This window comes from Azorhizobium doebereinerae UFLA1-100, assembly GCF_000473085.1.
In the GTDB taxonomy this organism is placed as follows: domain Bacteria; phylum Pseudomonadota; class Alphaproteobacteria; order Rhizobiales; family Xanthobacteraceae; genus Azorhizobium; species Azorhizobium doebereinerae.
In genome coordinates, this window is record NZ_AXBA01000003.1 from 55,331 (window position 1) to 112,559 (window position 57,229).

Consider the following 57,229-nt stretch of genomic DNA (forward strand, 5'->3'; position numbering starts at 1 on the left):
GCTCCGCCTCGCCCAGGATCTCGCCGCGCCCGATCCGGACATTGTCGAAGGCTATGGTGCCGCTCTCGGTCAGGCGCTGGCCGAAGGCGTCCCAGTCGTTGCCATGGGTCACGCCGGCCCGGTCGCCGGGCACGGTCAGCACGGCGAAGCCGCCGCCGATCTGCGCCCGCAGGGTGATGCGGTCGGCGAGCGAAGCGTTGGAGGCAAACGTCTTGCGGCCGTTGAGGCGGAAGTCCGGGCCGTCCGCCGTGAGCTGCGATTCCGGGTCGCGCGGGTTCGAGGCCCCGCCCCAGAACCAGCGCCCGGACACCGAGGCGCGTGACAGCTGCTCGCCTTGGCCCGCGCCCGCGCGCCACAAGGCATTGATCAGGTGGAGATAATGGTAGCTCAGCAACTGGGCGACGGAGGTATCCACCCGGGCGATGCGGCGCACCGCCCGGAAGGCATCGCCGAAGCTGCCGCCGCCCCCGCCATGGGCGGGGGGATTGAGCAGGGCGAGCAGGCCGGAGGCGCGCAGCAGCTCCAGCTCCCGGCGCGGGGCAAGGCCCGCATGGTCACGGGCGGCGGCGTCCGCGCGCAGGGCCTCGGCCACCTGGCCGGCGGCGGCGTCCCAGTCCACCGCCGGCGCGCCGGCGGTCACGAGGGAAAGGCTGGTCATGGGGCAACTCCCTGTGCGGGTTCGATAAAAGGGAGGCGCTCAACAGGTCGGCAGGATGGTGCCGTTGAACTTCGCCAGGATGAAGTCCTTGACCTGCTGCGAGCGGTAGGCGGCGATGAAGGCCTTGATGCGCGGATCGTCCTTGCGGTCCGCCCGCGCGGCGAACACCAGGGTGAAATAGGGCTTCATCTCGGCATCGGCGGTCTCGGCCACCAGCGCCTTGCGCAGGTCGAGGCCGGCCAGATAGGCATAGTTGCTGGACACGAAGGCGGCGGCCACGTCATCCAGCGAACGCGGCAACTGGGCGGCGTCGATCTCGACGATCTGGAGCTTCCTGGGGTTGCTCGCCACGTCGAGCACCGAGGCGTCGAGGCCGGCGCCGGCCTTCAGCGTGATGAGCCCGGCCTTCTGGAACAGATAGAGCGCGCGGGCGGCATTGGTGGGGTCGTTGGGAATGGCGATCTTAGCGCCGTCCGGAATGTCCGCCGCCTTGGCGTAGGTCTTGGAATAGATGCCGGCGGGCACCAGGATCGATTCGTCCAGCGCCACGATCTGGTAGTTCCGCGCCTTGATCTGGTTGGCCAGATAGAAGCGGTGCTGGAAGTTGTTGAGATCGATGTCGCCGGCCTGGAGCGCGGCGTTCGGCTGGTTCCAGTCGGTGAACTCGATGATCTCGGCCTTCAATTCACCCTTGGCCGCGACTTTCGCCGCCTCGCGCAGGATGTCGCCATAGGGTCCGGCGGAGACGCCTACCTTGAGCGGCGTGTCGGCCGGCTGCGCCACGGCGCCCTCGGACGCGATGATGGTCAGAAGGCCGGCCACCGCCAGCGCCGCGTTCCGAACCGCTTTGAAAACACGCATGTGTCTTGGCCCCTTGCCGTTGGATGCGGATGGTTCCGCCATTCCGGCATAATATCCACAAAAACGATAGAATTAAACTGAATCGGCGACTTAGTTGGGCGGTTTGGCCGGGTCTGGCTGCATCAAGTCTCTGGTAAACAACGATAATTAAAAATATACTGTTTAAATTGACTTACTTATAAAATGTCATAGCCTGATCCCACCGCAGCCTGCTGCCGGGACGCCGCAGCGCCGAGCGCCGGGGCGTCGGTGCAGCGAAACCTGCGTCCCGGCGCCACGCCGGTGGCGCGGCACATTCAGGATCCAGCGATGGCCAGTGGTCAGATCGATATTCGCGGCGTCTCGAAAACGTTTCAGGTGGATGGGCGGCCCCTGGTGGCGCTGGAGCGGGTCGATCTCGACATCTCCGCCGGCGCGTTCATCACCATCGTCGGCGCCAGCGGCTGCGGAAAATCCACCCTGCTGCGGATGATTGCCGGGCTGGAGCGCAACCATCGCGGCGAGATCCGCCACGGCGGGCAGGTGATCGCCGGCCCCAGCCTGGAACGCGGCCTCGTGTTCCAGGAGCCGCGCCTGTTTCCCTGGCTCACCGTCGCGCAGAACGTGGCGCTGGGGCTGGAGAATGCCAAGGTGAGCGGGGAGACGCGCCGGCGCCTGGTGGCCGAGCACCTGGCGCTGGTCGGCCTCACCGGCTTCGCGCAGGCCTATCCGCGCCAGCTCTCCGGCGGCATGGCGCAGCGCGCCGCCATCGCCCGCGCTTTGGTCAACCGTCCGGGCATCCTGCTGCTGGACGAGCCCTTCGGCGCCCTCGACGCCATGACCCGCGCCCATCTGCAGGGCGAGCTCCAGCGCATCTGGGCGCACGAGGGCATCACCGCCGTGCTGGTGACCCACGACGTGGACGAGGCGGTGCTGCTGGGTGACCAGGTGGTGGTGATGGCCCCGCGCCCCGGCCGCATCGCCGAGATCTTCCCGATCGACGCCCCCCGCCCGCGCGACCGCAAGGACGAGGACCTCATCCGCCTGCGCAATGCCGTCCTGGAGGCGCTGGACGCCATCAAGGACGAGGCCCCCCGCAGCGCTGTCCCACACTGAAATTCCGCTTGGGAGACAAGACGATGACCGCGAAACGCCAGATCAAGCTGGGCGCCTTCCTGATGACCGACGGTCACCACATCGCCGCGTGGCGGCATGTGCGCGCGCCGGCCAACGCCAATGTGCGCATCGACCATTACCTGCGCCTCGCCCGCCTCGCCGAGGCGGCGAAGTTCGACGCGGTGTTCCTCGCCGACAGCGTCGGCGTGCGCAACGACCACCTCGATTCGCTCAGCCACACCTCGCGCGCGGTCTCGTTCGAGCCGCTGACGCTTCTGTCGGCGCTGTCCGTGGTGACGCAGAACATCGGCCTCATCGGCACCGCCAGCACCACCTTCAACGAGCCCTATCACATCGCCCGCAAATTCGCCTCGCTCGACCTCATCAGCGGCGGCCGGGCGGGGTGGAACCTCGTCACCTCGTCGAGCGAATCCGAGGCCCACAACTTCAACCTCGACAAGCATGTGGCCCATGCCGACCGCTACGACCGGGCGCGGGAATTCGCGGCCGTGGTCAAGGGCTTGTGGAACACATGGGAGGATGACGCCTTCCTCCGCGACAAGGCGACGGGGGCCTATTTCGACCCCGAGAAGTTCCATCTGCTCGACCATCGCGGCAAGCACTTCAAGGTGAAGGGGCCGCTCAACGTGGCGCGCTCGCCGCAGGGCCATCCGGTGGTGGTGCAGGCCGGCGCCTCGGAGGATGGGCGGGACCTCGCCGGAGCGACCGCCGAGGCGATCTTCGCCGCCCAGCGGACGCTTGAGGAGGCGCAGGGCTTCTATGCCGACATCAAGACCCGCGCTTCGAACCACGGGCGCGACCCGGACCATGTGAAGATCATGCCCGGCGTGTTCCCGGTGGTCGCCCGCTCGGAGAGCGAGGCACGGGAGAAGTTCGAGGAATTGCAGGCCGGCATCGAGCCGGTGGTGGGCCTCCAGCTGCTCTCGCAGGTGATCGGCGGGGCCGACCTGTCCGGCTATCCGGTGGATGGCCCGCTGCCGGAATTGCCGGAGACCAACGGCCCCAAGAGCCGGCAGAAGCTGCTGATCGACGCCGCCCGGCGCGACGGCCTCACCATCCGCCAGCTCTATCTGGAGATCGCCGGCGCGCGCGGCCACTGGCAGGTGGTGGGCACCCCGCAGCAGATCGCCGACCAACTGGAGGAGCGCTTCACCAAGAGCGCGGCGGACGGCTTCAACATCATGGCCCCGCATCTGCCCGGCGGGCTGGAGGACTTCATCGAGCTGGTGGTGCCGGAACTGCGCCGTCGCGGCCTGTTCCGCACCGAATATGAAGGCACCACCCTGCGCGAGAACCTCGGTTTGCCGTTCCCCGAGCATCGTGCGCCCCGCGCGGCGCCCCATGTGGTGGCGGCGGAATGATGCGCTTCGCGTCCCGCTTGCTGCGCGCGGCCCTGTCGGTGGCCGCGCTCGCGATGGCTCTCCCGGCGGTCCACGCCGCCGCTGAGCCGCTGGTGATCCGCGTCGGCTATGCCGGCGTCGGGCCGGGCGGCAGCCGCTTCGTGCCCGGCCTTGCGGGCGTGGTGGGGGCCGAGCGCTATCTGGAGCAGGAATTCGCCGGCACGCCCGAGGTGACGGTGGAGTGGTTCTACTTCAAGGGCGCTGGCCCGGCGGTGAACGAGGCGTTGGCCAGCGGACAGCTCGATTTCGCCTTCATGGGCGACCTGCCCTCGCTCACCGCGCGCGGCGGCGGGCTCAAGACCAAGATCCTGATGGCCGCGAACGCCCGCGACAATCTCTATCTGGTGGCGCCGGTGGCCTCGCCCATCGCGACGCTCCGGGACGTGAAGGGCAGGCGCGTCGCCCAGTTCCGCGGTACCAGCACGCACCTCACCACGGAGCGCGTGCTGGCGGAGGCGGGCATCCCGCGCGGCGACGTCCAGTTCTTCAACATGGACGATGCCACGGCCCTCGCCGCCATCGCCACCGGCGATGTGGACGCGGCCTTCGGCAAGGCGATCTTCCTGACCCTGGTGGAGAAGAAGATCGCCAAGGTGGTCCTCACCACCAAGGGCGACCCGAGCACGGTGACCAGCAGCCACCTTCTGGTGCGCGAGGCCTTCGAGGCGGCCTATCCGGACCTGACCGGCCGGGTGGTGAAGGCCAGCGTGAAGGCGGCGGCCTGGGCCTCCGACGAGGTCAATCGCGAGGCATTGTTCGACCTGTGGGCCAAGAGCGGGACGCCCATCGGCGTGTTCCGCGCCGATTACGAGGGCCAGACGCTGGCCTATCGCCTCTCGCCGCTGATCGATGCGCTGTTCGTGGAGAACTATCGCTACAAGGCCGCGCAGGTGAAGCAACTCGGCCTCGTGCGACGGGACGTCGACATCTCCGGCTGGTTCGAGCCGAAATATCTCGACGCCGCGCTGAAGGACCTCGGCCTGGAGGGCCGATGGGTCCGCTACGGCGCGGACGGCAAGCCGCTCGGCTCCTGATTTCATTGCCTGCATTCTGGAGGTTCAGCCATGGCCGTCCGTTTCCGTTTCCCGTCCTGGCGCGTGCTGGCGGCGCTCGCCGCTCTGGCCTGCGCCGGTGCGGCGCCGGGGCAGGCTGCCGCTGCTGATCCTCTCGTCGTGCGCATCGGCTTCGCCTCGGTCGGCGTCGACAACCGGCAGTTCGCCGGCGGCAGCTCGGTCGCCATCGCCCATGCGGAGGGCTATCTGGAGAAAGCCTTCAAGGACGACCCGGACGTCCGTTTCGAATGGTATTTCTTCAAGGGCGCCGGGCCGGCGGTGAACGAGGCCATCGCCAACGGCCAGCTCGATTTCGCCATCCAGGGCGACCTGCCCTCGGTGATCGGCCGGGCCAACGGGCTCAAGACCAAGATATTGATGGCCGCGGGCGCCCATGCGCCGACCTATCTGGCGGTGCCCGAGGGCTCGACCCTTTCCTCGGTGAAAGAGCTGAAGGGCCGGAAGGTCTCCATCTTCCGCGGCACCAACAATCACCTGGCGGTGGTGAAGGTGCTGGCCGCCAACGACCTGACCGAGCGCGACCTTCAGGTGCTCAACATGGACGCCGCCACCACCAATTCCGCCTTGGCGAGCAAGGACGTGGACGGGGCCTTCGGCAACTGGCCGCTGATCTCGCTGGCCCAGGCCGGCCGGGCGAAGATCGTCTATTCCACCAAGGGTGACAATCCGGCCTTCGAGCGCCATTCCACCGTGCTGGTGACGGAGGCGTTCGAGACCGCCCATCCGCAGGTGGTGCAGAAGATCATCACCGAATTCGTCCGCGCCGCCCGCTGGGCGTCGGACGAGAAGAATTTCGACGCCGCGGTGGCCATCTGGGCGCGCTCCGGCACGCCGGAAAGCGTGTTCCGCTATGATTTCGCCGGCACCGAGCCGCGCTACCGCAATTCGCCGGTCATCGATCCCTTTCTGGTCGAGCAGTATCGCGTCCAGGCGCGGCAGGCCAAGGCCTTCGCCCTGGTGCGGCGGGACGTGGACGTCTCCGGCTGGTTCGACACCCGCTACACCGACGCGGCGGTCAAGACCCTGGGCCTGGAGGGGTATTGGACCCGCTTCGGACCTGACGGCAAGCCGCTCGGCTCCTGATCCCCGCATCCCCCACGGCCCGCCCCCGAGGAGCCGCCATGACCGCCATCGACCTTCCCCGCCCGGCACCCGCCCGCGCTCTGCCGTTCCGCCTCCTGGCGCCGGCCGCCGCAGGCTTGCGCGACTTCGCCATCGCGCTCGCCCTGCCGGCGCTGATCCTGCTGCTCTGGAGCCTCGGCTCGGCCTACCAGATGGTGCCGCAGCAGATCCTGCCGCCGCCGGCCTATGTGTTCGAGAACTTCCGCGACATGCTGGCGAGCGGCGAGCTGCTCCAGCATGCCGGCATCAGCGCCGTGCGCGTGGCCGGCGGCTTCGCGCTGGGGGCGAGCCTCGGCCTGCTCCTCGGCATCGCCATGGGCCTGTCCGAGGCCATAGACGACTATGTGCGGCCGCTGTTCACCGCCATCGCCCAGGTGCCCACGCTGGGCTGGATCCCGCTGCTGATGCTGTTTCTGGGCATCGGCGAGGCGCTGAAGATCGTCATCATCGCCAAGGCGGCGCTGGTGCCCATGGTGCTCAACACCTCCGCCGGCATCCGCGGCGTGCCGGCCTCCTACATGGAGGTGGCGGAGGTGTTCGGCTTCAGCCGTTGGCAGAAGCTGCGCCGGCTGATCCTGCCGGCGGCCGTGCCGCCCATCTTCACCGGCATCCGCTACAGCCTCACCAAGGCCTGGACGGCGCTGGTGGCGGTGGAGCTGCTCGCCTCCGCCGAGGGCCTGGGCTACCTGCTGGTGTGGGGCCGGCAGATGTTCTGGCTGGATACAATGATCGTCGCCATGGTCATCATCGGCGTCGTCGGCTTCGCCATGGACAAGATCCTCGCCCTCGGCGAAGCCCGGCTGCAAAGCTGGCGCATCGACGCCTGAGGGACGCGCCATGAGCCTGCCCCTCACCGATCGTCCCGCCTCGGGAGTCCGCCCCTCGCGGCGGCTCCTGCGGGGGCTCGTCCTGCCGGTCCTGCTGCTGGCGGCCTGGGAGCTTTCCAGCCATCTGCGGCTGGTCGACCCGCGCTTCCTGCCGCCGCTGGAAGCCATTGCCCGCACCGCGTGGCACGAGGTGTGGACCGGCGACCTGTTCCTGCATCTGGGCGCGAGCCTTGCCCGCAACCTCACCGGCTTTGCCATCGGCTCGGTGATCGGCGTCGCCTTCGGCCTGCTGCTGGGCCTGTCACCCGTCGCCAACCGCATCGCCGGGCCGAGCTTCCATGCGGCCAAGCAGATCGCGGTGCTGGCCTGGATCCCCATCATCTCGGTGTGGTTCGGCTTCGCGGAGACCGCCAAGGTGGTGTTCGTGGCGGTGGCCGCCTTCGTGCCGGTGGCCCTCAACACCATGGAGGGGGTGAGCAGCGCGCCCGCCCAACTGGTGGAGGTCGCCCATCTGCTGCGCTTCTCCAGATGGCAGCAGGTCCGCCGCATCTATCTGCCGGCGGCGCTGCCCTCCATCCTCACCGGCATCCACCTCGGCCTGATCTATGCGTGGCTGGCGACGGTGGCGGCGGAATATTTCATGACCGTGGGCCCCGGCATCGGCGGGCTCATCATCGCCGGCCGCGAGCGCTTCCAGATGGACCTCGTGATGCTGGGCGTCGTGATCCTCGGCGGCGTCGGCTTCCTGCTCAACCACATCGCCACCCTCATCGAGACGCGCCTGCTGCGCTGGCGGGCCTGAAAGGCGTTCCATGTCGTTTGCGTCCTCCGGCGGCCGTCTGGGCCGCCGCCAGTTCCTCGGTGGCGCCGCCGCCGGGCTCGTGGCCGGCACCGCCTCCGGCGCTGCCGCGCAGGGGCAAGGACCCTTGCAGGGGGCCTTGCAGGTCCCTGCCTGGACCCGCGAGCAGGGCGAGGGCGTGGCGAGCCCGCCCTATGGCGTGCCCTCGCCGTTCGAGAAGGCGGTGGGGCGCCGCCCGCGCACCAAGCCGGCCTTCCCGACCGCCGCCTCTACCGGCACGCCGCTCCAGGATCTGCACGGCATCATCACGCCCTCCGGTTTGCATTACGAGCGCCACCATGCGGGCGTGCCGGCCATCGATCCGGAGCAGCACCGCCTGGTGATCCACGGCCTCGTGGACCGGCCGCTGGTGCTGACCATGAACGACATCGCCCGCTTTCCCTCGGTTTCGCGCCTGTGGTTCCTGGAATGCTCCGGCAACACGCCGCAATGGACCGGCGGCAGCGCCAAATGGACGGTGCAGGAGACCCACGGCCTCATCTCGTGCAGCGAATGGACCGGCGTCCGGCTGTCCACACTGCTCGACGAAGTGGGGCTGAGGCCGCAGGGCCGCTGGATCCTGGCCGAGGGCGCGGACGGTGCGGCCATGAGCCGGTCCATCCCGCTCGACGTGGCGCTGGACGACGCGCTCATCGCCTATGCGCAGAATGGCGAGCACCTGCGCCCCGAGCAGGGCTATCCGCTGCGCCTGGTGCTGCCCGGCATCGAGGGCAACATGAGCATCAAGTGGCTGCGCCGGCTGAAGGTGGGCGACCAGCCGTTCCAGACCCGCGAAGAGACGTCCAAATACACCGACCTGATGCCGGACGGCACGGCGCGGCAGTTCACCTTCGTGATGGAGGCGAAATCCGTCATCACCTCGCCCTCCGGCGGGCACCAACTGCGGGACAAGGGCTTCTACGAGATCCGCGGCCTCGCCTGGTCCGGGCGCGGCAGGATCACCGCCGTGGACGTGAGCACGGACGGCGGGGCCACCTGGCGGCGAGCCGAGCTTCAGGCGCCGGTGCTGTCCCGCTGCCTCACCCGGTTCCGCCTGCCCTGGACCTGGGAGGGGGGACCGGCGCTGCTGCAAAGCCGGGCGGTGGACGAGACCGGCTATGTGCAGCCGGTGCGCCAGCAGCTCGTGGACGTGCGCGGGGTCAATTCCCAGTACCATTTCAACGGCATCCAGACCTGGAAGGTGGAGCCGACCGGCGAGGTCTCCAATGCGGCCTGAGCTTCGCATCCTCCTCGGCCTCCTGGCCGTCCTCGGGCTCGTCGCGCCGGCCGCCGCCGGGACGACGGGCGTGCTCGGCATCGGCCACGTGGCGACACAGGCGGACATCGCCGCCTATGACATCGACGTGCGTGCCGACGGCGCCGGTCTGCCGCCGGGACGCGGCAGCGTGGCGGAGGGCAAGGAGCTATTCGCCGCCACCTGCGCCGCCTGCCATGGCGACAAGGGGCAGGGCGGGCAGGCCGACGTGCTCGCCGGCGGCAAGGGCACGCTGGCCACCGCCAAGCCGGTGAAGACGGTGGGCAGCTTCTGGCCCTACGCCACCACGCTGTTCGACTATGTGAACCGCGCCATGCCCTTCACCGCGCCGCAGTCGCTGAGCGCCGACCAGGTCTATGCGGTTTCAGCCTACGTCCTGTTCCTCAACGGTTTGGTGCCGGAGGACGCGACGCTGGATGCGCAGAGCCTGCCCAGGGTCGCCATGCCCAATCGCAACGGCTTCACCAGCGACCCCCGGCCGGACGTGCCGCCGGTGGCGCGCAACTGATCCTGTCCGGAGAAACCCCATGTCCAAGCGCAACGGCCAGCTCAAGCTCGGCGCCTTCCTCTATCCCGCGGGCCACCATGTGGCGGCCTGGCGCCATCCGCAGGCGCAGGCCGACGCGGGGGTCAACTTCGCCCACTATGCGGCGCTCGCCCAGGCGGCGGAGGCGGCGAAGTTCGACCTCGTCTTCCTGGCCGACGGGGTCAGCGTGCGCGGCGACGACATCGAGGCGCTGAGCCGCACCGCCACGCGCTATGTCGGGCAGTTCGAGCCCATCACCTTGCTCTCCGCCGTCGCGGCGCTGACCAGCCGCATCGGCCTCGTGGCCACCGCCTCCACCACCTATAACGAGCCGTTCCACATCGCCCGCAAATACGCCTCGCTCGACCACATCAGCGGCGGGCGGGCCGGCTGGAACCTCGTCACCTCGGCGGATGAGCGGGAAGCCTATAATTTCGGCCGCGAGGCCCATCTCGCCCATGCCCAGCGCTACCAGCGGGCGGAGGAATTCTACGACGTCGCCACCGGCCTGTGGGACACATGGGAGGACGACGCCTTCGTGCGCGACAAGGCGAGTGGGGTCTATTTCGACCCTGCCAAGCTGCATTATCTGGAGCATCGCGGCGCCCATTTCCAGGTGCGCGGGCCGCTGAACGTGCCGCGCCCGCCGCAGGGCCACCCGGTGGTGGTGCAGGCGGGCTCGTCGGAGGCCGGCAAGGCGCTGGCCGCGCGCTCCGCGGAGGTGATCTTCACCGCCCAGCAGACCCTGGCCGACGCCCAGGCCTTCTATGCCGACGTAAAGGGGCGCCTCGCCGCGCACGGCCGCTCGCCGGACGACCTGAAGATCATGCCGGGCATCTTCCCGGTGGTGGGCCGCACCCATGCGGAGGCGGAGGAGAAGTACCAGGAGATCCAGGACCTTATCCATCCCGTCGTCGGTGTCTCGCTGCTGTCCAAGACGATCGGCGCGGACCTGTCCGGTTATGACATCGACGGCCCGGTGCCGGACGTGCCGGAGACCAATGGCGGCAAGAGCCGGCAGGAACTGCTGCTGCAACTGGCCCGGCGGGAGAACCTGACCATCCGCCAGCTCTATCTGCGCATCGCCGGCGCGCGCGGCCACTGGACCGTGGTGGGCACGGCGCAGGAGATCGCCGACCAGTTGCAGGAGCGGTTCGAGGGCTACGGGGCGGACGGCTTCAACGTGATGCCGCCACACCTGCCGCAGGGCCTGACGGACTTCGTCGATCTGGTCATTCCCGAGCTGCGACGGCGCGGCCTGTTCCGCACCGAATACGAGGGCCGCACGCTGCGCGAAAACCTCGGCCTCGCCCGCCCAGCGCACCGCGTGCATCCGTCCGGCGCCGGCGACATCCGCGCGGCGGAATAGCCGGCCGGGCGCCACGCCGGCATGAAAAACCCGGGCCGGATCATCTCCGGCCCGGGTTTTTCCCTGTGAACGCAGGCGCTTCGCCTCAGAAGAAGCCCTTGGAGGGCAACTGCGTCCCATGCAGTTCATACTCGCCCAGCGCCCGCGCCTTCAGCGACACGGGGTTGTGCGAGGCGAGGGTGCGGGCGTTGCGCCAGTGGCGGTCCAGATTCTTGGCGCGCCGGGTGGCGGAGGCGCCCGCCACGTCGAACAGCTGGCTGGCGCCGCGGATGGTGAGGTCGTCCACGATCAGCTTCGCCTTGGAAGCGGCCACCGAGGCCGCATGGGCCAGCTCGGCGTCCGGCTCGCCCCGTTCGCGCGCCTGGAACACCGCGTCGTGCGCATCCGCGGCCGCCAGGATCAGCACCTCCGCCGTATAGGCGCTGGCGGAGATGTGGCCGATGATCTCCTGCAGCAGCGGATCGTCCGCCACCCGCTCGGTCTGGGCGAAGTAGAAATGCCGGTCCTTGCGGCTGCCGAGCAGGGCCACCGCGTCGGTCAGCACGTTGCGCAGGATGCCCGCCACGGTGGCCGTCACCAGCAATTGGGCGACGCTGTTGCTGTGGGGCACGCCATAGCCGGTGGAGGGGCTGTCCGGCTCGATCTCGTCCGCCTCCACCCGCACGTCGTGGAAATAGGTGGTGCCGGAGCCGGTCAGCCGCTGGCCGGCGCCGTCCCAGTCGTCGATGCGCTCCACGCCCTCGCGGGTGGTGGGGATGATGGCGGTGACGACGGCGTCGTCGGGGCCGGCCGCGCGCACCTGCACATAGTCCGCATAGAGGGTGCCGGTGCTGTAATATTTGGTGCCGGTGAGGCGGAAGCCGTCGCGATCCGGCACCAGCTTGGTGGCAAACGGGCTGGCGCCGACGCGGGCGCTGGTCAATTCGGTGCTGGCGAGGCCGACGATGGCGCCGGAGGCGATGATGTCCGCCCACTTCCTGCCGTGCGCCACCTGGCGCGACAGCGGGAAGCGTTCCACGAAGGCGTAATGGTTGCGCAGGGAATGGGCGATGTTGGGATCGGCGGCGGCGAGCGCGATCACCACCTCGAACAATTCCCGCAGCGTGCTGCCGGCGCCGCCATCCTCCCGCCGCAGCCGCAGGGCGCCGAGGCGGGCGCTGCGCACCAGCTCGAATACGTCATAGGGGTGGATGCGCTCGCGGTCGCGCTCGGCCGCTCCGGCGGCGATGAAGGCGAACAGCTCTTTCAGCTCCGGCGAGCGGTGCGTGAGCGGGCCGGAGAAGGCCGGGCGCGGCGGGGATGCGATCTGGTTCACGAGGACGTCCTTGTCGATCATCTTGGCAGAAGAGGCGGCGCGCGGCGGGCTCACGCGCGGTCGAGGTCGTAGCCCTTCAGGAGCGGGCGGGTGAAGAGGAGGAGCAGGCTGTCCGTCGCCTTGCCCAGCACGGCGAAGACGAGGATGGCGGCGACGATCTGGTCCGGCTTGCCCAGTTGCTGGCCGTCCAGCAGCAGGTAGCCGAGCCCTTCCGACGCGCCCATGAACTCCGCCGCCACCACGAACATCCAGCCGAGCCCGAGCCCGGCGCGCAGCGCGGTGACGTAGTGCGGCAGGATCGCCGGCAGCAGGATGCGGCGAACCATGGTGAGGTTCGAGAACAGGAAGACCTGCCCCACCTCGATGATCTTGCGGTCTACCGCCATGACGGCGCCCAGCGTGCCGAGATAAACCGGAAAGAACACGCCGACCGCGATCAGCGTCACCTTGGAGGCTTCGAAAATGCCGAGCCAGAGGATGAACAGCGGCACCCAGGCGATGGATGGAATGGCCCGTAAGGCCTGCAACAGCGGATCGAGCAGCGCCCGCGCAAGGGCCGAGGCGCCGGTCAGCGCGCCGAGGACGGTGCCGGCGGCAACCCCGAGGGCGAAGCCGGCGGCGATGCGCTGGAGGGTGGCCGCCACATGCGGCCACAGCTCGCCGGAGCGGGCGAGGGCGGTGAGCGTCCCGGCGATGCGGCTGGGCGGCGGCATCAGCCGGCCCTGCACCAGGCCGGCGCGGACCGCGATCTCCCACAGCACCGCCAGGCCCACCGGCACAGCGAAGCCGAGGACGATGCGCCAACGCCGCCAGCCGCCCCGGCCCAAGGGAAGCGGGGCAGCGGCCGGCGCGGCGTAGGGCCGGGTGTCGGAGACGCTCACGCTCTCACCGCGCCGCGAGCAGATACTGCGTGTCGATCAAGCCATCCACCTGCGCCGGCACGTTCACGTCGGCGGCGACGACCCCGGCCTTCTGCAAGGCGAGGCCGGCGGCCAGGATGGTCTCCTTCTGCCCGCCGCCGATGGGGCCGTAGCTGAGGTCGGTGCGCTCCAGCTGGCGGGCGATCACCGGCTCGGGCAGCTTGGTGGCGGCGACCAGGAAGCTCGCCAGCTCCTTCGGATGGTCCACCGCCCATGTGCGCCCGCGCTCATAGGCGGCCAGCACGCGCTTCACGATGGCCGGGTTTTCCCTGGCGAAGTCCTCGCGCACGTTGAGGACGCCCCAGGTGTTGTCTTCCGGCTTGCGGAAGAACAGGACGGCGCCGTCCTCCACCTCGGCGGAGGCCATGATGGGGTCGAGGCCCGCCCAGGCGTCCACGTCCTTGCGCTGGAGCGCCAGGCGGCCGTCGGCGTGCTGGAGCAGGACCAGCTTCACGTCCTTCTCGGTGAGGCCCTGCGCGGCCAGGGCGCGGACCAGGAAGATGTGCGGGTCGGTGCCACGGGTGACGGCGACCGTCTTGCCCTTGAGGTCAGCAACGCTCCTGATGCCGCTGTCCGGGCGGGTCACGAGGGCGGTCCATTCCGGGCGCGAATAGACATAGATGGACTTGATGGGGTTGCCGTTGATCCTGCCGATCAGCGCGGCGGCGCCGGCGGTGGAACCGAAGTCCAGCGAGCCGGCGTTGAGGAATTCCAGCGCCTTGTTCGAGCCCGCCGACTGCACCCAGCGGATGGCGATGCCGTCCTTGGCGAACTCCTCCTCCAGGAACTTCTTCTCCTTCAGCACCAGCGACACCGGATTGTAGGTGGCCCAGTCGATACGGATCTCCTTGGGCGGGTCGGCGCGGACGGGCAGGGTCCCCAGGGCCAGGGCGAAGCCGCCGGCGATCAGCGCGCGGCGGGACAGGGCGAAGGCGGTCATTGCGTCTCTCCACAAGCGTTCCGGAGCAGGGAACACCAGCGTCAAATTAAATTCAATAAATTTAATAGAATTAATTCATTCAGCGCATCCACCCGTCGGGCCACGGCCTGCGGCGCCCGGCCGCGTAGCCGGCGGGCACCGCCCGCGAACGGCCGGAGGCCCGCCATTTCCAGGCGCTTGCCGGGGCCTGCGGCAGTGGGGACAATCGCGGTTGCCTCATCCTTCGGCAGAATGCGTGAAAAATAACGTTGCATGATGCTCTGGAATTGAAACATATTTTTTCATCCACTGCGGCGGCCCGTCCGGCTGCCGCTCATGCAGACGGAAGTCCCCGTGTCCGCAGCCTCGCTCATGGAGCTGATCCGATCCCGCCGTGCCGGCATGACGCCGCTGCACGGCCGGGTGGCGGATTTCGTCACCCGGCACCCGCTGCAGGCCGCCACCATGGGCATCGAGGACCTGGCGGGGGCCGCCGAGGTCTCGGTCGCCACCATCAACCGCTTCGTGCGGGGCCTTGGCCTGGAAGGGTTTGCCCAGTTCCGCGCCCTCGGGGTGGCGAGCTTCCGGCCGCTCTCCCCGGTGGAGAAGCTGGAGGCGCAGGCCGCCGCCGCGGCGCAGGAGGGCGACGTGGTATCCGGCTCGCTCGATGCGGCGCTGGCCAACCTGCGGGCGGCGCGGTCGGTGGTGGATGCCGCCGTCTTCCGCCGCGCGGCGGAGGCCATCACGGCGGCGGACCGGGTGGTGTTCCTCGGGCTCGGGCTCAGCGCCCCGCTGGTGGGGCTGCTGGCGGACATGATCCTGCCCTTCTGCCGCGCCCAGTTGATCCTGGACGGGCAGGGCGGGCAGGAGCGGATGATCCGCCGCGCCTTCAACGTCGGCCCGGGCGATCTCGCTATCGCCTTGACATTGCCGCGCTATTCCCAGGCTACCATCGACCATGCCCGGGCGGTGCGGGCGCAGGGGGCGACGGTGATCGGCATCACCGATGCCCTGTCCTCGCCGCTCGCGCTGCATGCGGACCTGCTGCTGCTGGGGCCGGCGGAACACCCGCTGCTGCACGCGTCCCCCACCGCCGCCGTCGGCCTGTTCGAGGCGCTCACCGCCGTCCTGACCGCCCGGCGGCAGAGCGCGGGGGATGCGGCCGAGCTGACCCGGCGCATCGCCCCCCACCTCCATGCCGTCGCCGAGGACGCTCCCGCCGAGAGGGCCACCCCATGACCGCCGCCCCCGCTCCGGCCGCCGTTCCGCAGGGACCCTTGGTCCGCGTGGACGGTTTGGACGTGGAATTCCCCACTCAGGACACCGTGTTACGCGCCGTCGAAAACCTGTCCTTCCACATCGATCCCGGCGAGACCCTGGCGGTGGTCGGCGAGAGCGGCTCCGGCAAGTCGGTCACTTCGCTCGCCCTGATGCGTCTGGTCGAGTTCGGCGGCGGGCGCATCGCCGGCGGCAGCGTGGCCTTCCGCGGCCGCGACGGCGTCGTCCGCGACCTCGCAAAGGCCGACCCCGAGGCGATGGACAAGGTGCGCGGCAACGAGATCGCCATGATCTTCCAGGAGCCGATGACCTCGCTCAACCCGGTCTTCACCATCGGCGACCAGATCGGCGAGGCGGTGCGCCTGCACCAGGGCGCCAGCCGGGCGGAGGCGCGGGCCGAGGCGCTCGCCATGCTGGAGAAGGTGCGCATCCCCGGCGCCAAAGGCCTCATCGACCGCCACCCGCACCAGCTCTCCGGCGGCATGCGCCAGAGGGTGATGATCGCCATGGCGCTGGCCTGCCGGCCCAAGCTCCTGGTGGCGGACGAGCCGACCACGGCGCTCGACGTCACCATCCAGGCGCAGATCCTGCGCCTCATCCGCATGCTCCAGGACGAGATGGGCATGGCGGTGCTGTTCATCACCCACGACATGGGGGTGGTGGCGGAGGTGGCGGACCGGGTGCTGGTGATGCGGCACGGCCGCAAGGTGGAGGAGGGCACGGCGCAGGAGATCTTCGCCCGGCCGCAGCATCCCTACACCCGCGCCCTGCTCGCCGCCGTGCCGCGCCTCGGGGCTCTGGCCGGCGAGCCGCTGCCGCGCCGCTTCCCGCTGGTGGTGGTCAATGACAGCGGCGGCGGCAGCTATACGGAGGCCCCGCCGCAGGACACGGTGACCGGGGAGGCCCCGGTGCTGGAGGTGAAGGACCTCGTCACCCGCTTCGACGTCCGGCGCGGCATCTTCGGCCGCCTGTCCGGCCGGGTCCATGCGGTGGAGCAGGTGAGCTTCGCGGTCAAGGCGGGCGAGACCCTGGCGCTGGTGGGCGAGAGCGGCTGCGGCAAGTCCACCACCGGGCGCACCATCATGCAGCTCCAGGCGGCCAATGCCGGGCAGATCCTGTTCCACGGCCGCGACCTGCTGGCCATGGGGGCGCAGGAGCGCCGCCGCATGCGGCAGAAGATCCAGTACGTGTTCCAGGACCCGTTCGCCTCGCTGGACCCGCGCCTCACGGTCGGCTTCTCCATCGCCGAGCCGCTGACCACCCATAACCTCGCCTCCGGCCGCGCGGTGGAGGAGCGGGTGGCGGAATTGCTGCGCGACGTCGGCCTGTCGCCGGACCATGCCCGGCGCTATCCGCACGAATTCAGCGGCGGCCAGCGCCAGCGCATCTGCATCGCCCGCGCGCTCGCCTCCGAGCCGCAGGTGCTGATCGCCGACGAGGCGGTGGCCGCGCTCGACGTCTCGATCCAGGCGCAGATCGTCAACCTGCTGATGGAGCTCCAGGAGACGCGCGGCCTGTCCTATATCTTCATCAGCCACGACATGGCGGTGGTGGAGCGCGTCAGCCACCGCGTGGCGGTGATGTACCTGGGCCAGATCGTCGAGATCGGCCCGCGCCAGGCGGTGTTCGACCATCCCGCCCATCCCTATACCCGCCGCCTCATGGCGGCGGTGCCGGTCGCCGATCCCGCCCGCCGCGACCGCGACCGGCCGCTGCTGGAGGGCGAGATCCCCAGCGCCATCCGCGCCCCCGGCGATCCGCCGGAGGTGCGCCCGCTGGTGGAGATCGGCCCCGGCCATTTCGTCGCCCGCCACCCCATCGGCGATTTTCGTTGAGCGTCCCCATAACCTTCCAGAGAGGACCATCCGGATGCGTTTGAAAACCCTGCTCGCCGCCGGCGCCCTGTCGGCCCTGGCCTTCGCGCCCGGGCTCGCCATCGCCAAGACCCTGGTGGTCGGCGTGCCCGACAACCTCACCGGGCTCGACCCCACCAATGTCAACGACACCCTGTCGCAGACCGCCATGCGCACGGTCTACCAGGGGCTGTTCGGCTTCGACCGCGACATGAAGCTGGTCCCCGTGCTGGCCGAGAGCTACGAGGCCAATCCCGAGGCGACCGAGTTCGTCATCCACCTGCGCAAGGGGGTGAAGTTCCATGACGGCACCGACTTCAACGCCAATGCGGTGAAGGTCAGCCTGGAGCGCCTCGCCAACCCGGACAACAAGCTCTCCCGCCGCTCGCTCATCTCCATGCTCGACCGCGTGGACGTGGTGGACGACTCGACGGTGAAGATCGTGCTGAAGACGCCGTTCGGCGCCCTCATCAACACGCTGGCCCATCCCGCCGTGGTGATCATGTCCCCCGCCGCGCTGGAGAAGTACGGCAAGGACATCGCCCGCAACCCGGTGGGCACCGGCGCCTTCAAGTTCAAGCGCTGGGCGGCGGACACCTTCGAGGTGGAGAAGAACGAGCATTACTGGAAGCCCGGCTGGCCCAAGGTGGACGGCGTGGTGATGCGCTCGGTGCCGGAGAACGGCAGCCGCTTCGCCATGCTCCAGGCCGGCGAGGTGCAGTATGTGACGCTGTTCCCGCCGGAGCTGGTGCCGGTAGCCGAGAAGCTGCCCAATATCGAGGTGGTCAAGCGCCCCTCCATCGTCGGCTGGTATGCGGCGATGAACACCACGAAGAAGCCCTTCACCGACCCGCGCGTGCGCCAGGCGCTGAACTACGCCGTGGACAAGGCGGCCTATTGCAAGGTGGTGGAGAACGGCTATTGCACGCCGCTGCAATCGCCCATGCCTGAGCTGCTCGGCTTCTTCGAACCGCAGAAGCCCTACACGTTCGACGTGGCCAAGGCCAAGGCGCTCCTGGCCGAGGCCGGCTATCCCAACGGCTTCGAGACCGAGATCTTCGCGCTCAACAACACCAATCAGATCCGCGCCATGCAGTTCCTCCAGCAGCAGCTGGCGCAGGTGGGCGTGAAGCTGACCGTGACCCCGCTGGAGGCCGGCGTCGCCGCCCAGCGCATCTGGTCGGTGCAGAAGCCGGAGGACGCCACCGTGCAGATGCAGCTCACCGGCTGGTCGTCCTCCACGGGTGACGCCGACTGGGCGCTGCGCCCGCTGCTGTGGGGCAAGGGCTTCCCGCCGGCTCTGTTCAACGTGGCCTATTACAAGAACGACCAGGTGGACGCCGACTTCGAGGGCGCGCTGATGACGGCGGACCCGGCCAAGCGCGGCGCCTTCTATGCCGACGCCCAGAAGCGCATCTGGGAGGACGCCCCGTGGATCTTCCTCGGCGCCTCGCAGCTCATCACCGCGCAGTCCAAGGCCCTGTCGGGCGTCTACATGCTGCCGGATCGCGGCTTCGTGGTGGAGACCGCCGAGTTCAAGTGAGGCCGGCGCACCGGAAGAGAGGGTGACCTCTCCGCACGTGCGCGGCAGAACCCTCTCCCGCTTGCGGGGGAGGGCAGGGTGGGGGCCGCCGCAGGCGGAAGATCCGCCGCCTCCCCCACGGAGGCCCTGAGACAAGTCGCCGCCGTCCCCCGCGGCGGCGGCTTTACCCCCTCCCGCTCGTTCCCCCGCGCGGTGGGAGGGGGGACCACCACACGCCGGACGCCCCGCGCCCGGCCCTCCATGTCCCGCCGGATGGCCTCATGCTGGAATATCTCGCCAAGCGCCTCCTCGGCATCATCCCGGTGATCTTCGCGATCTCCGTGGTGGTGTTCGCCTTCGTCCATCTGCTGCCGGGAGACCCGGCGCGGCTGGTGGCGGGGCTCGATGCCTCGCAGGAGGACGTGGCGGCGGTGCGCCAGTCGCTGGGCCTGGAAGGCCCGCTGTGGCAACAATACCTGCGCTTCGCCGGCAATGCGGTGCAGGGGGATTTCGGCATCTCGCTGAAGACCCGGCGTCCGGTCCTCACCGAGATCGGCGAGCGGCTGATGCCCACCGTCTGGCTCACCGTCTTCGCCATGCTCTGGGCCACCGTCTTCGGCCTGCTGATCGGCGTGCTGTCGGCGGTGAAGCGCGGGCGCTGGCAGGATTACGGCGGCATGATCGTCGCCGTCTCCGGCATCTCCTTTCCCTCCTTCTGGCTCGGCCTGCTGCTGATCGACCTGTTCTCCGTGCGGCTCGGCTGGCTGCCCACCGGCGGCTACGGCACCTGGGCGCATTTCGTCATGCCCTCCTTCACGCTGGGCCTCGGGGTGGCCGCCGTCATGGCCCGCTTCACCCGCTCGGCCTTCGTGGAGATCGCCCGCGAGGACTATGTGCGCACCGCGCGGGCCAAGGGCGTGCCGGAAGCCTTCGTCATCTGGAAGCACACGCTGCGCAACGCGCTGGTGCCGGTCATCACCATGACCGGCCTGCAATTCGGCTTCCTGCTGGGCGGCTCCATCGTGGTGGAGACGGTGTTCAGCTGGCCCGGCCTCGGGCGGCTGCTGGTGGATAGCGTCTCCTATCGCGACTATCCGGTGATCCAGGCGGAGATCCTTCTGTTCTCGCTGGAATTCATCTTCATCAATCTCGCGGTTGACGTGCTCTACGCCTTCGCCAATCCGGAGATCCGCTACAAATGACCGCCGCGATCCCCGCTTCCGCGCCGAGCCCCGCCCAAGGTCCTGCCCAAGGCCCCGCTCAAGGCCCCGCGCCCGGCGCCGCCGCCGGCCACGTGCGCACCCCGCTGGGCGAATTCTGGCGCCGCTTCCGCCGCCAGAAGGTGGCGCTGATCGCCGGCGCCTTCCTGTTCGCGCTGCTGATGGTGGCGGTCTTCGCCCCCTGGGTGGCGCCCTATGATCCGGCGACGCCGGACTACATGGCCATCCTCCAGGGGTCGAGCGCGGCCCATTGGGCGGGCACCGACGCCTATGGCCGCGACGTGTTCTCGCGCATCCTGTTCGGCGCCCGCATCTCGCTCGCCGTGGGCTTCCTGTCGGTCTCGCTCGGCGGGCTCGCGGGGGTCTCGCTGGGCGTGGTGTCCGGCTATTACGGCGGCTGGATCGACAGCCTCATCATGCGGGTGTGCGACGTGCTGCTCGCTTTCCCCGGCATCCTGCTGGCCATCGGCGTCATCGCCATCCTCGGGCCGGGCATCGACAACGTCATCTATGCGGTGGCGGTGTTCTCGGTGCCCATCTTCGCCCGCCTCGCGCGCGGCTCCACGCTGTCGCTCAAGCGGGCGGTCTATGTGGATGCGGCCCGCGCCATCGGCGTGAAGGACCGGGTGATCATGATGCGCCATCTGCTGCCCGGCGCGCTGCCCAACGTCATCGTCTATTTCTCCATGCGCATCGGCACCTCCATCCTCACCGCCGCGAGCCTCTCCTTCATCGGCCTCGGCGCCCAGCCGCCGAGCCCGGAATGGGGCGCCATGCTGGCGGACGGGCGCAGCTATATCGGGGTGGCCGACAACGTGACGCTGTTCCCCGGCATCGCCATCTTCGTCACCGTGCTGGCCTTCAACCTGCTCGGCGACGGCCTGCGCGACGCGCTCGACCCCAAGCTCAGGATGGCCTGAGATGGCGCGCGCCCGCGACTTCGGCCTCATCTGCGGCACCCTGCCCACGGGGCCGCTCAACGCCATCACCGACGTGCCCGGGGTCGCGGTCGGCCACCGCACGCTGGTCGCGGGCGACGTGCGCACCGGCTTCACCGCCGTGCTGCCGCATGGCGGCGACCTGTTCCGCGACAAGCTGCCGGCGGCGGTGGAGGTGATCAACGGCTTCGGCAAGAGCTGCGGCCTGATCCAGGTGGCGGAGCTGGGGCAGATCGAGACGCCGCTGCTGCTGGGCAACACGCTCGCCGTGGGCACCGGCTTCGAGGCCCTGGCGCGCCGGGCGCTGGCGGCCAATCCGGACATCGGCCGCGAGACCGGCACGGTGAACCCCGTGGTGCTGGAGTGCAATGACGGCTGGCTGTCCGACATCCGTGCCCTGGCGCTGACCGTGGACGACGCTTATGCGGCGCTCGACGCGGCGGCGGGCGGCGCGGTGGCGGAAGGGGCGGTGGGCGCCGGCACCGGCATGAGCAGCTTCGGCTTCAAGGGCGGCATCGGCACCGCCTCGCGGGTGCTGACGCTGGACGGGCGGGAGCATGCGCTGGGCGTGCTGGTGCTGGCCAATTTCGGCCGGGCGGGGGACCTGGTGCTGCCGGACGGCCGGCGGCCGGAGGTGCCGAAACTGCGCCGGACGGACTTCGCGGCGGCGGAGGCGCCGGAGCGCGGCTCGGTGATCATCGTGCTGGCCACCGACATCCCGCTGGAGAGCCGTCAGCTGAAGCGCATCGCCAAGCGCTGCGGCGCCGGGCTGGCGAAGCTCGGCGCCTTCTGGGGCAACGGCTCGGGCGACATCGCGCTGGCCTTCTCCACCGCGCACCGCATCGCCCATCACGAGGCCGCCGACCTCGTGGCGCGGGTGGTGCTGAACGAGAACCGCATCGACGCGGCGTTCCGCGCGGCGGCCGATGCCACGCAGGAGGCGGTGCTGAACGCGCTTCTCGCCGCTCCGAAGACGCTCGGCCGCGACGGCCACATGCGCCCCTCGCTCGCCGATGTGCTGGGCGGGCCCCCAAGCCCGAACGGCGTGTAAGCGAAGCCACAGCCTCAAGCCCGCGCGGCGCGTGAGCGAAGCCAAAGGTCAATTCCATGAAGGTCTACATCTCCGCCGACATCGAGGGCGTGGCGGGCGTCGTCTCCCCGCAGCAGGGCCAACCCGGCAATGCGGAATACGAGCGCGCGCGGCGGCTGATGACCGAGGAGGTCAATGCCGCCATCGCCGGCGCCTTCGCGGGCGGGGCGAGCGAGGTGCTGGTCAACGACAGCCACGGGCCGATGACCAACATCCTGCCCGAGCTGCTGGATGCCCGCGCCGACCTCATCCTCGGCAAGCCCAAGCGGTTCAACATGGCGGCGGGGCTGACCGGCGACTTCGACGCGCTGTTCCTGGTGGGCCACCATGCGGCGGCCTCAAGCTTCGGCGTGCTGGCCCACACCACCAACAGCTTCGCCTTCCGCGAGGTGCGGCTCGCCGGCCGGGCGCTGGGCGAGCCCGGCATCTACGGCGCCTATGCGGGCCTGCTCGGCGTGCCGGTGGCCCTCGTCACCGGCGACGACCGCCTGGCGGCGGAGGCGGGCGCGCTGTTCCCGCAGGCGGAGGCGGTCTGCGTGAAGACCGCGCTCGGCCATCGCGCCGCCCGGCAGGTGTCGGTGGAGAGGGCCTGCGCGGCCATCGCCGCCGGGGCGACGCGGGCGCTGCGCGACATCCGCGCCATGCGCCCCTTCGTGATCGAGGGCCCGTTCGTGGCCGAGTTCGTGATGGCCAGCCCGGCGCTGGCCGATCAGGGCGCGGTGCTGCCGCCCGCCCGCCGCCAGGACGCCACCACGCTCGCCTTCGCCTGCGCCGACGCGGCCGAGGCGGTGGGCTGGATGACCGCTTTGTCCGCCATGTCCGCCGTGCTGCGGTAAGGAGACGCCATGCCTGAGTTCACCCCCGTCCTCGCGCTGCACGGCGGCGCCGGCACCATGAGCCGCGCCCGCATGACGCCGGAGCGCGAAGCGGCCTATCGCGCCGGCCTCAATGCCGCGCTGGCGGCCGGCCGCGCGGTGCTGGCGGCGGGCGGCGCGGCGCTCGACGCGGTCACCGCCAGCGTGATGGCGCTGGAGGATGATCCGCTGTTCAATGCCGGGCGCGGCGCCGTGCTGACCAGCGCGGGCACGCAGGAGATGGACGCCGCCCTCATGGACGGGCGCGACCGCCGCGCCGGCGCGGTGGCGGGCATCTTCGGCCCGCGCAACCCCATCCTCGCCGCCCGCGCGGTGATGGAAAGGACCGAGCATGTGATGCTGGCAGGCAACGGCGCGAACGCCTTCTGCCGCGAGATCGGCCTCGAGATCATGCCGGTGGACTATTTCCTCACCCCCGCCCGCCAGGAGGCGCTGGCCCGCGAGCTGGAGCGCCGCGCCAGCGGGGCGGCGGATGACGGCGACGCCGCCCGCAAGCACGGCACGGTGGGCGCGGTGGCGCTCGATCGCCATGGCCATCTGGCGGCGGCCACCTCCACCGGCGGCATGACGGCCAAGCTGCCCGGCCGGGTCGGCGACAGCCCGGTGATCGGCGCCGGCACCTTCGCGGACGACGCCACCTGCGCCGTCTCCGCCACCGGCCACGGGGAATATTTCATCCGCTACGCGGTGGGCCACGAGATCGACGCCCGCATGCGCTGGGCCGGGCAGGACCTGGCGACGGCGAGCTCCGGCATCATCGCCGAGCTGGCGCCCCTCGGCGGCTCCGGCGGGCTGGTCGCGGTGGACCGCACCGGCGCCATTGCGCTGCCGTTCAACAGCGAGGGCATGTACCGCGCCTGGGTGGGCGCCGACGGCGTCCCGCACACCGCCATCTTCTGACGCGAACGGCCGGTGCCCAGGGCACCGGCCATCGCTTCGACGCGCGCGGCGCTCAGGCCTCTACGCGCTCGGGCACCGGCAGGCCGAGCCAGTCCTTGTAGAAGGTGTCGATGTCCGGCTCGAAGTCGCGGATCACCGGATACCAGGGGGTGGGCGCCTCCACGTCGTGCAGGGTGGCGCATTTGGGGCAGTAATATTCCCGCAGCACCTGCCAGGTGGAGGTGGGCGTCATCAGGCGCGGATAGATCTCCTCCATCTTCTCCGGCGTGTCGCGCACGTTGACGCAGGCGAACAGCTTCCAGTTCTCCCGCCAGCCGCAGAAGTCGTGGCCGCATTCGCAGCGGATCTTCCACGCCTTCGTGTCCTTGCGCTGGACCATGTAGAGCTTGGGGCCGAGCGGCAGGATGATCCTGTCGTCCCAGCTCACCCGCTCCTGAAGGATCTCCAGATAGAGCGAGAAGCGCTCCGGATCCTTCGGGGTGGAGAGCATCTGGTGCAGCGTGTCGTGGTCGATCTTGCCGTCCACCAGATCGGCGATCTTGGCGCGTGTATAGGCCATGGGTGTCCTCCTGATGTTTTGATGATTTGGGCGAAGGGCGCCGGCGGGAGCCTCCCAGGGGAGCCCCGCCAGCGCCCGGTCCTGCCTATTGCTCCACGAACTGCACCGTCTTCACGTCCGGCAGCTCGGAGACGTCCATGTGGTAGTGCGAGCCGTAGTGCGGCACGCCGATCTCCTCCTCCAGCAGCTTCCAGTCTTCCGGCAGGTCCCAGAACGTCTGGAAGTCCTTGAAGAACTTCGGCCCCAGCTTGAAGGAGGAGGCGAACATCTGCTTGACGTGGTCGCCGGCCTCCTTGGCCAGGATCTTCTCCCGCTCGCTTTTCATCCACTCGCGCGTCGGCACCGACTTGGCCAGCCGCTCGCGGCGGATCTCGGCGCGCCGGGCCTCCGTCGCCGGGCCGTCCAGCGTGAAGGCGCCGTCCGCCGCCTTCGCCGCCACCACGCCATAGACCTGCGCGGCGAAGCGCTCGACCAGGTAGCCGCCGTTCAGGTCGTCCACCACGCTCTGCGGCTCGCGGTCGAGCGGATCGCCGAAGCCGGGGCCGCCGCGCATGTAGTTGAGGTAGAGGTCGTAGTCCTTGAACATCTCCTCGGTGGTGATCGCCTGCTTGTCGCGCTTGATCTTGGCGTCGGGCATCAGCGCGTCCCACACCGGGTTCTGCGGGTCGGTATCGCCGCCGAACGGGATCGGCGCGCCGGAGGCGATCAGTTCCTTCAGCCCGGTGTCATGGGCGGCGAAGCGATAGCCGGAGGCGGCCGGATAGCCGCCCATCAGCCCCCAGTCGGAGGACATGTGGCCGTTGCCCATGAAGAACATGGTCCAGTCCTTGGCGTTCCAGACCATGCGCAGGCTCTCGAAGCCGCAGCCGCCGCGATACTTGCCGGCGCCGCCGGAATTGGCCTTGATCTGCCGCCCCAGATAGACGAGCGGCTCGGCCAGTTCCCAGATCTCCATGTCGCCCATGTCGCCTTCCGGGTTCCAGATGGCGGCGGCGTGGGAGAGGCCGTCGTGCACGGCGGTCGCCCCGGTGCCGTTGGCGGCGCATTCGAACGAGTTCACCGCATGGATCTCGTCATACTGGTTGAAGCCGCCGCCCTGAAGCCAGTTGGAGGTGTTGGCATTGCCCGCGTTCACCTCCTCCAGATAGCCGCGCCCGTAATAGGAGCGCGAGAGGCCGCGCCACAGCGCGGTCCAGGACGACACCAGGAAGTGCCAGGCGTAGGAGAAGGCGACGCGGCGGTCGTCCGGGTTCATCCAGGTGCCCTTGGGCAGGCGGAACTCGGTGCCGTAGGCCGCCCCGTCATTGATCATCTCGGACGGGATCAGCGTCTGCGTCATCATCACCCAGATGCCGGAGGTGAAGCTCACCTGATGGGCATTGTAGGTATGCCAGCCCCAGCGGCTGGCGCCCTCGAAGTCGAGCCGCCAGGTGCCGTCGCCGCGGATGGTGATCTCCGAGGGCGAATGCATGATGGTGTCGAGCTTGGCGAAGTCGGAGGGCACCCGCACGTCCTCATGGGCGTAAGGCACGTCCACGAAGCCCACCTGCCGGTAGGTGCCGGGAATGGTCATGGCCTTGATGCGGTTCTGCAAGCCCTGCCGGCCGTGCTCCACCGCCTCATAGGCGAACTTCCAATAGGCCTCGATACCCTCCTCGGCGACCACTTCCTCCACCAGCTTGCGGATCATGTGGCAGCCGGCGATGCGGGTGCGTTCGTCCAGCATCCAATAGCGCGTGGTGCGCACCATGCGCTGGCTCTCGTGCAGCCAGTCGCGGAACAGCGTGTCGTTGGCGCCCACCTTGCGGCAGGTGATCTGGTAGCCGTCGCCGAAGCGCTGCACCTGCCCGGTGGACATGGAGCCGGGGCCGACCGAGCCGGTGTCGATCACGTGGGTGACGCCGCCCACCCAGCCGATCAGTTCGCCCTCCCAGAAGATGGGCACGATGGTATGGATGTCGCAGGGATGCACGTTGCCGATCAGGCAATCGTTGTTGCAGAACAGATCCTTGTCATGGATGCCGGGATTGCTCTCCCAGTCGTTCTCGATCATGTATTTGATCGCCGCACCCATGGTGCCCACATGGATGATGATGCCGGTGGAGGTGAGGATGCTGTCACCCGCCGCATTGTAGAGGGTGAAGCACAATTCGCCCTCCTGCTCGACGATGGGCGAGGCGGCGATCTTCTTGGCGGTCTCGCGCGCATCCACCACGCCGGCCCGCAGCCGGGAGAACAGCTTGTTGTAGTGGATCGGCTGGGTGTCGCGCAGCTCCAGCTTTTCGAGGCCCGCATAATGCTTGGTGCGGCGGGTCGCCTCCATCAGGCGGTCGCGATGCTCTTTCAGGGTTTCCCCGCCGCGCACGATGCCGCGCGTGGCCCCTTGGGTTTCGGTGGCCCGGACATTGATGTTCATCTTGGCGTTTCCTTGAATGGGTGTGGAGTGAGGGCGGCGCTCAGACTTCCTTGAGGTGGAAGAGGCGGTGGCCGTCGAGGAAGGTTTCGAAGCCGTCCGGCACCACGAAGGTGGTGGCGTCGGATTCGATGATGGCGGGGCCGGCGACGCGGTTGCCGGGGCGCAGGCTTTCCATCCGGTAGAGTTGCGCATCCACCCAGCGCTTCTTGCGGTAGAACTTGCGGGTGCCGAGGAAGGCGTCGGCGGGCGGGGTCTCGCCCTCCAGCGGCTCCTTGGGGATCTTCGGCTTCTGGATCGGCACCGAGCCGCGCATGATGGCGCCGGTGACCGAATAGCCCAGCTCCGGCGAGCGGGCGGAGGCGGCATAGACGCGGCCATAGGTGGCGTTGAAGGCGTCCACCAGCTTGGCCCAGTCTTCCGCCGTGTCGGCGGAGGGCAGCGGGGATTCGATCTCCAGATCGTTGAGCTGGCCGCGATACTGCATGCGGTAGCCGGGCTGGAGCGTCACCTGGTCGGCCTCGTAGCCGTTGAGCTTGAACTCCTCCAGCACGTTGCGGGTCAGTTCGTCCCACGCCCCCTGGAGGGTTTTCGCCGCCTTCTCGGACAGATCGTCCGGCGCGTCGGGGGCGAGGTTGATGTCCAGCGACTTGTCGTAGCGATATTCGAAATCCGCCGCCGCGCAGCCGAAGGCGGAGAAGCCGGCGGCCCAGGCGGGCACGATCACGTCCTCGAAGCCGAGCCCTTCGGTATAGCCATAGGTGTGCACCGGGCCGGCGCCGCCATAGGAGAAGCAGACGAAGCTCTGCGGGCTGTAGCCCTTGGCCGAGATCATCGAGCGCAGATAGTCGCGCAGGTCGCTGTCCAAGAGCTCGATCACGCCCGCCGCCGCATCCTCCACCGAGAGGCCGAGCGGATCGGCCACCTGGGCCTTGATGGCATCCACCGAGCGCTGCCGGTCCAGCTTCACCGCGCCGCCGAGGAAGTTGTCCGGGTTGAGATAGCCCAGCACCATGTGGCAGTCGGAGATGGTGACGGTCTCGATGCCGCTCTCCTTCCAGCACACGCCCACCCGGTAGCCGGCCGAATCCGGGCCGAGCTTGATCGCCTTGGTGTAGGGATCGAGCCGGATGAAGGAGCCGGCCCCGGCGCCCACGCTGTCCATGGCCACCAGCGGCAGGGAGAGGACGAGGCGGGCCATGTCCGGGTCGTTCTTGATCGTCAGCTCGCCCTGGGTGATGAGCGCCACGTCGAACGAGGTGCCGCCGATGTCCGAGCAGGCGATGTTGTTGTAGCCCAGCACCTCGCCGAGATATTTCGCGCCGATGACGCCGCCGATGGGGCCGGAGACGATGGTGCGGGCCAGTTCCTTGGCCTTCCAGGAGATGGTGCCGCCATGGGTGGCCATGACGCGGAAGTCGAACTTGGTGCCGTGCTCCTTGAAGGCGTCGGAGATCTTCTTCAGCGTCTGCCGCGAGGGCTCGGCCGCATAGCCTTCCAGGATGGTGGTGTTGGTGCGGTGGGTCTCCTTGCGCACCGGATAGTAGTCGGCCGAGGCGAACACCGGGATCGCCTTGCCGCTCTTGGCGATTTCCTCGGTGACGATGTCGCGCACCCGGCGCTCGTGGGCCGGGTTCTTGTAGGAATGCAGCAGGCTGATGACGATGCCTTCCACATCCGCGGCGATCAGGTCGCGGGCGGCGGCGCGGGCGGTCTCCTCGCGCAGCGGGATGACCACCTTGCCGAACATGTCGGTGCGCTCGGCCACCCCGCGGGTGAGGTTGCGCGGCACCAGCGGCGGGTCGTAGCGGTGGGTGTTGAGGTGGATGCGGTCCTCATAGGCATAGCCGAGGTAGCATTGGATGGCCCGGCCCATGCGGTGGAAGTCCTCCATGCCCGCATTGACGATGAGGCCGCACTTCAGCCCCTTGCGCTGGACCACGCGGTTGAGCATGGCGGTGCCGGAATAGACGCCGGTCTGGAGGTGCTTCAGGCCGTCGGCCAGCGACAGGCCCCAGCTGCCGAGGCCGTCCTCGCTGGAGGCGATGAGGCCGAGGGCCTCGTTCTGGGGCGTGGACTGGGCCTTGCCGACGACGAAGTCGCCGTCCTGGTCCACGAAGAAGGTGTCCGTCATGGTGCCGCCGGCATCGATGCCGAGCACCTGGACATTGCGCAGAATTCCCACGGGCACGTTCACGTGTCGTCCTCCCTGTTGGACCGGCCTTGTTGGCGTGCCGGTTCGGGATAGGAGTGGCAGGATGCGTGCCAGCGGCGGGACAGGGCGCGAAATCCCGTAGAGCCAAGACCTTGATGATGGCGGGGCCGGCCATTGATTTCGCGGGACTGTCCGGAAACCGGACAGGTGTCGTCCGCCGTCCGGTCAATACAGCCGGACAGCTCGGCGGGGGCGCCGATGCACTTGCTTTGATCGTCGCAAGCGGCGTATCTTCTGGCGATAAGTCGATCGGCGTATTGCGCATAGAATTCGACGCATTTGGGAGAGGAACAGCCACCGAGGAGCGGGGTGGGGGGCTTGCGAGCCCCCGCAGGCGCCCAGCGATCCCCGGCGCGGTGGCCAACGGTCTTGGCGGTGCGATCCCGGCCGTGCGCTGTGTGCCAGGCGCTCCGGGAACGTTCGTGCCGTCCGGCCGCGGAGGCAGCGCCGGTGGTGTTTCGCGAGATCCAACGGGCCTGGGAAACCTTCCAGCAGGGCGGCGCGGCTTCGGACGCGGTGCGGCCGGGCGTCGTCGCCTCCTGGCATCGTTCCCGCCAGCACCAGATCGCGGTGTCGCGGGCGGAGGCGCCGGTCATCAGCGAGGGCGAGCTGCACCGCAGGCGCCAGCAGAACATGCGCCTGCTGGCCGCCGCCCGTCCCGCCATGGAGGACGCGCGCAGCTGGCTGGCGGGCGCCAATTCCATGCTCATCCTCACCGATGCCAGCGCTACCATATTGGAGACCGAGGGCGACGCGCGGGCGGTGGACATCGGCCACCAGGTGAAATTGCAGAAGGGCGGGGTGTGGCACGAGGCCGGCATCGGCACCAATGCCATCGGCACCGCGCTGATCGCCGGCCAGCCGGTGCAGATCCACGCCGCGGAGCATTTCTGCGCCGCCGTGCAGCGCTGGACCTGCGCCGCCGCCCCGGTGCGCCATCCCGAGGACGGCGGGGTGATCGGCACGGTGGACATTTCCGGCTCCACCGACACCTTCAACCCGCAGAATCTGGCCCATGCGGTGACGCTGGCGCACCATATCGAGGGCGTCATCGGCCGGCGCATCGCGGGCGAGCACGACCGGGTGCTGCGGCATTTCCTGAACAAGCGCTCATTGTGGCTGAGCGAGGAGATCGTCGCCTTCAGCCGCTCCGGCCGGCTGATCTATTCCACCGACAACAGCCTGCGCGAGATCGCCCGCCGCAACGCCGCCGTGCTGGACGACGGCCGCCTCGCGCCGCTGCGCGACGCCGATCCCGCGCAATGGGCGCGGCGGGTCGCCGAATGCCTGCCGGGGGCGAGCCTGGAGATCGTCAGCGACGGCGGCGAGGAGATCGGCGGCGTGCTGGTGCTGCATGCCCCACGCGCGACGAAGGCCGCCGCCCGCCGCCATCCCGCCGATCCGCCGCCCCTGGCCTTCGATGCCCTCATTGGCGAGAGCGCTGCGCTGCGCGAGGCGCGCGAGACCGCCCGCCGCATGGCCGGCAGCGGGCTGCCGGTGCTGCTGGAGGGCGAGACCGGGGTGGGCAAGGAGGTGTTCGCCCGCGCCATCCACGGCGCCCGCGCCCCGTGCGGGCCGTTCGTGCCGGTGAATTGCGGCGGCCTGCCGCGCGACCTCATCGCCAGCGAGATCTACGGCTATGAGAAGGGCGCCTTCACCGGCGCCGACAGCGCCGGCCGGCAGGGCAAGGTGGAGGCCGCCGACGGCGGCGTGCTGTGCCTCGACGAGATCGGCGAGATGCCGCTGGAATTGCAATCCTATTTGCTGCGGGTGCTGGAGGACGGCGTGGTCTACCGCATCGGCAGCCATGCCGGGCGGGCGGTGGACCTGCGCCTCATCTCCATGACCAACCGCGACCTCGCCCAGGAGGTGGCCGCCGGCCGCTTCCGCCGCGACCTCTATTACCGCATCGCCGCGCTGCGGCTGCGCGTGCCGCCGCTGCGCGAGCGCGGCGACGACGTGCTGCTGCTGTGGGACCATGCCGCCCGCAACGCCGCGCTGCGGGCGGGCCGCGGCCCGGCACGCCTCACCCCCGCCGCCGAGGCGGCGCTCGTCGCTTATGCCTGGCCGGGCAATGTGCGCGAGCTGCGCAACCTGGTGGACATGCTGCACGCCACCCTCTCGCACGATGTGGTGGACGTGGACGATCTGCCGCCCGAGCTCACCAGCGCCCAGGCCGGCGCGGCGCCGGAGGGGATGGCCAAGCTGCGCACGGTGGAGGAGGCCGCCATCATCGCGGCGGTGGAGGCCTGCGGCGGTAATCTGTCGAAGGCCGCCAAGAAGCTCGGCATCGCCCGCTCCACCCTCTATGTGCGGCTGGAGGCCATGCCGGGCCACCGGGTGAAGGCCAACTGAGTCCTCACGCCGCCGCCGTGTCCCCGGCGCGCGGCGCCGCCACGGCGGGCGGGCGCAGCAGGCGCAGGGCGTTCAGCGTCACCAGCACGGTCGCCCCGGTGTCGGCCAGGATGGCCGGCCACAGGCCGGTGATGCCGGCGATGGTGGTGATGAGGAACACCGCCTTCAGCCCCAGCGCCAAAGTGATGTTCTGGCGGATGTTGCGCATGGTGCGCTTCGACAGCGCCACCAGCGCCGCCACGTCGCCGACCCGGCCGTGCAGAATGGCGGCGTCCGCCGTCTCCAGCGCCACGTCGGTGCCCCCGCCCATGGCGACGCCCACGTCGGCGGCGGCGAGCGCGGGGGCGTCGTTGATGCCGTCGCCCACCTTCAGCACCACCTCGCCCTGCCGCTGGAGCTCGGTGACGATGCGCTGCTTGTCCTGCGGCAGCAGCTCGGCCCGCACCGCGATCCCCAGCCGGGCGCCGATGGCGCCGGCGGTGCGGCGGTTGTCGCCGGTGAGCATGAGCGTGCGGATGCCGGCCTCCGCCAGCGCCTTCAGCCCCGCCGCCGCGTCCGGGCGCGGCTCGTCGCGCAGGGCGATGGCGCCGGCGACGATGCCGTCCGCCACCAGCACGGAGACGGTCTTGCCTTCGTCGTTCAGCCGGGCGACGGCCTCGCGCTGCCCCGCCGTGAGCCCCCGGAGGTCGTCCGCCGCCTGGGGCGAGCCGAGGAACACCTCGGCCGTCCCCACCCGGCCGCTGACGCCCTTGCCGCCCAGCGCCTTCGCCTCGGCGACGGCGGGCACGTCGAGCCCCTCCGCCTCCGCCTGCTCCAGGATGGCCTTGGCGAGCGGGTGGCTGGAGCCGGTCTCCAGCGCGGCGGCGAGGCGCAGCGTCTCCGCCTCGGTGCCCGAGAAGGCGATCACGTCGGTGACGCGCGGCGTGCCGGCGGTGAGCGTGCCGGTCTTGTCGAAGGCGGCGGTGGTCACCTTGCCGAAGGCTTCCAGCACCGCGCCGCCCTTCATCAGCAGGCCACGCCGGGCGCCGGCCGAGAGGCTGGCGGCGATGGCGGCGGGGGTGGAGATGACCAGCGCGCAGGGGCAGCCGATCAGGAGGATGGCGAGGCCCTTGTAGATCCAGGCGTCCCACGCGCCGCCGAAGGCCAGCGGCGGCACCAGCGCCACCAAGGCGGCGACCAGCACGACGGCGGGGGTGTAATAGCGCGAGAAGCGGTCGATGAAGCGCTCGGTGGGCGCCTTGCGCTCCTGCGCCTCCTCCACCAGCCGGACCACGCGGGCGATGGTGTTGTCCTGCGCCGCCGCCGTGACGCGCACGCGCAGTGCGGCATCGCCGTTCACCGTGCCGGCGAACACGGCCGCGCCCGCCCCCTTGCGCACCGGCGTGCTCTCGCCGGTGACCGGGGCCTCGTCGATCGGGCTCTCGCCGGAGAGGATCTCGCCGTCGGCGGGAATGCGCTCGCCCGGCCGCACGAGGATGCGGGCGCCGACCGTCAGGCTCTCGGCCGGCACCTCGCGCGCCTTGCCGTCGGCTTCGAGCAGGGCGGTCTTCGGCACCAGCGCCGCCAGCGACTGGATGCTGGCCCGCGCCTTGCCGGCGGCGACGCCTTCCAGCAGTTCGCCGATGAGGAACAGGAACACCACGGCGGCCGCCTCCTCGGTGGCGCCGATGACGACGGCGCCGACGGCGGCCACGCTCATCAGCATCTCGATGGAGAAGGGCGTGCCGGCGCGCGCGGCGGCGAACGCGCGGCGGGCGATGGGCACGAGGCCCACCAGCATGGCGGCGGTGAAGATCCAGGCATGGAGGCCGGGCACCAGCAGGCCGAGGCCGTAGGCGAGGGCGAGCGCGCCGCCGCTGGCCAGCGTCAGCCGCCCCTTGCCGCTCCGCCACCAGGGGCGGCTTGCGGGCGCGGCCGCCGGGGCGGGCGGGGCCTCGGCGGCGTGGCCGTGGCCGGCATGGTCATGATCCGCATGGCCCGGCGCGGAATGGTCATAGCCCGCGAGATCATGGCCCGCGTGATCATGGCCCGCGTGGTGGTGCCCGGCGTGATCCTGGCCGGCGTGGTCATGGCCGTGGCCGTGGTCCTGATGCCCGTGGCCGCCGCAACAGGGGGCGGGGGTCGCCGGCGCGGGCGCCGAGGCGGTAAGCGGGCGGGTCGGGTATCCGAGCGTGGTGACGCGGGCGGCAATGGCGCCGTCCAGCGCCGCGTCGCCCGCATGATGCACGGTCATGGTGCCGGCGGTGACCGAGATGGACACGTCCGTGACGCCGGGCATCCGCCGCACCGCCGTGTCGATCTTGGTGGCGCAGGAGGCGCAATCCATCTCCTCGACGCGGAAGCGGCTCGGCAGGGTCCCGGTGGTCATGTCTCGTCTCCCATGGTCTCGCACCACGATCTTGGGGAGAGCCGTAATTCCTCTAGCCGCTATAGGAGCAAGCGCCTTTTTCCGCCGGCGGTCCCGCGCGCGTCTCCCCCGTCGCGCTTCCCTTCCGCCGCGCGCGACGCCATATGATCTCCAGTGCCTGGAGGATCCGGCGGGAGGAGTTCGGCCATGCGCTACGACATCACCATCGGCGAGGCGGCCCGCATCAGCGGCGTGAAGGTGCCGACCATCCGCTATTATGAGCAGATCGGCCTGCTGCCCGCGCCGCCGCGCACCGAGGGCAACCGGCGCACCTATGACGACAGCGACCTGCGCCGGCTGGCCTTCATCCGCCATGCCCGCGAGCTGGGCTTCGAGGTGTCCGGCATCCGCACCCTGCTGGCCTTGCAGTCCGACCTCACCCAGTCCTGCGGCGCCGCCGACGCGGTGGCGCGCGAGCATCTGGCCGAGGTGGAGAAGCGCATCGCCAGCCTCACCGCGCTGAAGGCGGAGCTGGAGCGGATGATCGAGGGGTGCAGCCACGGCCGCCTCGCCGAATGCAAGGTGATCGAGGTGCTGGCCGACCACGGCAAGTGCGAGCACGCCCACCATTGAAGCTGCCGGCCGGCGGCGCGAGCCCGCGCAATCGCAGGACTGGGGATGCAGCCGGTAGTATGTCGCAGGCCTGCCGGTCTCAATATCTGGTGTTTTTGGCGCATGGCCTGTTGACGCGAGGGCGCCCTGTCCCCTAGCTTTGGCGCTGACGGTTCCCCGCAAGGGATCAAAAGGGAACGCGGTGCGGGCAGGGCTTTGGCCTCGCCTCACGCCGCGGCTGCCCCCGCAACTGTAAGCGGCGAGTCCTGCGTCATCAGCCACTGGGCCTCTTGCGGCCTGGGAAGGCGACGACAGGGCAGCGACCCGCGAGCCAGGAGACCTGCCGTCGTCCGTGGTCACACGCGAGCACATTGGGCGGGGTGTCCTGATGGTGGTGAACGCCCGGATGCCGGAGCCGCCAGCAAAGGGCGGGGCGTGGGGCGGGATCTTCGTTCGCGGTGACGTGCCACAGGCGTCCCGCCCGAGGGTCTCATGTCTCGTTCCCGCCGCGCTCCTGCCGCGCGTTCTTCCTCCATTGCCGCTTCCCCGTTTCTCATCGTCCCGCTCGCCGGCTTTCTCGCCGGGGCGCCACAGCGCGCCCTGGCCCAGGACGATGCCATCGCCTTGCCCGACGTTGTGGTGAGCGCCACGGCGCTTCCCACCCCGGCGGCGGAGGTCGCCAGCTCGGTGACAATCATCACCGCCGCCGATCTGGAGCGGGCGCAGATCCGCACCGTGCCGGACGCGCTGAAGACCGTGCCGGGCCTCAACGTGGTGCAGACCGGCGGGCCGGGCGGGCAGACCTCCGTCTTCATCCGCGGCACAAATTCCAACCAGGTGAAGGTGCTGATCGACGGCGTCGAGGCGAGCGATCCCTCCACCCCCAACGGCGCCTTCGACTTCGGCCAGTTGCTCACCGCCGACGTGGCGCGCATCGAGGTGCTGCGCGGCCCGCAATCCGGCCTCTACGGCTCGGACGCCATCGGCGGCGTCATCACCGTCACCACGAAGAAGGGCGAGGGGCCGGCGCGCTTCACCGGGCTGGTGGAAGGCGGCGCCTTCGGCACGTTCAACCAGGCGGTGGGCGTCAGCGGTTCCACCGACAGGCTCTCCTATGCCTTCAACATCGCCCATTTCGCCTCCAGCGACACGCCGGTGACGCCGGCCAGCATCGCCCCGCCGGGCTGGCCGCTGAACCCCAACACCTATGACAACTGGACCTATTCGACCCGCCTGGAGCAGCAGTTCTCGGAAGCCTTCGCGGTGAATTTCGTTGCCCGCTACACCTCTTCGCAGCTCGGCTACACGCCGGATCTCTATCCCGCGCCCAGCTATGAGGGCGTCCCGGCGGCGGAGCGCAGCACATCCTTCGCCCGGCAGTTCCTCACCAAGGGAGAGGGCGTGTGGACCGCGCTCGACGGCGCGCTGGTTTCCACCTTCGGGGTGAGCGCGCTCGACGTCTCGCGCCCGACGGTTGGTCCGAATGCGTCCGTTAACGGCACCTATGACGGCGACCGGCAGACCTATTACCTGCGCTCCAACCTCGCCTTCGCGCCAGGGCAGAACCTTCTGCTCGGTGTTGAGCGCAAGAACGAGAGCATGACTTCGAGCACCGCCTACACCACGCTCACCGCCTCCACCGGCGACACCGCCGCTTATGCCGAGCTTCAGTCGGCGCTGGGCGAGCGGCTGTTCCTGGCGGCCAATATCCGCAACGACGCCGACGACAGCTTCGGCGACCATGCCACCTGGCGCATCGCGCCCGCCTTCCTCATTCCCGAGACCGGCACCAAGCTGAAGGCCAGCTACGGCACCGGCTTCAAGGCGCCGAGCCTCTACCAGCTTTATGCGCCCTATTACGGCAATGCGGACCTCAAGCCGGAGGAAAGCACCGGCTATGACGTGGGCTTCGAGCAGAAGCTGTTCGGCGGGCGCGTGACCTTCGGCGCCACCTACTTCCACAACGACATCACCAACCTCATCAGCTACGATCCGGCCACTTACGTGAACATCAACGTCTCCAGCGCCACCACGCAGGGCGTGGAGGCCTTCGTGGGCGTGGCGGTGACCGAGCGGCTGAACCTGCGGGTGGACTACACCTATACGGACGCGGTGGGCTATCTGCCGGAGGATGCCCCGTTCGGCGCCTCCTGCGCCCCGCTCAGCGCCACCACCTGCGCGCTGCTGCGGCGGCCCAACAATAAGGTGAGCCTTACCGCCGACTGGCGGCCCATCGACCCGCTGACGCTGTCCGCCAGCCTGGTCTATGTCTCGGCCTGGTGGGACATCGTGCGCTTCACCTCCGATTACGTGGACCAGCCGGGCTATACGGTGGTCAATCTGGCCGCCAACTATGCGCTGAACCCCAATGCCACCGTGTTCGGCCGCATCGACAACCTGCTGAACGAGAGCTACGAGAATCCCAACGGCTTCCTCGCCACCGGATTTGGCGCCTATGCCGGCGTCAAGCTGACCTATTGAGCCGCAGATGATCATTCGGACGGTTTTCTGTCTTCTCGCGGTCGGCGCGAGCCTCGCCGCGGGGGCGGCGCAGGCAAAGCCCCGGCGCATCGTCTCGCTGAACCTCTGCGCCGACGAACTGCTGGTGCAACTGGCGGACAGGGACGCCATCGCCTCGCTGACCTATCTCGCCCGCGACCCGCGCGGCTCCACCGTGGCGGGGCAGGTGGGCGGCATCCCCGTCAACCACGGGCTGGCGGAAGAGATCGTGCCGCTGGGGCCGGATCTGGTGATCGCCGGCGCCTTCACCACCCGCACCACCGTGGCGCTGCTGAAGCGCCTCGGCGTGCCGGTGATGGAGCTGGACGTGCCGCAGACGCCGGAGGCGGCGGCGGCGCAGATCCGCGCGCTCGCCGACCGCATCGGCGAGCCGGAGCGGGGCGAGGCGCTGGCCGGCGCATTGCTCGCGGGCCTCGCCCGCCTGCCGCCGCCGCCGCAGCCCCCGCCGACCGCCGTGGTGGTGCGGCCGAACGGCTTCACCGCCGGGGCGGGCTCCATGGCGGACGCGCTGTTGGCGCGGGCGGGCCTCGACAATCTCGCCCGCCGCCACCCCGCCGACCGCATGGGCCAGCTCACCGTGGAGGAGATCGTCACCGCCCGGCCGGACGTGCTGGTGATCGACGCGGAGCCCGGCGCGCCGCCCGCGCTGGCGCAGGAGGTGCTGCGCCATCCGGCGCTGGCGGACCTCAAGGCGCGCCGCGTCTCGGTGCCGGGGCGGCTGTGGGCCTGCGCCGGGCCGGAACTGGCGGATGCCGCCACGCGCCTCGCCGCCGGCGCGCGGGAGACGCGGCCATGAGCCGGCTGCCCTATCCCGCGCTGCTGGCCGGTCTGGCGGCCCTGACGGCGGCGCTGTTGGCGGCCTCCGTGCGCCTCGGCTACACCCCGCTCGACATTCCCGCCGCGCTGTCCGACCTCGTCCATGGCCGCGACAGCCTGGGCGCGCTGGTGCTGCTGCAATTGCGCCTGCCGCGCGCGCTGCTGGGGGCGGGCGTGGGCTTCAGCCTCGGCCTCACCGGGGCGGTGATGCAGGGGCTGATGCGCAATTCGCTGGCCGATCCCGGCATCGTCGGCGTCTCCGGCGCGGCGGCGCTGGGGGCGGTTCTGGCTTTCTATTCCGGCCTCTCCAACATGTTCGCTTTGGCCCTGCCGCTGGGCGGGCTGGCGGGGGCCGGCATCGCCACGGCGCTGCTCCTGGCGCTCGCCCGCACCGGCACCGGCACCAGCCTGCTGATCCTCGCCGGTGTCGCGCTCAACAGCCTGGCGGGGGCGCTCACCGCATTGGCGCTCAACCTCTCGCCCAGCCCCTATGCGACGCTGGAGATCGTGTTCTGGCTGATGGGCTCGCTGTCCGACCGCAGCCTCGACCATGTGGCCTTGGCGCTGCCCCTCATGGCGCTCGGCTGGGCGCTGATGCTGCGCACCGCGCGCGGGCTCGACGCGCTGACCCTCGGCGAGGACACGGCGGCGAGCCTCGGCGTGAACCTCCGGCGGCTGCGCCTCGCCGCCATCGGCGGCGCGGCGGCGGCGGTGGGGGCATCAGTGGCGGTGGCCGGGGCCATCGGCTTCGTCGGCCTCGTGGTGCCGCATTTGCTGCGCCCGCTGGTGGGCCACCGGCCCGGCCGGCTCCTGCTGGCCAGCGGCTTCGGCGGCGCGGCCCTGACCTTGGCGGCGGATTGCGCGGTGCGCCTGCTGCCGATCAGGCCGGAGCTGAAGCTCGGCGTCGTCACCGCGCTGATCGGCGCGCCCTTCTTCCTCGCTTTGCTGTGGCGCCTGCGGCGGGAGGCGGAATGATCCTCTCGGCGACCAGCCTCACCGCCACGCGCGGCGCCCGCACCGTGCTGGAGGACGTCACGCTGGAGGCCCGGCCCGGCGCGGTGCTGGGCCTGCTCGGCGCCAATGGCGCGGGCAAGACCACATTGCTGCGCCTGCTTGCCGGCCTCGACGCGCCGCACGCCGGGCAGGTGCGTTTCGACGGGCGCCCGGCCCATGACCTCGGCCGCGCGGAACTGGGGCGGCAGGTCGCCTATCTCGCCCAGAACGGCGCCGTCCACTGGCCGCTGAAGGTGGAGGATGTGGTCGCCCTCGGCCGCCTGCCGCATCGCGCCGCGCCGGCCGCCGACCGCGCGGCGGTGGCCCGGGCCATGGCGGCGGCGGACGTGGCGCATCTGGCCGGCCGCGCAACCGGCACCCTGTCGGGCGGCGAGCGCAGGCGCGTGCTGCTGGCCCGCGCCTTGGCGGTGGAAGGGCAGGTATTGCTGGCGGACGAGCCGGTGGCGGCGCTCGACCCCGCGCACCAGCTCCATGTGATGGAGCTGCTGCGGCAGGTGGCGCGCGGCGGCGCCACCGTGGTGGTGGTGCTGCACGATCTGACCCTGGCGGCGCGCTTCTGCGACCGGCTGGCCCTGCTGGCGGCGTCCCGGCTACTGGCGCTGGGGGCGCCGGACGAGGTGCTGACCCCGGCGCACATCGCCGCCGCCTATGGGGTGAGCGTGGAGAGCGGCAGGCGCGACGGCGAGACCTTCATCCTGCCCTGGCGGCGCATCGCGGCGGAGGAGGGGTGAGCGGTGCGGCGGCTCAGAAGCGCAGCAGTTCGCGCTCCTGCTCCGGCCGGGCGACGGCGAACTGGCGGGGGCCGAGCTCGCGGAACAAGGCGTGCATCTCGGTGATGAAGTCGATGAGGAAGCGCGGCTTCTGGCTGCCGTAGGGGTCCACCACGATCAGGGTGGGCGGCGGCAGCGGGTCGGCGATCGGGCGGCGGCTGAGCAGCGGCGCGTCCACCATCACCGGCGAGATCGGCCGCATGTTCAGGATGGCGAGGCCGAAGCCGGCGGAGACGGCGGCGCGCACGGTCTCGTAGCTGCGGGTGCGGAAGCCGACGCGGCGGCCGAGGCCGGACATATCGATGATCGAGGACAGGTAGGCCCCGGTCTGCGGCAGGTCGAGCAGGATGAGCTGCCGCTCGGCCAGCGCCGCCAGCGGCACTGCGTCCAGCGCCGAGAGCGGATCGTCGGCGCGCATCAGCACATGGGCGGGCATGCGGCAGATGCGGGTGATGTCGCCGGTAAAGGGCGGGCCCATCTCATAAGTCACGGCGGCGTCGATATGGCCGGTGTCGAGCCAGTGGCGCAACTGCTGCTGGTCGGCCTCCAGCAAAGTGATGTCGATGGCCCCGGTGCGGGTGACGAGGCGGCGCAGCACCTCCGGCATGAACAGCGGCCCGAACGGCTCGAAGCAGCCAAGGCGGATGACGCGACGCGGCCCCTCGGCCAGCGAGCCGATCTGGCGCACGAACTCGGTTTCCGCCGCCAGCAGGCCGCGCGCGGCGGCGACGAAGCGCTCGCCGGCGGGGGTGGTGCGCATGCCCTGGGACGGGCGGCGGGTGAACATGCGCGCGCCGATGTCGGCCTCCGCCAGATCGATGGCGGCGAGGATGGAGGACTGGGAAATGGACAGCTCGCGCGCGGCGGCCTGGATCGAGCCGAGCCGCGCCACCTCGGCCACATAGCGCACCTGCCGCAGGGAAAGCGCCACGCATTCCTCCATAAAATGAATGAACTGATCCAAAGCAATACATTTTGTGAAAGCGGGTGGGAAGGCCATTCTGCCTGGGAACGATGCACCGCAATCGCATGCTGCATTTTCGAGCAGGAGTGTCCGAATGTCCGTGATCCCGCCGGCCGCAATACTGGACGAAGGCCCGCAGGTGGCGGCGCTGGCGCAGGGCTTCAAGACCGGCGCCCGCTCGCCGGTGGAAGCGGCGCAGGCAGCGCTGGCGCAGGCCGAGGCGATCAATCCCCAGCTCAACGCCTTCCTCACCATCGACCATGAGCGGGCGCTGGCGGCGGCGCGGGCGTCCGAGGCCCGCTGGCGGGCCGGCACGCCGCTCTCGCCCATCGACGGCATCCCCACCACGCTGAAGGACATCGTGTGGGTGCAGGACTGGTCGGTGCGCTACGGCAGCGCCACCACGCCGGCCGCGCCCTATGCCGAGGACGCGCCCTCGGTGCGCCGCCTGCGCGACGCGGGGGCGGTGTTCATCGGCCTCACCACCTCGCCGGAATTCGGCTGGAAGGCGATCACCGACAGCGCTGCCTTCGGCATCACCCGCAATCCTCATGATCCCGCGCTCACTCCGGGCGGCTCGTCGGGCGGCGCGGCGGTGGCGGCGGCCTGCGGCGCCGGCGTGCTGCATCTGGGCACCGACGGCGGCGGCTCGATCCGCGTGCCGGCCAGCTTCTGCGGCATCGCCGGGCTGAAGCCGACCTTCGGCCGGGTGCCGGCCTATCCGGCCAGCGCCTTCGGCACGGTGGCCCATATCGGCCCCATGGCGCGCCATGCGGAGGACCTCGTGCCCATGCTGGCGGCCATGTCTGGCCGGGACCTCGCGGACTGGTCGCAGGGCGCCGGCACCCTGCCGCCGCTCGGCGCCAGCCTGCCGCCCGGCTTTCCCAAGGGCGCGCGCATCGGCGTGTGGGCGGAGCCGCCCTGCGGCACGGTGGAGGCGCCGGTGGCGGCGGCCTTCGCGGCGGCGGTGCGCCGGCTGGAAGAACTGGGGGCCATCCTTGAGCCCGTCGCCCTGCCGTTCGCCGACCGGGTGACGGACATCTTCGAAAAGCACTGGTATCTCGGCGCGGCCAACCGGCTCGCCGGCGTGCCGGAGGGCATGCGGGCGGGCGTCGATCCCGGCTTCCTGGAGATCGCCGCGGAGGGCGCGCGCTTCTCCCCTGTGGAGATCGCCCGCGCCCAGTCCGAGCGCGCGCTCTATGGCGCGGCCATGGACCAGCTCTGCGCCCGCTACGATTTCATCGTCTCGCCCGGCGTCGCCGTGCTGCCGTTCGCGGCCGGCGAGCTGGTGCCCGTGGGCAGCGGGCTGACGCGCTGGCACCTGTGGGCCGGGTTCAGCTTCCCGCTCAACCTCAGCCAGAACCCGGCCGCCGTGGTGCCGCTGGCGCTGACGCCCGAAGGCCTGCCGCGGGCGTTCCAGATCATCGGCCCGCGCGGCGCGGACGGCGCCGTGCTCGCGGCGGCGGCGGTGTTTCAGGCGGCGCTGGCCGGGGCCGGGCAATGACGCGCTCGCCGCGCGGCGCGCCCTCAGGTGTCGTCCGGTGCGCCCTCCCGCTCGGTGAGGAGGCGCACCACATGGGTGCGCGCCACGCCGATATGGTGGTCGATGGCGGCGATCCAGCGCGCCGGGTCGCGGGAGAGCAGCGCCTCCAGCACCGGGTCATGGGTGCGCGCGATCTCCTCCGGGTCGTCATAGAGATGGCCGATGACCACGATGCCGAGCCGCATCTCGGTGGTCAGCTCGTCATAGACCCGCAGCAGGCGCTCGTTGCCGGCGAAGGCGCAGATCATGCGGTGGAAGGCGAAGTCCTCCTCCACCTGCCGCCCCGGATCGGACGTCGTGGCGTCGATCCGCGCCGCCTGGGCGCGCAGGGCGGCCGCCATCGCCTTGGTCAGGCCGGCGCACACCGCAAGGCCGGCGTGCCGCTCCAGGGCCATGCGCAGGTCGTAGACATCATCCAGCGCGCGGGCGGTCAATTCGCGCACGAAGAAGCCGCGCCGGGGGTGGGACACCACGAGGCCGCGATTCTCCAGCAGGCGCGCGGCCTCGCGCAGCGGCGCGCGGGACACCCCCAGCTCGGCCGCAAGGTGCACCTCGTTGAGCCGCGCGCCGGGCGCGAACCGGCCGGCGACGATGGCGCCCGACAGGGTGGCCGCGATGCGGCTGACCAGATCCTCCGGCGGCAGCGCGCCGAGCCGGCCCCCGTCCCCGTCGCTGCTTGCCTGCGCCACGCGCATCCTCATTCCGTTTCGGGGCACGGCGTGCCCAAACTTTCCACACTGTCGATTGTCGACAGTTGTGATCCTATGTGCCTACCATTGGGGCGTCAAACACCGGCGCGGCCCCGCCACGCCCGGCCAGAGGCTCAGGAGATCGGTTCATGGATGCGCGCGTAACCCCGACCCGTGCCGAGGCACGCCCCGACGCGCGCAGCGACCTTGCCGCCGCCTATCGCCTGCTGGCCCACATGAGGATGGACGACAGCATCTTCACCCACATCTCCGCCAAGGCGGGGGAGGGTGAGCGCTTCTTCATCAATTCCTACGGCAAGCGCTTCGACGAGGTGAAGGCGTCCGAACTGGTGACCGTGGACATCGACGGCACGGTGCTGGACGACCCTCTGGGCAACGGCATCAATGCCGCCGGTTTCGTCATCCATTCCGCCGTCCACGCGGCGCGGCCGGACCTCGGCTGCGTGCTGCACACCCACACGGTGGCGGGCGTCGCCGTGGCCTGCATGGAGGAAGGGCTACTGCCGCTGAACCAGTGGGCGCTGCAATTCCACGACCGCCTCGGCTATCACGACTTCGAGGGCATCGCGCTCAATCTGGCGGAGCGCGAGCGCCTGGTGGCCGATCTCGGCACGAAGAAGGCGATGATCCTGCGCAACCACGGCCTGATGACCTGCGGCCGCACGGTGGGCGAAGCCTTCGCGCTGATGCACAATCTGGAGCGGGCCTGCCAGGCGCAGGTGGCGGCGCTGGGCATGGGCCGTCCGCTGCGCCTGCCGCCGCGCGAGATCGCCGATCTCACCGCCCGGCAGTACGAGACCTGGGACGCGCACCATGCCGCCTCCGGCGCCCAGGACCCCGAATGGGCCGCCTTCCTGCGGCTCGCCCGCGCGGTGGCGCCGGACTACGACGACTGAGTTTCCGATAGCGCGCTCGACCAACAAAAGAGTTTCACCGACCACCCCTTCCAGAGGACCCGGCATGAAAAAGAAACTCCTCGGTACGCTTGCAACCTCGCTGCTGCTCGCCTGCAGCCTGCCCGGCCTCGCCGCGGCGGAGCCCAAGGAGGGCGGCCGGGCCAATGTGGTGGTCCAGCCCGAGCCTCCGGGCCTGATGCTCGGCATCCTCCAGAACGCCCCCACCCAGATGGTGGCGGGCAACATCTACGAGGGCCTGCTGCGCTATGACGAGAAGCTGAACCCGAAGCCGCAGCTCGCCACCTCCTGGACCATCTCGGACGACGGCAAGACCTATACGTTCAAGCTCCAGAAGGGCGTGAAGTGGCACGACGGCAAGCCCTTCACCGCCGCCGACGTGGTGTTCACCGCCGACGTCTTCCTGCGCAAGACCAACCCGCGCACGCGCGCCTCGCTGGCCTATGTGGACACCATCACCGCCCCCGATGACGAGACGGTGGTGTTCCAGCTGAAGCAGCCGTTCGGCCCGTTCATCCGCATGTTCGAGGTCGGCACCATGCCGATCGTGCCCAAGCACATCTACGAGGGCACCGACTTCCAGGCCAATCCGGCCAACAACACGCCCATCGGCACCGGCCCGTTCAAGTTCGCCGAATGGGTGAAGGGCTCCTACATCAAGCTGGTGAAGAACCCGGACTATTACGAGAAGGGCAAGCCGCATCTCGACGAGATCTACTGGCACGTCATCCCCGACGCGGCGGCGCGCGCGGTGGCGTTCGAGACCGGCAAGGTGGACATCCTGCCCGGCGGCTCGGTGGAGAATTTCGACGTGCCGCGCCTCGCCAAGACCAAGAATGCCTGCATCACCGACAAGGGCTGGGAGTTCCTCGCCCCGCAGTCCTGGCTGTGGTTCAACCATCGCGGCGGGCTGACCGCCGACGTGCGCTTCCGCAAGGCGGTGTCCTACGCCATCGACCGCGACTTCGCCCGCGAGGCGCTGTGGAACGGCATGGGCAAGGTCTCCACCGGCCCGTTCGCCGACAGCACCGCCTTCCGCGACGAGAAGGTGCTGGTGAACTACAGCTACGACCCGGCCAAGGCCAAGGCGCTGCTGAAGGAGATGGGCTACAAGGGCGAGCCGGTGCGCTTCACCCCCATGCCCTATGGCGAGACCTGGATGCGCTGGGCCGAGGCCATCAAGCAGAACCTGGAGGACGTCGGCATCAAGGTGGACATGATCACCACCGATGTCGCCGGCTGGAACAAGAAGCTGGGCGACTGGGACTTCGATCTCTCCACCACCTTCCTCTACCAGTATGGCGACCCGGCGCTCGGCGTCTCGCGCGCCTATGTCTCCTCCAACATCGCCAAGGGCTCGCCGTTCAACAATGTGGGCGGCTATTCCAACCCTGAGGTGGACAAATTGTTCGCCGACGGCGCCGTGGCCTTCCCGGACAGCGCGCGGCAGACGATCTATTCCGCCGTGCAGAAGAAGCTCAGCGACGATGCGGTCTATGCCTGGCTGATCGACCTGAAGTTCCCGACGCTCACCCACTGCAACGTCAAGAACCTCATCACCACCGGCATCGGCGTGAACGACGGCTTCAAGGACGCCTGGATCGAGTGACTTCGACGGGCCGGCGGGGCCTGCCCCGCCGGCCGTCTCCAGCCCGCGCGGCAGCGGTCGACGACCGATGCCGTCGGCATGAGAAGGCACCGTCCCCGCGAGAACGCCGGGACGCCGTTCGACGCACCCGGACGGCGGCAGGGCGCCGCCGTCCCCCGCTTCCGCCGACGAGATCCGCTCCCGCATGCAGACCCTCCAGTTCCTCCTGTCGCGGCTGGCCAAGGGCATCCTCGTGGTGCTGGCCATCGTCGTGCTCGACTTCGTGCTCATCCATCTGGCGCCGGGCGATCCGGCGTCGGTGATGGCCGGGGAATCCGGCGCCACGGACGAGGCCTTCGTGCAGCAATTGCGGGTGAAGTTCGGCCTCGACCAGCCGTTCACCACCCAGCTCGGCCTCTATATCTGGGGCGTGGTGCGGCTCGACCTCGGCTTCTCGCACCGCCAGCAGATGCCGGTGCTGGACCTGGTGCTGGACCGCCTGCCGGCCACCCTGCTGCTCACCGGCGCGGCCTTCGTCTTCTCGCTCACCGTGGGCGTGGTGATGGGCGCCTGGGCGGCGGCGCACAAGGGCCGGCCGCTGGATCGCATCATCACCACCGTGTCCCTGGTGTTCTACGCCACGCCGCTGTTCTGGATGGCGCTGATGGCGGTGCTGATCTTCTCCGTCTGGCTCGACTGGCTGCCGGCCTTCGGCCTCTATGACGTGGGCGGCAACGCCACGCTGGGCGAGCGGGCGCTGGACGTGGCGCGGCATCTGGTGCTGCCCGCGGTGACGCTGGGCCTGTTCTTCACCGCCGTCTATGTGCGCATGACGCGCGCCTCCATGATCGAGGTGGCGCGGCAGGATTTCGTCAAGACGCTGCGCGCCAAGGGCCTGTCCGAGCGGGTGATCCTGCGCCGCCACGTGCTGCGCAACGCGGTGCTGCCGGTGGTGACGCTGGCCGGCGTGCAGGCCGGGCAGATGGTGGGCGGGGCGGTGATGACCGAGACCGTGTTCGCCTGGCCCGGCATCGGCCGCTTGATGTACGAGGCGCTGATCCAGCGCGACTACAACCTGCTGCTGGGCGTCTTCGTCGTCTCCGCCGCCATGGTGGTGGTGTTCAACATCCTCACCGATCTCGTCTACCGCATGGTGGACCCGCGCATCGAGGTGTCGCGATGAAGGCCTTCTGGTCCCGCTTCCGCCGGCACAAGGCGGCCGTCGCCGGCCTGGTGGTGGTGCTGCTCGTGGTCGCCATCGCGATCGCCGCGCCCTATTTCTACCCGGTCTCGCCCTGGAAGATGGTGCAGCGGCCCTTCCTGCCGCCGTTCGCCAATCCGGCGGTGCCGCTCGGCACCGACACTTTGGGCCGCAACGTGGCCTCGGGCCTCGCCTATGGCGCCCGCGTCTCGCTGCTGATCGGCACCGTCTCGACGCTGGTCGCGCTGGCGGTGGGCGTGCCGATCGGCGCGCTGGCGGGCTATTTCGGCGGCGTGGTGGACGACGTGCTGATGCGCTTCACCGAATTCTTCCAGACCGTGCCGAGCTTCGCGCTGGCCATCGTGCTGGTGGCGATCTTTCAGCCGAGCCTCTTCTCCATCATCATCGCCATCGCCATCGTCGGCTGGCCGCCGGTGGCGCGGCTGGTGCGCGGCGAGGTGATGGCCCAGCGCCAGCGCGAATATGTGGAGGCGGCGATCCTCGCCGGCCAGTCGCATCTCACCATCATCACAAGGCAGATCCTGCCCAATGTGGTCTCGCCCATCGTGGTGCTGGCGTCCCTGATGGTGGCTTCCGCCATCCTGCTGGAGAGTTCGCTCTCCTTCCTCGGCCTCGGCGACCCCTCCATCATGTCGTGGGGCTACATGATCGGCGCGGCGCGCACGGTGGTGCGGCAGGCGTGGTGGCTGTCGGTGTTTCCCGGCGTCGCCATCCTGATCTCGGTGCTGGCGCTCAATCTCGTCGGCGAAGGCCTCGCCGAGGCGCTCGATCCGCGCTCCTCGCGCGACCAGGCCTGAGGAGCGCAGCATGAGCGAACCCACCGTTCCCCACGAACCCGTCCTGTCCGTCGCCAACCTCGCCATCGAGCTGCCGGCGGGCGCCGACCGGCTCTATGCGGTGGAGCATGTGAGCTTCGACATCCATCGCGGCGAGACGCTGGCCATCGTCGGCGAAAGCGGCTCGGGCAAGTCCATGTCGGCCAATGCGGTCATGGGCCTGCTGCCGCCCGGCACCCGCGCCGCGCAGGGCACCGCCAAGCTCGACGGCATCGACCTGCTGCGGCTCGACGCGGAGGCCATGCGCGCCATCCGCGGCCGGCGCATCGGCATGATCTTCCAGGAGCCGATGACGGCGCTCGACCCGCTGATGCGCATCGGCGACCAGATCGCCGAGGTGTTCGAGGCGCACGGCCTGCTCGCGCCCGCCGAGCGCCGCGCCCGCGCGCTGGCGCTGCTCACCGAGGTGGGCATTCCCGAGCCCGAGCGGGCGATCCATGCCTATCCGTTCCAGCTCTCCGGCGGCCAGCGCCAGCGCGTGGTCATCGCCATGGCCCTGGCGCTCGACCCGGTGCTGCTGATCGCCGACGAGCCGACCACGGCGCTGGACGTGACCACCCAGGCGCAGATCCTCAAGCTGATCCGCGAGCTCCAGGACAAGCACGGCACGGCGGTGATGTTCATCACCCACGACTTCGGCGTGGTGGCCGACATCGCCGACCGGGTGGTGGTCATGAGCAAGGGCCGCGTGGTGGAGACCGGCGCCGCGGCGGACGTGCTCGGCGCGCCGCAGGATGCCTATACGCGCCAGCTCATCGCCGCCATTCCCACCGGCCGCCCCGCCGCCGGCGACGGGCCGCGGAAGGCGGCCGGCGAAACGGTGCTGGAGGTGCGTGGCCTCACCAAGACCTACCGTTCGGCCGGCGGCTTCTTCCGGCCCGCCCGCGTGGTCCATGCGGTGCGCGACGTCAGCTTCGATCTGGCCCGTGGCGAGACTTTGGGCGTGGTGGGCGAGAGCGGCTCGGGCAAGTCCTCGCTCGGCCGCTGCCTGGTGCGGCTGATCGAGCCGGACGCGGGCTCCATCCGCCTCAACGGGCAGGAGACCATGGGCCAGTCGGTGGGCGAGATGCGCATCTGGCGGCGGCGCATGCAGATGGTGTTCCAGGACCCCTACGGCTCGCTCAACCCGCGCACCCGCGTCGGCCGCATCGTCGCCGAAGGGCCGATCGCCGCCGGCATGCCCATCGGCGCGGCGCTAAAGAAGGCCGGCGACCTGCTGGCGCTGGTGGGGCTCGACGCCTCGGCGGTGGACCGTTTCCCGCATGAATTTTCCGGCGGCCAGCGCCAGCGCATCGGCATCGCCCGCGCGCTCGCGCTTGATCCGGAGATCATCATCGCCGACGAGGCGGTGTCCGCCCTCGACGTGTCGATCCAGGCGCAGGTGCTGCGGCTGCTGGCCGACCTGAAGACGCGGCTCGACCTCGCGCTGATCTTCATCACCCACGACCTGCGGGTCGCCGCCACCATCTGCGACAAGGTGGCGGTGATGCGTAAGGGCGAGGTGGTGGAGATGGGGCCGGCGGCGCAAGTGTTCGGCGATCCGCAGCATGAATATACCCGGCGCCTGATCGCGGCGATCCCCGGGCGGGCCGAGGGCGATGCCTTCGGCGCAAGGGCCGCGGCCATCTGAGGCCGGGCCGCGAGAGGACGAGATGAAGATCATTTTCGACGAGCGCCAGCTCAAGCACGATCCGGAACTCTATTTCCGCCGGGGCGCCTTCATTCCCCATCCCGAGCAGCCGCAGCGCGCCATCCTGCTGCGCGACGCGCTGCTGGCCGCCGGCCATACCCGCCAGATGCCCGCCGACCACGGTCTCGATCCCATCAAGGCGGTGCACGATCCGGCCTATGTGGACTTCCTCATGTCCGCCTGGCCGGCCTGGGTGGAGGCCACCGGCACCACGGTTCCGGCGGTGCCGAACTATCACACCGACCGGCGCAACTTCCGGGTTCCGACCGGGGTCATCGGCCGGCTGGGCTATTATTCCACCGACACCTCATGCCCCATCGTCGAGGGCACGGCGGAGGCCATCTACTGGTCGGCGCAGACCGCCATCGACGCCGCCGAGCGCGTGCGCTCCGGCGCGGAGGGGCACATCTATGCCCTGTGCCGCCCGCCGGGCCACCATGCGGTGCTCGACGCCAGCTGGGGCTTCTGCTTCTTCAACAATGCGGCGGTGGCGGCGCAGCATCTGCGCGGGCGTTTCGGCAAGGTGGCGGTGCTGGACGTGGACACCCATGCGGGCAACGGCACGCAGGACATCTTCCACGCCCGCGGCGACGTGCTCTATGTCTCGATCCACACCGACCCCAGCGACTATACGCCCTTCTTCATCGGCTATGCGGACGAGACCGGCATCGGCGCGGGCGAAGGCGCCACGCGCAATCTGGTGCTGCCGGTCGGCGCCGGCGCGGAGGAGATCCTGGCGCGCTACGACGAGGCGCTGGAGGTCATCCGCGCCTTCGGCGCCGAGGCGCTGGTGGTCTCGCTCGGCCTCGACATGTCGCAGGACGATCCGCTCTCCCTGGTGGGGATGACCCGCGCGGGGTTCGAAAGCGGCGCGGCCAAGATCGCTGGTCTCGGCCTGCCCACGGTGCTGGTGCAGGAAGGCGGCTATCTGGGGCCGTCGCTGTCCGACAATGCGGTGGCCTTCCTCGGCGCCTTCGACGCCGCCCGCCGCGCCTGAGCGCGGCGGGGTCGTTCCGGACGATCAAGCGAGCCGTGCCATCAGGCCCGCCATCAGCCGGCCGCGCTCGGCCAGCGTATCCACCAGGATATGCTCGTTGAGCGTATGGTAATCCCGGCCGCTGGGGCCGAGGCTGTCCAGGGTCGGGATGCCGAGCGCGCCGGTGAAATTGCCGTCCGATCCGCCGGGGGAGCTGCGGTGGGGCAGGTCGAAGCCGATCTCGGCGGCGATGGTCCTGGCCTGCTCGTAGAGCGCCAGGGCGGCCCCGTCCGGCTCCCACACCGGGCGCACCACGCTCTTTTCCACCTCGAAGCCGGTGCCGTCCTCGCGCCGCTCGTTGAGCGCCAGGATGCGCGCGGTGCCCGCGTCCAGGTCCGCCTGGCGCTTGGACATGCTCAGCGCCTCGCCGGAGCACGTGGTGGAGACGCAGTTCACCCACTGCCCGCCGTGCACCACGCCCACCGAGAAGGTGCAGTCCTCGGTGGTCATGTCCTCGATCTGCGGGATGCGGCGCGCCATCTCGCGGATGGCCGAGCGGCCCTCCTTCAGCGTGGCGCCCGCGTGGCTGGGACGGCCGTAGGCGGTGAGCTTGTAGCGGGCGATGGCATAGCGCCCGGTGGTCACGCCCTTGTCCGCGTGTCCCGGCTCCGGCACCAGGATGTATTTGTGCTTTCGGGCTTCCTCCTCGATCAGCGTGCGCGTGCCGGGGCTGCCGATCTCCTCGTCGGAGGTGAACAGGAAGGTGACGGGCAGCGGCGTGGCGATGCCCGCTTTGGCGAGCTGGATCAGCGCCTCCAGCGCGGTGAAGGTGCCGCCCTTCATGTCCATGATGCCGGGCCCCCAGCAGCGGTTGCCCTCCTGGTGGAAGGGCAGCTTTTCCAGCGTGCCGATGGGGTGGACCGTATCGAAATGCCCCATCACCAGGATGCCGGGCGCTTCGCCCTTGGGATGGGGAAAGCGCACGCGGGCGCAGTCGCCGAGCCCGGCGGGGCCGGGGATGTGCTCGACGCTCCCGCCCGCCGCCGCCGCGTCCCGGCTTGCGAGAGCCACCGCCGCCGAGACGGCGGCGGGGCTGTAGGTCGGGCTCTCGCACTCCACCCAGGGGCGCAGCCGCGCCAGCATGGAGGCGGTGTCGAACGGCAGGGCCTTGAGGTCCATGCGCCGCGCCTCAGCCGGCCGCGAGGCGGTCGGTGGCCACCGTGGCCAGCAGGCTGGCGCCCACGGGCAGGATGGCCTCGTCGAGGATGAAGCCGGGATTGTGCACCGGCACGTCGCCGCCGTGGCCGACCCAGAAATAGGCGCCCGGCACCGCCCGCAGCATGTCGGCGAAGTCCTCGCTGCCCATGATCGGCGCCACATCGGTGAGCAGGTTTTCGGCACCGACGATCTTGGCGATGCTCTTGGCGGCGGCGTCGCTCTGGGCCTCGTGGTTCACCAGCACGTCGAAGATGCTGCGGATGTCCACCTCGACTTCCATCTCGAAGGTGGCGGCGATGCCGGCGGCGATGGTGCGCATGCGCTGGCGCATGCGTTCGCCAGTGGCCGGATCGAAGAAGCGCATGGTGCCGCCGAGCGCCGCTTCCTGGGGTATGACGTTATAGGCCGAGCCGGCGTGGATCTTGGTCACCGACAGCACGCTGGCATGCTGGGGATCGACATTGCGGCTCACCACCGATTGCAGCGCCTGCACCAGCGCGGTGACGGCGATCACCGGGTCGCGGGAGACCTCCGGGCGCGCGCCATGGGAGCCGCAGCCCGTGATCTTGATGTCGAAGAAGTCCGCTCCGGCCTGGGCCGGGCCGGCGAAGATGCGCACCTTGCCGTCCTCGATGTTCGGCGCATTGTGCAGTCCGAACACCTCGTCGCAGGGGAAGCGCTCGAACAATTTGTCCGCCAGCATGGCCCGCGCGCCGCCCAGACCCTCTTCGGCCGGCTGGAAAATGAAATGGACGGTGCCGGCAAAATCGCGGTGGGCCGCCAGATAGCGCGCCGCGCCCAGCAGCATGGTGGTGTGGCCGTCATGGCCGCAGCCGTGGAACTTGCCGGGATATTTGGACGAGAAAGGCAGATTGGTGGCCTCGTCCATGGGCAAGGCGTCCATGTCGGCGCGCAGGCCGATGCGGCGGCCGGGACCCTTGGTGCCGTTGAGGATGCCCACCACGCCGGTCTTGCCGACGCCGCTATGCACCTCGATGCCCCAGGCGGCGAGCTTCTCGGCGACGATGCCGGAGGTGCGCACCTCCTCGAAGCCGATTTCGGGATGGGCGTGGATGTCGCGGCGGATGGCGACGAGGTCGGCGGCAAAGGCTTCGATTTCAGGCAATGCGGGCATGGGATGTCTCGGGACTGGAACGTTGGGGGGAAGGCTCAGGCGAACGCCGGGCCATTGGGCGCCAGGCGGACGCCTGGGCGCAAGTGCTTCCATGGCAGGCTGGCCGGGGACAGCGGCATGGAGCCCGGCGCGGTGCACACCAATATGGTCTCGGCGATGGGGGTGAAATCGGCGCGGAAATGCACCGAGCTCTTGTTCACGAGAATGGCCTGCTCGGTGGGCTCGATGCCCACGTAGCGGAACATGGCCTGGTCGGCGAGCTGGGCCTTGCGGGAGGCCACCACCACCCGCACCCCTTCGATGCGCAGGCAGGCGGAGCGGCCGAGGAACATGGGCCCCTTGCCGAAATAAGGGCCGGTGGCGTCGAACGTGCCATCCGACAGCGCCTCCACCGTGAAGGTGCCCTCGAACGGCGTGTCGCCGGGGATGCCGGACTTGCCGCCCAGCTTCAGCGTCACCTCGGCGCCGACGCCGGCCGCGTGGGCGGAAGTGGCGGCCTGCGGGTCCACCATCAGGCCGAGCGCCGCGCGGGTGGCGCCGCAGGCCACCAAGGCGCGCAGCATGCCGGTGGTGTCGGAGGTGCCGCCGGCGCCGGGATTGTCCTGGGTGTCCGAGATCACCACCGGGCGGCTGGCGCCGGCGGCGATGGCCATGGCCTTGCGCACGCCCTCCTCGGGAGCGAGGGCCTCGCCGGCGAAGGCGTCCTCCTGGGCGCAGATCAGCGCGGTGAGGGCATCGGCGCCGGCGTCCGCCTTTTCCTGGGTGTCCGCATAGGCGACGACGCTGCCGCCGCAATCGGCGAAGTCCGCCGCCGGGAAACCGGGCAGGAAGGACAGATGCGCGAGGCCCATGCCACGCTCGATCTCCTCCAACTGGCGGTAGAGCGTCTTGCAGGGCTCCATCTCGGTGCACTGCCAGGCGATAGGCATGAGGAAGGGGATCTGCCGGAACGCCTTGGCGAAGGGCCGGCCCGCCGCCATGCGCGCCGCCAGCACGTCCGCCGCGCGCCGGCCGGTGTCGGCCATGTCCACGTGCGGATAGGTGCGGTAGGCGACCAGCGCGTCGGCCTCCTCCACCATGCGCCGGGTGACGTTGCCGTGCAGGTCCAGGCTGACGAGCAGCGGCACGTCCGGGCCGATCAGCGCCCGCACGCGCGCTTCCACCTCGCCCTCGCCATCGTCCTGATGGGTGGTCACCATGGCGCCGTGCAGGTCGAGATAGACCGCGTCCACCGGCCCCAGCGCCGCGAGGCGGTCCAGCATCTCGGTGAGGATGCGCTCGAAGGCGTCCTCGGTCACGTGGGCGGAGGGGCTGGCGGCGCACCACAGCGTCGGCAGCACCTCCCAGCCCTTCTGCCCGGCGGCGCCGATGAAGCCGGACAGGCCGGTGTTCTTGCCGGGCAGGCGGGCGAAGATCTCCGCGCCCCGGCTCATGGGCGGAAAGCCGCCGCCATGCTCGAACGCGGCATATTCCGCCGGCGCCGGGGCGAACGTGTTGGTCTCGTGCATAAAGCCACCGACGGCGATGCGCGGTGCGGTCATGGCAGGCGTCCTCTGAGGTTATGTTCGCCGGGTCAGGCGTCCGCGGCAAGCGCGGGTGCGGGAGCCAGCGGGCGAAAATTGGCGAAATCCCAATGGCGGCCGGGCGCCGCCAGCAAGAGTTCCCGTGTGTAGTCGGCCCTGGGATGGGCCAGCACCTCGGCGGCGGTGCCGTGCTCGACGATGCGCCCCTTGTGCATCACCACCACGTCGTCGCAGATCTGCGCCGCGACCCGCAGGTCGTGGGTGATGAACAATATGGCGATGCCGAGCCGGGCCTGGAGGCCGGCCAGGAGGTCCAGCACCTGCGCCTGCACCGAGACGTCCAGCGCCGAGACCGCCTCGTCCGCCACCAGCACATCCGGCTCCATGGCGAGCGCGCGGGCGATGGCGATGCGCTGGCGCTGGCCACCGGAGAACTGGTGCGGGAAGCGCTCCACCGCGTCGTCCGGCAGGCCCACCAGCGGCATGAGATCGCGTGCCCGCTTGTGCGCCTCGGCGGCGGGGACGCCGAAGTTGCGCGGGCCTTCGGCGATGCTGTCGCCGACCGTGATGCGCGGGTTCAGCGAGCGGTAGGGGTCCTGGAAGATCATCTGGATGCGCTTGCGGAATGGCCTGAGCGCGGCGGGCGAGAGGTCCGACACCTCCTGCGCCCCCAGCCGGATCGAGCCGGAGGTGGGATCGATCAGCCGCATGACGCAGCGCGCCACCGTGGACTTGCCCGAGCCGCTTTCGCCGACGATGCCCAGCGTGCGCCCGCGCCCGAGCGTGAAGGACACCGCGTCCGCCGCCACCGTCTCCCGGCGCTGGCCGAACAGGGAGCGGCTGGCGTAGGTCTTGGCCAGTTCGCTGACCGAGAGCACCTTCTCGCGCGCGGCATCCGGGCGGGGCGGGCGCGGCGTCAGGCTGGGCACGGCGCCGAGCAGGCGGCGGGTATAGTCCTCGCGCGGGCTGCGCAGGATGGCGTCCAGCGCGCCGGTCTCCACCACCTGGCCGTGGTTCATCACGCACACCCGGTCGGCAATGTCCGCCACCACGCCCATGTCGTGGGTGATGAACAGCACCGAGGTGCCCATGCGCTGCTGCAATTCCTTGATGAGCTTCAGGATCTGCTTCTGGGTGGTGACGTCCAGCGCGGTGGTGGGTTCGTCGGCGATCAGCAGCTTGGGGTCGAGGATCAGCGCCATGGCGATCATGATGCGCTGGCGCTGGCCGCCGGAAAGCTGGTGCGGATAGGAGGCGTAGACCCGCTCGATGTTGGGCAGGTGGACCTGCTCCATCATCGCCAGCACCTTCTCGCGCCGCGCGCGGGCGGAGAGGTCGAGATGGGTCTTCAGCACTTCCTCGATCTGCTGGCCGACGGGGAAAACCGGGTTCAGCGCCGTCATCGGCTCCTGGAAGATCATCGCCATGCGGCTCGCCCGCAGCGCGCGCAGCCGCGCGTCGCCGGCGCCCACCAGTTCCTCGCCCTCCAGGCGGATGCTGCCGCCGGAGACGGCGAGCACCTTCTTCGGCAGCAGGCCCATCACCGCCAGCGAGGTGACCGACTTGCCCGAGCCACTCTCGCCCACCAGGCAGAGCGTCTCGCCGGGCGCGATGTCCAGCGAGATGCCGTCCAGCACGCGGTGCTTCTGCACCGGCAGCTGCACGCTGAGGTTCGAAATGGAGAGGACGGGGGCGGCGATGTCCGTGGGGTGGGGCTCGCTCATACGCCGGTCCTCTTCTTGAGCCGCGGATCGAGGATGTCGCGGGCGGCATCGCCGATGAGGTTGACGGAGAGGATGCAGACGGAGAGCAGCAGGCCGGGCCAGAAGATGAGCTGCGGCTTCAGCTGGAAATACATGCGCCCCTCCGAGATCATGTTGCCCCAGGACGGGGTCTCGGTGCCGATGCCGGCGCCGAGGAAGGACAGGATGGCCTCGGTGAGGATGGCGGAGGCGCAGATATAGGTGCCCTGCACGATCAGCGGCGCGTAGGTGTTGGGCATCAGGTGGCGGGCGAGGATCGCCGGCAGGCGGGTGCCCATGGCGATGGCGGCCTCCACATAAGGCTCGTTGCGCGCCGAGAGCACCACCGAGCGCACGAGGCGCACCACGCGCGGCACCTCGGGAATGGTGATGGCGACCATGACGGTGGTCAGCGATGAGCCGGAGAGCGAGACGATGGCGATGGCCAGCAGCACGCTGGGAATGGCCATCAGCCCGTCCATCACCCGCATGAGGATGGCGTCCAGCGTGCGGAAATAGCCGGACAGCAGGCCGAGCGGCAGGCCCACCGCGATGGCGATGACCATCACGCCGAGGCCGACGATGAGCGATACCCGCGCGCCATAGAGCAGGCGCGAGAGCAGGTCGCGGCCGTAGGCGTCGGTGCCGAGCAGGTAGGTGGCGCTCGGCGGCTTCAGCCGCTGGGTCGGCAGCATGGCGATGGGGTCGTGCGGCGCGATCAAGGGCGCGAACAATGCGATGGCGACGATGATCGCCAGGCAGAGCGCCGCCAGCGTCGGCGCGAAGCGCAGGTGCGCGAGATTGGGCAGGAAGCGCGGCCGGGTGACGGGCAGGGCGCCGGCATCGCCGTGGGAGGAGGCCATCAGTAGCGGATCCTCGGGTCGAGCAGGGAATAGGACAGATCGACCAGCAGGTTGATCAGGACATAGATGCCGGAGGTCAGGAGGATCAGCCCCTGGATGACCGGATAGTCGCGCGCCAGCACCGCATCGACGATGAGCCGCCCGAGGCCGGGGATGTTGAACACGCTCTCGGTCACCACCACGCCTGAGATGAGCAGGGCGAAGCCGGTGCCGATGACGGTGAGGATCGGCACCGCGCTGTTGCGCAGCGCGTGGCGGAACAGCACCTTGCGCTCGGTCACGCCCTTGGCGCGGGCGGTGCGGATATAGTCCTCGCCCAGCACGTCCAGCAGGCTGGCCCGCGTCATGCGGGCGATCAGCGCCACATAGATGGAGGCGAGCGTGAAGGCCGGCAGCGTGGCGCGCAGGGCGAACGGGCCGAGGCCGTTCTCGATGTTCGAGAAGCCCTGCACCGGGAACCAGCGCAGGTTGATGGCGAAAACCTGGATCAGCACATAGCCGATGACGAACACCGGCACGGAAAAGCCGAGCACGGAGATGGCCATGACGATGCTGTCGACGAATGTGCCGTGCTTCCACGCCGCCAGCACGCCCAGGGGCACGGCGATGACGATGGACAGCACCATGGTGATGAGGGCGAGGCTGAGCGTCGGGCCGAGCCTCTGGCCGATCAGTGTCGTCACCGGGGTCTTGGAGATGAGCGAGGTGCCGAGGTCGCCCTGGGCGAGCTGGCCGATCCAGGTGATGAACTGCACCGGAATGGGCTTGTCGAGGCCGAGGCCGGAGCG

48 protein-coding genes and 1 riboswitch (2 of these 49 cut by a window edge) are annotated in these 57,229 nt (G+C 70.0%); of the genes, 30 read left to right on the forward strand and 18 right to left on the reverse strand.

The window, feature by feature from the left end; genetic code table 11:
* Together YU1_RS0104270 and YU1_RS0104275 are read right to left on the reverse strand one after the other, a co-directional pair.
* Positions 1-658, reverse strand: partial view of an acyl-CoA dehydrogenase family protein gene (locus tag YU1_RS0104270; protein ID WP_029003003.1) — the 5' portion only. Its footprint begins 545 nt before the window's first position; only the first 658 of its 1,203 coding nucleotides appear in the window; its start codon is at positions 656-658; its stop codon lies off the left edge, out of view.
* Positions 659-697: 39 nt separating this feature from the next.
* A complete protein-coding gene (locus YU1_RS0104275; protein WP_029003004.1) occupies positions 698-1,519 on the reverse strand; it encodes a MetQ/NlpA family ABC transporter substrate-binding protein in 822 nt (273 codons plus the stop codon).
* 309 nt (positions 1,520-1,828) lie between these two features.
* Here YU1_RS0104275 and YU1_RS27935 point away from each other — a divergent pair, with 309 nt between their 5' ends.
* Genes YU1_RS27935 through YU1_RS0104320 form a run of 9 tightly spaced genes read left to right on the forward strand, consistent with a single transcriptional unit; the run spans position 1,829 to position 11,066 of the window.
* Complete coding sequence (locus tag YU1_RS27935) at positions 1,829-2,614, forward strand: ABC transporter ATP-binding protein (RefSeq protein WP_035713824.1); 786 nt, start codon at positions 1,829-1,831, stop codon at positions 2,612-2,614.
* 23 nt (positions 2,615-2,637) lie between these two features.
* Complete coding sequence (locus tag YU1_RS0104285) at positions 2,638-3,996, forward strand: LLM class flavin-dependent oxidoreductase (protein ID WP_029003005.1); 1,359 nt, start codon at positions 2,638-2,640, stop codon at positions 3,994-3,996.
* Positions 3,993-5,069 (forward strand): ABC transporter substrate-binding protein, encoded by a 1,077-nt coding sequence (locus tag YU1_RS0104290; RefSeq protein ID WP_029003006.1) that lies wholly within the window; start codon positions 3,993-3,995, stop codon positions 5,067-5,069. Before YU1_RS0104285 ends, YU1_RS0104290 begins: the two co-directional genes overlap by 4 nt.
* A 30-nt stretch (positions 5,070-5,099) precedes the next feature.
* Entirely contained in the window at positions 5,100-6,191 is a 1,092-nt protein-coding gene (locus YU1_RS0104295; RefSeq protein WP_051356484.1) for an ABC transporter substrate-binding protein, read from the forward strand.
* Between the two features lie 38 nt (positions 6,192-6,229).
* Positions 6,230-7,057: an ABC transporter permease gene (locus YU1_RS27940; protein WP_084539656.1), complete on the forward strand. Its 828-nt coding sequence runs from the start codon at positions 6,230-6,232 to the stop codon at positions 7,055-7,057.
* A 10-nt stretch (positions 7,058-7,067) separates the two neighbouring features.
* On the forward strand, positions 7,068-7,859 hold the full coding sequence (locus tag YU1_RS0104305; RefSeq protein WP_051356485.1) for an ABC transporter permease: 792 nt from the start codon (positions 7,068-7,070) through the stop codon (positions 7,857-7,859).
* 10 nt (positions 7,860-7,869) lie between these two features.
* Positions 7,870-9,132 (forward strand): sulfite dehydrogenase, encoded by a 1,263-nt coding sequence (soxC, locus tag YU1_RS0104310; RefSeq protein ID WP_029003009.1) that lies wholly within the window; start codon positions 7,870-7,872, stop codon positions 9,130-9,132.
* Complete coding sequence (locus tag YU1_RS0104315) at positions 9,122-9,679, forward strand: c-type cytochrome (protein ID WP_029003010.1); 558 nt, start codon at positions 9,122-9,124, stop codon at positions 9,677-9,679. The genes soxC and YU1_RS0104315 overlap by 11 nt, the downstream gene beginning before the upstream one ends.
* 19 nt (positions 9,680-9,698) lie before the next feature.
* On the forward strand, positions 9,699-11,066 hold the full coding sequence (locus tag YU1_RS0104320) for an LLM class flavin-dependent oxidoreductase (RefSeq protein ID WP_029003011.1): 1,368 nt from the start codon (positions 9,699-9,701) through the stop codon (positions 11,064-11,066).
* Between the two features lie 85 nt (positions 11,067-11,151).
* On the opposite strand, the gene YU1_RS0104325 is transcribed toward YU1_RS0104320, so the two are convergent.
* Genes YU1_RS0104325 through YU1_RS33365 form a run of 4 tightly spaced genes read right to left on the reverse strand, consistent with a single transcriptional unit; the run spans position 11,152 to position 14,516 of the window.
* Positions 11,152-12,381 carry an acyl-CoA dehydrogenase family protein gene (locus YU1_RS0104325; RefSeq protein ID WP_029003012.1) on the reverse strand — a complete coding sequence of 410 codons (1,230 nt, stop codon included), beginning with the start codon at positions 12,379-12,381 and terminating at the stop codon, positions 11,152-11,154.
* Between the two features lie 50 nt (positions 12,382-12,431).
* Positions 12,432-13,208, reverse strand: a complete 777-nt coding sequence (locus YU1_RS0104330) for an ABC transporter permease (protein WP_051356507.1) — start codon at positions 13,206-13,208, stop codon at positions 12,432-12,434.
* A 58-nt stretch (positions 13,209-13,266) separates the two neighbouring features.
* Positions 13,267-14,241: an aliphatic sulfonate ABC transporter substrate-binding protein gene (locus YU1_RS0104335; RefSeq protein WP_198018825.1), complete on the reverse strand. Its 975-nt coding sequence runs from the start codon at positions 14,239-14,241 to the stop codon at positions 13,267-13,269.
* 41 nt (positions 14,242-14,282) lie between these two features.
* The gene (locus YU1_RS33365; protein WP_156921959.1) at positions 14,283-14,516 is read right to left on the reverse strand and encodes a hypothetical protein; all 234 of its coding nucleotides are present in this window, start codon (positions 14,514-14,516) and stop codon (positions 14,283-14,285) included.
* A gap of 58 nt (positions 14,517-14,574) precedes the next feature.
* Here YU1_RS33365 and YU1_RS27945 point away from each other — a divergent pair, with 58 nt between their 5' ends.
* The 8 genes from YU1_RS27945 to YU1_RS0104375 all read left to right on the forward strand — a co-directional run bounded on the left by YU1_RS27945 (position 14,575) and on the right by YU1_RS0104375 (position 23,896).
* Positions 14,575-15,459, forward strand: coding sequence for a MurR/RpiR family transcriptional regulator (locus YU1_RS27945; protein WP_198018826.1), 885 nt, complete (start codon positions 14,575-14,577; stop codon positions 15,457-15,459).
* Positions 15,456-17,333, forward strand: coding sequence for an ABC transporter ATP-binding protein (locus tag YU1_RS0104345; RefSeq protein WP_029003015.1), 1,878 nt, complete (start codon positions 15,456-15,458; stop codon positions 17,331-17,333). The genes YU1_RS27945 and YU1_RS0104345 overlap by 4 nt, the downstream gene beginning before the upstream one ends.
* A 34-nt stretch (positions 17,334-17,367) precedes the next feature.
* A complete protein-coding gene (locus YU1_RS0104350; protein WP_029003016.1) occupies positions 17,368-18,894 on the forward strand; it encodes a glutathione ABC transporter substrate-binding protein in 1,527 nt (508 codons plus the stop codon).
* Between the two features lie 260 nt (positions 18,895-19,154).
* On the forward strand, positions 19,155-20,075 hold the full coding sequence (gsiC, locus tag YU1_RS0104355; RefSeq protein ID WP_029003017.1) for a glutathione ABC transporter permease GsiC: 921 nt from the start codon (positions 19,155-19,157) through the stop codon (positions 20,073-20,075).
* A complete protein-coding gene (locus tag YU1_RS27950) occupies positions 20,072-21,013 on the forward strand; it encodes an ABC transporter permease subunit (protein WP_084539658.1) in 942 nt (313 codons plus the stop codon). The genes gsiC and YU1_RS27950 overlap by 4 nt, the downstream gene beginning before the upstream one ends.
* Before the next feature lies 1 nt (position 21,014).
* Entirely contained in the window at positions 21,015-22,082 is a 1,068-nt protein-coding gene (locus tag YU1_RS27955) for a P1 family peptidase (RefSeq protein ID WP_035713830.1), read from the forward strand.
* Positions 22,083-22,138: 56 nt separating this feature from the next.
* Positions 22,139-22,957: a M55 family metallopeptidase gene (locus YU1_RS0104370; protein WP_029003018.1), complete on the forward strand. Its 819-nt coding sequence runs from the start codon at positions 22,139-22,141 to the stop codon at positions 22,955-22,957.
* Positions 22,958-22,966: 9 nt separating this feature from the next.
* Positions 22,967-23,896, forward strand: coding sequence for an isoaspartyl peptidase/L-asparaginase family protein (locus YU1_RS0104375; RefSeq protein ID WP_029003019.1), 930 nt, complete (start codon positions 22,967-22,969; stop codon positions 23,894-23,896).
* Positions 23,897-23,948: 52 nt separating this feature from the next.
* Here the strand turns inward: YU1_RS0104375 and YU1_RS0104380 are convergent, their stop codons facing one another.
* From YU1_RS0104380 to YU1_RS0104390, 3 genes are all read right to left on the reverse strand, one after another.
* Entirely contained in the window at positions 23,949-24,455 is a 507-nt protein-coding gene (locus YU1_RS0104380; protein WP_029003020.1) for an acetone carboxylase subunit gamma, read from the reverse strand.
* Between the two features lie 85 nt (positions 24,456-24,540).
* The gene (locus YU1_RS0104385) at positions 24,541-26,871 is read right to left on the reverse strand and encodes a hydantoinase B/oxoprolinase family protein (protein WP_029003021.1); all 2,331 of its coding nucleotides are present in this window, start codon (positions 26,869-26,871) and stop codon (positions 24,541-24,543) included.
* A gap of 40 nt (positions 26,872-26,911) precedes the next feature.
* On the reverse strand, positions 26,912-29,065 hold the full coding sequence (locus YU1_RS0104390) for a hydantoinase/oxoprolinase family protein (RefSeq protein WP_029003022.1): 2,154 nt from the start codon (positions 29,063-29,065) through the stop codon (positions 26,912-26,914).
* Positions 29,066-29,533: 468 nt separating this feature from the next.
* Between YU1_RS0104390 and YU1_RS0104395 the strand changes: the two genes are divergently transcribed.
* Positions 29,534-31,438: a sigma-54-dependent Fis family transcriptional regulator gene (locus YU1_RS0104395; protein ID WP_035713833.1), complete on the forward strand. Its 1,905-nt coding sequence runs from the start codon at positions 29,534-29,536 to the stop codon at positions 31,436-31,438.
* 4 nt (positions 31,439-31,442) lie between these two features.
* On the opposite strand, the gene YU1_RS0104400 is transcribed toward YU1_RS0104395, so the two are convergent.
* A complete protein-coding gene (locus YU1_RS0104400) occupies positions 31,443-33,806 on the reverse strand; it encodes a heavy metal translocating P-type ATPase (protein ID WP_029003024.1) in 2,364 nt (787 codons plus the stop codon).
* Positions 33,807-33,992: 186 nt separating this feature from the next.
* Here YU1_RS0104400 and YU1_RS0104405 point away from each other — a divergent pair, with 186 nt between their 5' ends.
* From YU1_RS0104405 to YU1_RS0104425, 5 genes are all read left to right on the forward strand, one after another.
* Positions 33,993-34,418, forward strand: a complete 426-nt coding sequence (locus YU1_RS0104405) for a MerR family transcriptional regulator (RefSeq protein ID WP_029003025.1) — start codon at positions 33,993-33,995, stop codon at positions 34,416-34,418.
* A 132-nt stretch (positions 34,419-34,550) separates the two neighbouring features.
* Positions 34,551-34,759, forward strand: a riboswitch (cobalamin riboswitch).
* A 130-nt stretch (positions 34,760-34,889) separates the two neighbouring features.
* A complete protein-coding gene (locus tag YU1_RS27960; protein WP_035713837.1) occupies positions 34,890-36,878 on the forward strand; it encodes a TonB-dependent receptor plug domain-containing protein in 1,989 nt (662 codons plus the stop codon).
* A 7-nt stretch (positions 36,879-36,885) separates the two neighbouring features.
* On the forward strand, positions 36,886-37,713 hold the full coding sequence (locus YU1_RS0104415; protein ID WP_029003026.1) for an ABC transporter substrate-binding protein: 828 nt from the start codon (positions 36,886-36,888) through the stop codon (positions 37,711-37,713).
* Complete coding sequence (locus YU1_RS27965; RefSeq protein ID WP_035713841.1) at positions 37,710-38,708, forward strand: FecCD family ABC transporter permease; 999 nt, start codon at positions 37,710-37,712, stop codon at positions 38,706-38,708. The genes YU1_RS0104415 and YU1_RS27965 overlap by 4 nt, the downstream gene beginning before the upstream one ends.
* Positions 38,705-39,478, forward strand: a complete 774-nt coding sequence (locus tag YU1_RS0104425; protein WP_029003027.1) for an ABC transporter ATP-binding protein — start codon at positions 38,705-38,707, stop codon at positions 39,476-39,478. Before YU1_RS27965 ends, YU1_RS0104425 begins: the two co-directional genes overlap by 4 nt.
* A gap of 13 nt (positions 39,479-39,491) precedes the next feature.
* Here YU1_RS0104425 and YU1_RS0104430 read toward each other — a convergent pair whose 3' ends face one another.
* Positions 39,492-40,448, reverse strand: coding sequence for a LysR family transcriptional regulator (locus YU1_RS0104430; protein WP_029003028.1), 957 nt, complete (start codon positions 40,446-40,448; stop codon positions 39,492-39,494).
* Positions 40,449-40,575: 127 nt separating this feature from the next.
* Between YU1_RS0104430 and YU1_RS0104435 the strand changes: the two genes are divergently transcribed.
* Positions 40,576-41,985 (forward strand): amidase family protein, encoded by a 1,410-nt coding sequence (locus YU1_RS0104435; RefSeq protein ID WP_051356488.1) that lies wholly within the window; start codon positions 40,576-40,578, stop codon positions 41,983-41,985.
* 23 nt (positions 41,986-42,008) lie between these two features.
* Here the strand turns inward: YU1_RS0104435 and YU1_RS0104440 are convergent, their stop codons facing one another.
* Positions 42,009-42,713: a GntR family transcriptional regulator gene (locus YU1_RS0104440; protein ID WP_245263224.1), complete on the reverse strand. Its 705-nt coding sequence runs from the start codon at positions 42,711-42,713 to the stop codon at positions 42,009-42,011.
* Between the two features lie 149 nt (positions 42,714-42,862).
* On the opposite strand from YU1_RS0104440, the gene YU1_RS0104445 reads away from it, so the two are divergent.
* The 6 genes from YU1_RS0104445 to YU1_RS0104470 all read left to right on the forward strand — a co-directional run bounded on the left by YU1_RS0104445 (position 42,863) and on the right by YU1_RS0104470 (position 49,981).
* Entirely contained in the window at positions 42,863-43,630 is a 768-nt protein-coding gene (locus YU1_RS0104445) for a class II aldolase/adducin family protein (RefSeq protein ID WP_029003031.1), read from the forward strand.
* 64 nt (positions 43,631-43,694) lie between these two features.
* A complete protein-coding gene (locus YU1_RS0104450) occupies positions 43,695-45,257 on the forward strand; it encodes an ABC transporter substrate-binding protein (protein WP_029003032.1) in 1,563 nt (520 codons plus the stop codon).
* A 184-nt stretch (positions 45,258-45,441) separates the two neighbouring features.
* Entirely contained in the window at positions 45,442-46,419 is a 978-nt protein-coding gene (locus YU1_RS0104455; protein ID WP_029003033.1) for an ABC transporter permease, read from the forward strand.
* On the forward strand, positions 46,416-47,255 hold the full coding sequence (locus YU1_RS0104460) for an ABC transporter permease (protein WP_029003034.1): 840 nt from the start codon (positions 46,416-46,418) through the stop codon (positions 47,253-47,255). Before YU1_RS0104455 ends, YU1_RS0104460 begins: the two co-directional genes overlap by 4 nt.
* Positions 47,256-47,265: 10 nt before the next feature.
* On the forward strand, positions 47,266-48,924 hold the full coding sequence (locus YU1_RS27970) for an ABC transporter ATP-binding protein (protein ID WP_051356490.1): 1,659 nt from the start codon (positions 47,266-47,268) through the stop codon (positions 48,922-48,924).
* Between the two features lie 22 nt (positions 48,925-48,946).
* On the forward strand, positions 48,947-49,981 hold the full coding sequence (locus tag YU1_RS0104470) for a histone deacetylase family protein (RefSeq protein ID WP_029003035.1): 1,035 nt from the start codon (positions 48,947-48,949) through the stop codon (positions 49,979-49,981).
* 24 nt (positions 49,982-50,005) lie between these two features.
* Here YU1_RS0104470 and YU1_RS0104475 read toward each other — a convergent pair whose 3' ends face one another.
* The 6 genes in view from YU1_RS0104475 to YU1_RS0104500 are tightly spaced (at most 35 nt apart) and all read right to left on the reverse strand, a layout consistent with a single transcriptional unit that may run on beyond the window.
* Positions 50,006-51,139 (reverse strand): M20/M25/M40 family metallo-hydrolase, encoded by a 1,134-nt coding sequence (locus YU1_RS0104475; RefSeq protein WP_029003036.1) that lies wholly within the window; start codon positions 51,137-51,139, stop codon positions 50,006-50,008.
* A gap of 10 nt (positions 51,140-51,149) precedes the next feature.
* The gene (locus tag YU1_RS0104480) at positions 51,150-52,313 is read right to left on the reverse strand and encodes a M20 aminoacylase family protein (RefSeq protein ID WP_029003037.1); all 1,164 of its coding nucleotides are present in this window, start codon (positions 52,311-52,313) and stop codon (positions 51,150-51,152) included.
* A 35-nt stretch (positions 52,314-52,348) separates the two neighbouring features.
* The gene (locus tag YU1_RS0104485) at positions 52,349-53,854 is read right to left on the reverse strand and encodes a M81 family metallopeptidase (protein WP_029003038.1); all 1,506 of its coding nucleotides are present in this window, start codon (positions 53,852-53,854) and stop codon (positions 52,349-52,351) included.
* A gap of 32 nt (positions 53,855-53,886) precedes the next feature.
* Entirely contained in the window at positions 53,887-55,536 is a 1,650-nt protein-coding gene (locus YU1_RS0104490) for an ABC transporter ATP-binding protein (RefSeq protein WP_029003039.1), read from the reverse strand.
* 20 nt (positions 55,537-55,556) lie between these two features.
* Positions 55,557-56,441, reverse strand: a complete 885-nt coding sequence (locus YU1_RS0104495; protein ID WP_029003040.1) for an ABC transporter permease — start codon at positions 56,439-56,441, stop codon at positions 55,557-55,559.
* A protein-coding gene (locus tag YU1_RS0104500) for an ABC transporter permease (RefSeq protein WP_029003041.1) crosses the window boundary here: on the reverse strand, positions 56,441-57,229 show its 3' portion. It continues 153 nt past the right edge of the window; only the last 789 of its 942 coding nucleotides appear in the window; its start codon lies off the right edge, out of view; its stop codon occupies positions 56,441-56,443. Before YU1_RS0104500 ends, YU1_RS0104495 begins: the two co-directional genes overlap by 1 nt.

Excerpts from the sequence above, each read along its gene's own strand:
- YU1_RS0104445 (WP_029003031.1), top strand. The coding sequence starts at position 42,863 with ATGGATGCGCGCGTAACCCCGACCCGTGCCGAGGCACGCCCCGACGCG.
- YU1_RS27940 (WP_084539656.1), top strand. The coding sequence starts at position 6,230 with ATGACCGCCATCGACCTTCCCCGCCCGGCACCCGCCCGCGCTCTGCCG.
- YU1_RS0104415 (WP_029003026.1), top strand. The coding sequence starts at position 36,886 with ATGATCATTCGGACGGTTTTCTGTCTTCTCGCGGTCGGCGCGAGCCTC.
- YU1_RS0104285 (WP_029003005.1), top strand. The coding sequence starts at position 2,638 with ATGACCGCGAAACGCCAGATCAAGCTGGGCGCCTTCCTGATGACCGAC.
- YU1_RS0104485 (WP_029003038.1), bottom strand. The coding sequence starts at position 53,854 with ATGACCGCACCGCGCATCGCCGTCGGTGGCTTTATGCACGAGACCAAC.
- YU1_RS27955 (WP_035713830.1), top strand. The coding sequence starts at position 21,015 with ATGGCGCGCGCCCGCGACTTCGGCCTCATCTGCGGCACCCTGCCCACG.
- YU1_RS0104320 (WP_029003011.1), top strand. The coding sequence starts at position 9,699 with ATGTCCAAGCGCAACGGCCAGCTCAAGCTCGGCGCCTTCCTCTATCCC.
- YU1_RS0104290 (WP_029003006.1), top strand. The coding sequence starts at position 3,993 with ATGATGCGCTTCGCGTCCCGCTTGCTGCGCGCGGCCCTGTCGGTGGCC.
- YU1_RS27970 (WP_051356490.1), top strand. The coding sequence starts at position 47,266 with ATGAGCGAACCCACCGTTCCCCACGAACCCGTCCTGTCCGTCGCCAAC.
- YU1_RS0104380 (WP_029003020.1), bottom strand. The coding sequence starts at position 24,455 with ATGGCCTATACACGCGCCAAGATCGCCGATCTGGTGGACGGCAAGATC.
- YU1_RS27950 (WP_084539658.1), top strand. The coding sequence starts at position 20,072 with ATGACCGCCGCGATCCCCGCTTCCGCGCCGAGCCCCGCCCAAGGTCCT.
- YU1_RS27960 (WP_035713837.1), top strand. The coding sequence starts at position 34,890 with ATGTCTCGTTCCCGCCGCGCTCCTGCCGCGCGTTCTTCCTCCATTGCC.
- YU1_RS27935 (WP_035713824.1), top strand. The coding sequence starts at position 1,829 with ATGGCCAGTGGTCAGATCGATATTCGCGGCGTCTCGAAAACGTTTCAG.
- YU1_RS0104350 (WP_029003016.1), top strand. The coding sequence starts at position 17,368 with ATGCGTTTGAAAACCCTGCTCGCCGCCGGCGCCCTGTCGGCCCTGGCC.
- YU1_RS0104480 (WP_029003037.1), bottom strand. The coding sequence starts at position 52,313 with ATGCCCGCATTGCCTGAAATCGAAGCCTTTGCCGCCGACCTCGTCGCC.
- YU1_RS0104375 (WP_029003019.1), top strand. The coding sequence starts at position 22,967 with ATGCCTGAGTTCACCCCCGTCCTCGCGCTGCACGGCGGCGCCGGCACC.
- YU1_RS0104495 (WP_029003040.1), bottom strand. The coding sequence starts at position 56,441 with ATGGCCTCCTCCCACGGCGATGCCGGCGCCCTGCCCGTCACCCGGCCG.
- YU1_RS0104435 (WP_051356488.1), top strand. The coding sequence starts at position 40,576 with ATGTCCGTGATCCCGCCGGCCGCAATACTGGACGAAGGCCCGCAGGTG.
- YU1_RS0104405 (WP_029003025.1), top strand. The coding sequence starts at position 33,993 with ATGCGCTACGACATCACCATCGGCGAGGCGGCCCGCATCAGCGGCGTG.
- YU1_RS0104450 (WP_029003032.1), top strand. The coding sequence starts at position 43,695 with ATGAAAAAGAAACTCCTCGGTACGCTTGCAACCTCGCTGCTGCTCGCC.
- YU1_RS0104370 (WP_029003018.1), top strand. The coding sequence starts at position 22,139 with ATGAAGGTCTACATCTCCGCCGACATCGAGGGCGTGGCGGGCGTCGTC.
- YU1_RS0104470 (WP_029003035.1), top strand. The coding sequence starts at position 48,947 with ATGAAGATCATTTTCGACGAGCGCCAGCTCAAGCACGATCCGGAACTC.
- gsiC (WP_029003017.1), top strand. The coding sequence starts at position 19,155 with ATGCTGGAATATCTCGCCAAGCGCCTCCTCGGCATCATCCCGGTGATC.
- YU1_RS0104305 (WP_051356485.1), top strand. The coding sequence starts at position 7,068 with ATGAGCCTGCCCCTCACCGATCGTCCCGCCTCGGGAGTCCGCCCCTCG.
- YU1_RS0104455 (WP_029003033.1), top strand. The coding sequence starts at position 45,442 with ATGCAGACCCTCCAGTTCCTCCTGTCGCGGCTGGCCAAGGGCATCCTC.
- YU1_RS0104385 (WP_029003021.1), bottom strand. The coding sequence starts at position 26,871 with ATGAACATCAATGTCCGGGCCACCGAAACCCAAGGGGCCACGCGCGGC.
- YU1_RS33365 (WP_156921959.1), bottom strand. The coding sequence starts at position 14,516 with ATGTTTCAATTCCAGAGCATCATGCAACGTTATTTTTCACGCATTCTG.
- YU1_RS0104345 (WP_029003015.1), top strand. The coding sequence starts at position 15,456 with ATGACCGCCGCCCCCGCTCCGGCCGCCGTTCCGCAGGGACCCTTGGTC.
- YU1_RS0104335 (WP_198018825.1), bottom strand. The coding sequence starts at position 14,241 with ATGACCGCCTTCGCCCTGTCCCGCCGCGCGCTGATCGCCGGCGGCTTC.
- YU1_RS0104315 (WP_029003010.1), top strand. The coding sequence starts at position 9,122 with ATGCGGCCTGAGCTTCGCATCCTCCTCGGCCTCCTGGCCGTCCTCGGG.
- YU1_RS27965 (WP_035713841.1), top strand. The coding sequence starts at position 37,710 with ATGAGCCGGCTGCCCTATCCCGCGCTGCTGGCCGGTCTGGCGGCCCTG.
- YU1_RS0104400 (WP_029003024.1), bottom strand. The coding sequence starts at position 33,806 with ATGACCACCGGGACCCTGCCGAGCCGCTTCCGCGTCGAGGAGATGGAT.
- soxC (WP_029003009.1), top strand. The coding sequence starts at position 7,870 with ATGTCGTTTGCGTCCTCCGGCGGCCGTCTGGGCCGCCGCCAGTTCCTC.
- YU1_RS0104475 (WP_029003036.1), bottom strand. The coding sequence starts at position 51,139 with ATGGACCTCAAGGCCCTGCCGTTCGACACCGCCTCCATGCTGGCGCGG.
- YU1_RS0104275 (WP_029003004.1), bottom strand. The coding sequence starts at position 1,519 with ATGCGTGTTTTCAAAGCGGTTCGGAACGCGGCGCTGGCGGTGGCCGGC.
- YU1_RS0104460 (WP_029003034.1), top strand. The coding sequence starts at position 46,416 with ATGAAGGCCTTCTGGTCCCGCTTCCGCCGGCACAAGGCGGCCGTCGCC.
- YU1_RS0104295 (WP_051356484.1), top strand. The coding sequence starts at position 5,100 with ATGGCCGTCCGTTTCCGTTTCCCGTCCTGGCGCGTGCTGGCGGCGCTC.
- YU1_RS0104425 (WP_029003027.1), top strand. The coding sequence starts at position 38,705 with ATGATCCTCTCGGCGACCAGCCTCACCGCCACGCGCGGCGCCCGCACC.